The organism is Janthinobacterium sp. FT14W (assembly GCF_009208755.1).
Taxonomy (GTDB): Bacteria; Pseudomonadota; Gammaproteobacteria; order Burkholderiales; family Burkholderiaceae_D; genus Janthinobacterium; species Janthinobacterium violaceinigrum.
On the sequence record NZ_WFLL01000004.1, the window covers coordinates 1 to 54,697 of the forward strand.

Below are 54,697 nucleotides of genomic sequence, written 5' to 3' on the forward strand. Positions count from 1 at the left end.
AATTGCTGGGTGAAGCGCTGCAGCCGGGCCCAGGCCCGCTCGTGTTCGGGGTGGGCGGCGCGCCAGGCGGCGCAGGCGTCGGCATCGGCCGCGCTGGCGTCTTCCGCCCACAGCCGCGCCATCCATTCGGCGGCGCGCTGCAGCACGGCGGGGGCGATGGGCGCGCCGCTCATGCGCCTTGCGCCATGCAGCAGGCCAGCAGCGCGCGGGCGATGTATTTTTCCACCGACGAGACGGACACGCCCAGGCGCGCGGCGATGTCCGCGTAGCCCATGCCTTCGAGCTTGCACAGCAGGAAGGCGTCGCGCACCTTGGGCGGCAGGCTGGCCAGGATGGCGTCGATTTCCAGCAGCGCCTCGACGATCAGCGCGCGCATTTCCGGCGTCGGCACGAGCGCTTCCGGCTGCGCGGCGATGGCGTCCGCGTAGGCCGCCTCGATATGCCGGCGGCGGAACAGGTCCACCACCAGGCCGTTGGCGATCTGCGCCAGGTGCTGGCGCGATTCCCCGGGTTCGGGCGCGCGGCCCCGCGAGAGGATGCGCAGATACGTGTCGTGCGCCAGGTCGGCCGCATCGAAGGCGTTGCCCAGCTTGCGGCGCAGCCAGCCCTGCAGCCAGCCATGGTGGTCGCTGTAGAGCACTTCGATTTGCCGGTGCAGTTCCAGTTCGGGGCGTGGCATGCAACCTTTCCATGCCATGTTCCGCGGGACGGCGTGGCCTTGATGCGATTGAGAATTGTTCGTATTGTAGCCCGATTGCCGCCACTTGTGGCCCGGCAGTGGCGGTCCAGCAACGCTCCCAAGCAGCCGTCAGGCGGAAATCAGCTTGATATCGGCGATTCTCTCCACCAGCCACACGGCCGCCACCACGGCGATGGCCAGCGAACCGACGGTCAGCACCTGCCGGTACAGCCAGGTCTTGCGCAGCAGCCAGGCGATGGGCAAAAAGGCGGCGACGATGGCCAGCTGGCCGATTTCCACGCCCACGTTGAAGCCGAACAGGCTGGCCAGCAGCGAGCCTTGCGGCAAGCCCAGGTCGCGCAGCACGCTGGCAAAGCCGAAACCGTGGATCAGGCCAAAGGCGAAGGCGGCCACGGGGCGCTTGCCGCGGAACAGGGGCAGCAGATTGTTCAGCGCGGCCAGGATCACGGATGCGGCGATGGCCGATTCCACCCAGCGCGACGGCAGCGACACGAGCGACAGGCTGGCCAGGGTCAGGGTGATGGAATGGGCGAGCGTGAATGCCGTGACGACTTTAAAAACGTCAATAAACGCCGCGTTCAAACCCAGATGCAAAGTCCGGGGTCGGACCCTCAGGGGGAATATGCCCCAATGGGGCACATTCCGCTCCTGGAAGGACCGACCCCGGCTCTCCGCCGTTGGGTGTAAACGGTCCGTGTCATTTGGACTTTTTAGCAGCACGGCCGGCAGCAGCAGCGACAGCAAAAACAGAATATGGTCGTAGCCGATCCAGATATGCCAGATGCCGTGTTTGACGTAGGCGCCGAACTGGGCCAGGCGGTCGGGCGCGGCCAGCGACATCGTCTGGCGCGGGCTGTCCGGGTCGAAGATGGCCGTCTGCGTGGCGCCGCCGCTGTCGATCTTGAGCAGCCCCTTGTGCTGCGGGTCCAGGTCGGCGAACAGGGTGTAGCCGATGCTTAAGGCGGCTGGCGCGGCGTTGCCGGGGCAGGCGGCCGCAAAGCGCAGCACGTTGTAGGCGCCGTCCGTGTGGCTGTCGATCAGCTGCTCGACGGCTTTCAAGGGGCACGCGCCCTGGTCGCTGGCCACCTGCAGGCGCTGCAGCGCATAGGCGGCGATGGCATCGTGGCGCGCGCGGATCTCGTCCCACGTCAGCGCGCCGTCGCCATTGCCGTCCAGGCCGATGGCGAAATCGAGGTCGCGCAGGGCGATATCCCATTGGCCCTCGATCTGCTGGCCATGCACGGCCAGGCTCAGGTAGCTGTCGCTGGGCTTGTGCGCCTGCGCGGGCGCGAGCCACGCGCACAGCAGGAACAGGCACAGGGCGAGGCGGGCGTTCACAGCACACCTGCCTTTTGCGCGGCGCTGATTTTCGCGCCATCCTGAGGACCCAGCTGCCTGACGAGGCGCTGCAGGGCCGTGTCTTCCACGCCGTTGGCGGCGATCCAGGCCAGCACGGGCCGGGCCGCGCCGTAGTTGCGCGCCGCCAGGGCCGCTTCGAGCAGGATGCGCATGTCCGGCACTTCCTTCTGGATGGCCCAGTTCTGCTGCGCCAGCTGCAGGGCAGCGGGGATATCCTGCTGCAGGAACAGGGCGAAACGGGCTTGCTCGCGCTGGTGCACGGTGTCGCCGCGCTGCATGGCGGCGCGGAAGCGGGCCGCCAGTTCCGCTTTCGCGGCCAGGAATGCCGTTTGCCGGCCGGGCAGCGCCTGCAGGGCCAGCGCATGGCGCAGCAGCAGGGCGTCGATGCGCTGCTGGTCCTGCAGCAGCTTGACGACGTCCTGCGGGCGCTGCTGGTCGAGCAGGAAGTCCGTGTAGGCGCCCAGCAGGTAGCTGTCGCGCGGCTGCTGCGCCAGCGCTTTTTTGTAGCGGGCCTCGGCCAGCGCCGTTTCGCCGCGCCGCGTGGCCATTTCCGCCAGCAGGGTCAGGGCCCAGCTTTCCAGTCCGGGCGCCGCGCCGGCGCTCCGTTGCAGGGTCAGGTCCAGCAGGCGCTCGCTGGTGGCGGCGCGGCCCGTGACGCTGGCCACGTTGGCTATGCAGGTGACGGTGACGAGCTGGGTGGTGAGCGCCGACAGGCGCGCGCAGGCGGCCGTCGCCTTCGCGTAGTCGCCCCGCACGGTGAGCACGGTGGCGCGCGTCAGCCAGGCCTGGCCATTTGCCGGCTCCTGGGCGATGACGGCGTCGAGGTCTTGCAGGGCGGGGCCGAACTGGTGGGTGCTTTGCAAAATGGTGGCGCGCAGCAGGCGCACGGGCAGGGGCGGCGCCGCCTGCCGCCACCAGGGCGCCAGCGCCGCCTGCGCATAGCCCAGGTAGCGCGGGTCCGTCTCGCTGCGCGCCAGGGCAATGTAGCGCCGGGCCAGGCCCGTGGCCAGGCCCAGGTCGCCCGGCGTGGCGTTGAGTTGCTGGCGCAGGCCGCGCAGGGCGATCTGCGTGGCATCGGCGCGGCGCGGCAGCTGTTCGATGACGGTGCCGCCATCCTTCGGCGTGTAGGGCGCGGCCCAGGCCAGCAAGGGCAGGCAGGCGCACAGCAGGGAAATCGGTGTTTTCATCGTGGACGCCGTCGACGGTGGAGTGGGGCGGCAAGGGCGGGGCGCCGGAGAACGCTGTCTCCGGCGCCCGCACTTGCTGACTGCGCGTTACAGCGGCACGGGCTCCGTATTTTCCGGAGAGGTCGCCATGATGGCGTCGATGGCGACGCCGTCCTTGTCATCGCTGGTGGTCAGGATGACGTTGCTGACGGCCACATAGAAGGCGTCGAGCAAGACCACGGGCGGGGGATTGACGCCGCCGTTATCGCCGCCGTGGCTGCTGCTGCCGCCACCGCAGCCGGCCAGCAGGGCCGTGAGCGCCAGGGCGCTGATTGCATACAGTTTTTTCATCGCGTTCTCCTGTCGGGCTTACATTTGCGGCGAACCGGCCACGGGCGTTTTCAGATAGGGGAAGCCTGCCGTGAAGAAGGTTTCGTCGAGGAAAGCGCCATCCGTGAAATGCAGGCCGCCGGCGGGTGCATCGGCCGGGGCGCAGCCGATGTTCAGGGTGCACAGCTTGCCCATGGCCACGCGCAGCACCACGTCGACCACGTCGTCGCCGGGGCGGCGGCCGTTCGGGAAGCCCGCATTGTCGCCGCCGATTACGCCCAGGCGGTTTTGCCCGCCGACGGCCGTCGGGGCGATCGAGGTATTCAGGCGCAGCATTTCAGAGGCAATCACCGTCACGGGCTGGTTCACGCCCTTGATACCAGTGAGAAAGGTGGCCACCAGGTCATTGCGGGGGAAGTTGGTAGGTGCCTTGGCGCCTGCCGAACCGAACAGCACTTCCACGAGGGCCGGCGCCGTCGGGTTGGTGACGTAGTCGGCAAATTGCGCGTCGCCCGACGGTTTGCTGGCGTTGAAGCGGTCCTTGTCCTTCAGGCCGATCACCAGCTCATTCACCAGCGGCATGCCCAGGCGCGACACCTGCACCCACGCGCCGCCTTCCTTCGAAGCCGTGGTGGTGGTCCCGGGCGCGGGATTCAGCAGGCGGCCCTGGCGCAGACTGGCCGTGGTCCAGCCGCCGATGACGGGGTCGCTGCCCGCCGTCAGGCAGGCGGTCGGCACTTCCATCTCGATGGCCGTGACGTTTTTCCGGGCCAGGTCATCCTTGGCGGCCGACTCGGCATTTGCGGCAAACTCCGTGGCGGGCGCCTTGATGTTGATCAAGTCGAATGTTTCGCCCAGGTTCACGACGAAGGGGTCCTTGCGCTGGCCCACGAACATGCGGGCCGGCGCGGCGCAGCCGGGGATGTTGACCGTGTAGACGTGCTGCGCGGCATACGCGGCATAGTTGGGGATGGCCTTGTTGCCGATGTTGTCGACGGGCTTGTCGAACGTCGTGCCGCCGCCCGTGGCATTGGTGACGCTGCTGCGGGTGCCCGTGCGGCGGTCGCCCCGCACCACGGTCACGCTGTACGTTTCGCGCACGTTCAGGCCGGCCGGGTTGACGCTATCGATGGCGCCGCCGTTGATGACGAGCGGAATCGAGACTTTCTTGCCGCCCACGGTGAACTGGCCATCCTTGATGGTGTTGGTGAAGCGGAACTGGAAGGTGAGGTCTTCCTTGCCGTCGCCATTGTTGTCGATATGGATTTCGTACAGGGCGTTTGGGTCCATGGCGAAGTAATTCGGGCCGCCATACGCATCCTGCAGGGGAATATAGTCGGCCACCAGGGTGGTATAGGCGCCGCGGCCCGCTTCATAGCTGCGGAACATATAGAAGTCGGTGGCGTCGACTTTCGGGTTTTGCGTGATGAAGGGCGCCTCGCGGTGGCTGGAAGCATGGGCGGCTGGCGCGAGGGCCAAGGTGCAGGATACGGCCAGCAGGTTGCCCAGGAGTGCGGCGCCCAGAGCGGTTTTCGAGTGATGCAAAGACATGTCGATTCTCCCTGAATTGTTGTACGCAGTGGCAGGACTTGCGGAAATTACGGGGCTGCATCACTTGTACGGGGCGCCAGCACGATCAGATTCAAATCCCCCACAATTTATTTTTTGGTAGCGGAATGAACGGCCGTCGATCGTCAGGGGCTGGCGCACGCAGTCGAATCTACGCGCGTATTGCAGGTCAGTAGGAATAAATATTTTGTGGACAAGAAAAGACAGGCCGGCGGCTGGTGGCCATAGCCTGTTGCGCTATGCCGGCGCGCATGCGGGGACCACGGCCGCGCGTGGAAATGCGTGACTTTGCGGATATGAAGTCGATAGGCGTGCAATGCCTGCTTGACGGGCGCCCCGCCTGCTGCCAGAGTGGCTTACCAGGCCAGCACTCTGGGGCCGAGGGCGGCGCCGAAGGCGGTCGGCACCAGCATGCCCAGCACATACCAGAAGCCGACGAAGCTGGCGGCCAGCTCAGGGCAGTGCAGGCAGTACACGAGGGCCGCCAGGGCGCCGGCGGCAAAACCGGCGGCCGCCCCCGCCACGCGCAGGCGCGTGGGCGCCAACTGGCGCATCAGGCGCAGCACGGCGGCCAGCAGGGGCAGCGACAGCATGGCGATCAGCAGGGGGCAGCTGCGCCAGGTGGCGCCCCAGAACAGTTCGGCGCGCTGCCCGGGCGGCGCTTCGTTCAGGATGAGGGCGCCCAGCGCCCACATCAGCAGCAGGGGCACGGCGATCAGCAGGGGCAGGGCGCGCGTGCTGGCGCCCGGCACGCACAGGCGGCGGCCGACATGCGCGGCTGCCAGGCAGAGGCAAATGACGAAACCGACCTTGATCCAGAAGTCCGGCAGCAGGGCCAGCTGTTCCAGGTTGGGCCGCACGCCCAGCAGCATGGCCATCAGCGCCACGCTGGCCAGCAGGCCCGCACCCAGGGTGGCGCCAGCGCGCCAGTACGCGCCCGGCGGCGGCGCGGCGGCCACGTCGGGGCCGCTGGCCAGCATGGCGATCAAGTCATCGGTTTTCATGGTGCAGTTCCTTCATTGCCTGTCCTTAAATTGGCTGCCAGGGCCTTCAAGCCGCGATGCACGGCCACTTTGACGCTGGCTTCCGAAATGCCCATGGCGGCTGCCGTGTCGCGCACGGACCAGCCATCGAGCTTGGTATGCGCGATGGCGTCGCGCTGCTGCGCGGGCAAGCTGGCCAGCAATTTGCCCAGGTCGCGGCTGGCTTCGGCCGCCTCCGCGTCGGCGCTGGAAAACAGTTCCTGCGTGTCATCTTCTTCGTCGTACGGCAAGTGCTGCGCTTCGCGCCGCGCATGCCGGCGCAGCCAGTCGATCAATTTGTAGCGCGCGATCGCATGGATCCACGACGTCAGCGGCACGCCCGTATCGTACGTCAGGCGCTGGTTGTGGATGGCCAGCAAGCATTCCTGCACCAGATCTTCCACCTCGTCCGGCCAGCGCTGCAGGCGCCGCCGCAGGAACGCGCGCAAATGGCCGCTGGTGGCTTGCAGGAAGCTGCGGTAGGCCGCCGCATCGCCGTCGAGCCCGCGCAGCAGCAGGCCATGCAGCCGCAATTCCGTGCCATGCAGGTGTTCGCTTACAGGTATTCGTTGCATGCAGGCCTTTGGTGACAGGCAATGAAAAAAATAAATTCAAAAAATAAATTTGAAAATAATGGAGGGCGGCTGTAACCAATCCGGCCATCGCGGCGAATTGACAGGCAAGCACGCTTCTTCATTCAATATACCGGTGAAAGACCATGGACATCAAGCACCGCCTTGCAACACTGCTTTTCCCCGTGCTGGGCACGGCCGTGGCAGCCCCGGCCATGGCGCAGCTGGCCGCCAGCCAGCGCTGCGTCGTGCAGAGCGGGCCGCAGACGGCGGCGCTGGTGGAACTGTACAGCAGCGAAGGCTGTTCCAGCTGCCCGCCGGCCGACCAGCGCCTGAACGCCTTGCGCAAGGAAGCGGGGGCGGCCAGCCTGGTCGTGCCGCTGGCCCTGCACGTCACGTACTGGGACCAGATCGGCTGGGCGGACCCGCTGGCGCAGGCGCAATTCGACGCGCGCCAGGCCGAACTGCTGCGCCACCAGCCCCGCCACGTGGCCTACACGCCCCAGTTCTTTGTGGGCGGCATGGAATTGCGCGGCTGGGATGCGCAGCTGCCGGCCGCCATCGGCCGCATCAACGCGACTGCCGCAGCCGTCAACATCGGCCTGTCCGCCACGCCGGGGCCAGGCGGAAAATTACTGCTGGAAGCCAATGCCAGCGCGCCCGATGCGCAGACGAACGGCCAGCTGTACGTGGCCATCAGCGAAAGCGCCATCGTGTCGAAAGTGCTGCGCGGCGAGAACCGGGGCGCCACCCTGCAGCACGATGCGGCCGTGCGCTTGTGGCTGGGGCCGGTTGCGCTGGCGCAAGGCCGCGCCCAGCTGCGCCGCGAAGTCAAGCTGCCCGCCAGCTGGCGCCCGGAGCAGCTGCAAGTGGTGGCCTTCGTGCAGCGGGCCGACAGCAGCGCCATCCTGCAAGCCGTCAGCACGGCGCAATGCGCGAAAGGAGTGTTGTGATGTCTGCGCCGACTGTTTCCAGCGCCGTGATCCACCCCGCCTGGCTGCGCCTCACGCACTGGCTCAATGCCGTGGCCGTGGTGCTGCTGGCCACCAGCGGCTGGCGCATCTACAACGCGGCGCCGTTCTTCCCGTTCGAGCTGCCGCGCGCGCTGACCCTGGGCGGCTGGCTGGGCGGCGCCCTGCAATGGCATTTCGCCGCCATGTGGCTGCTGGCAGGCAATGGCTTGCTGTACCTGGCGATCAACATCGCCTCGGGACGGCTGCGGCGCCAGTTCTTTCCCCTGACGCCGCGCCTGCTGCTGGCCGATTTTGCCGCCGCGCTGAAAGGCAAGCTGGCCCATGCGGACCCCCGCCATTACAACATGGTGCAGCGCGCCGCCTACCTGTTCGTCATGCTCGACTGCATCGTGCTGGTGCTGTCCGGCCTGGTGCTGTGGAAATCCGTGCAGTTTCCCGTCCTGCGCGAGCTGATGGGAGGCTACGACAGCGCGCGCCGCGTGCATTTCATCGCCATGGCGCTGCTGACGGGCTTTGTCGGCGTGCATCTGCTGATGGTGGCGCTGGTGCCGCGCACCCTGGTTGCCATGCTGCGCGGCCGCTGAAGGAAACGATCATGAAAAAAACCATCATTGTGCAAGAGCAGGGCCAGGCCATGCTGGCGGACGCCTTGCGCCAGATCAAACAGCCGTCGCGGCGTTTGTTCCTGCAGCGCAGCCTGACCCTGGGCGGCCTGTCCTTGCTGACCGGCTGCAACGTCAGCGACCCGTCCGGCATCGAGACAGCGCTGGCGGCCGTCTCGCGCTTCAACGACAAGGTGCAGGGCTGGCTGTTCGACCCGAACAAACTGGCGCCGACCTACCCGGACTCGATGATCACGCGGCCGTTTCCCTTCAACGCGTACTACGGCGAAGATGAAGTGGAAGAGGTCGATGGCGACGCCTGGCGGCTGGAATTGAGCGGCTTGATCGCCGACAGGAAGCCGTGGAGCCTGCCGCAGCTGCGCGCCTTGCCGCAGGAAACGCAGGTGACGCGCCACATCTGCGTGGAAGGCTGGAGCGCCATCGGCAAGTGGGGCGGCGTGCCGTTTTCCCACTTCCTGAAGCGGGTGGGCGCCGACACGACGGCGAAATACATCGGCTTCCAGTGCGCCGACGATTATTTCACCAGCATCGACATGGCCACGGCCCTGCATCCGCAAACCATCATGGCCCTCACGTACGACGGCCAGCCATTGCCGCCCAAGTACGGCTACCCCATGAAACTGCGCATGCCGACCAAGCTGGGCTACAAGAACCCCAAGCACATCCAGGCCATTTTCGTCACGAACACCTACCCGGGAGGGTATTGGGAGAACCAGGGCTACAACTGGTTCGGCGGTTCCTAGGAGGACGGTAAAGGCGGCCAGTGCGGTAATCGTACTGCCTGCGGCAATGCGCCTGGCCCTGAGCGCCTCCCGGCTTTCATTATTTAGCAGCAAGCGGCACCGGTAGCACGGCAACAGCTTTACCACCGGGCGATCTCGCCCATCCAACACTGAGACAAGGACATATCATGAAAACCACGACCACCACCTTCGCCGCCATCCTCGCTTCCGCCATCCTCCTGTCGGGCGCCGCGTTCGCCCAGGACGCCATGAAGAAAGACCCGATGGCCAAGGACGCCTCGGCCGACGCCATGCACAAGGACGCCATGCACAAGGATGCGATGGACAAGGATGGCATGCACAAGCCCATGGCCAAGAAGCACATGAAAAAGGATCACATGGCCAAGGATGGCATGGCGAAAGACGGCATGAAGAAGGATGAAATGAAAAAAGATGAAATGAAGAAGGATGCGATGGCCAAGGATGCGATGGCCAAATAAGCGGGCAGGCAAGGTTTCGCATGGGCAGGCGCGCCATCGTTGCACGGTGGCGCGCCTGCTGCCGCTGGGCCAGCGGCTTGTTGGTACCCATGGCAATTTGCTAAAATTGAAAACTTATTTAATAGCAATTGCTGGAGTCACGATGCCGATGCATGAAGCAAGTTTCCCATTCCGCCGTGTGGCAGCGGCGCTGGCCATCCTGCCCGGACTTGGCCAGGCGATGCCGGGCGCGGCCTGTCCGCCGCAAGTGTATCCGCAGGAAGCGCGCCGCTATGAACTCGATGGCAAGACGAGCATGCGCTTTTCCGTAGGGCAGGATGGCAAGGTGGCAACGGCGTCCGTGGCACGCAGTTCAGGGTGGAAAGTGTTGGACGATGCGGCGCTGAGCAATGTGCGCCAGTGCGTGTTCCCGGCTGATAGAACGGCCAAGGAAAATTTCAGCGTTCAATATACATGGGACCTGGACGATACCGAGCTCTTGCGTCCCTTGCTGGTACCGGGCAGCTGCCAGCCTTCCCCGCGCGTCCAGGGCTATAACAACCTCGACAAATCGACCAGCAATGACAGCGGCGTCGTGCTGCGCATGTTTATCGGCAGCGAAGGAGCCCCTGCACGCATCGTGGCTGAAGCGCCGGGCCTGCCGGCGGAACTGGTCGAGGCGGCGATTACCTATGTGCAGGGTTGCCGCTTTGCTATCGATCCTGGCGTGGGCGGCACGCGTAGCTGGAGCACGTATGGCAAGGTGCTGCTGCGCAGCCAGCCCCTGTAGTAAGCTTGCACCTTCCACATCGTTTCCCGCCGAAGTCATGACCGAACCATCCGCCGCCGTTGCCGCCGTATCGCCTCCTTCCGACAAATCCCTGCTCCGCCGCTCGCTGTTCGCCGCCTGCAGCGCGCATGCCGTGCATGACGGCTTGACGGACGTGATCTATGTACTGCTGCCCATCTGGCAGGCGCAGTTTGCCATCAGCTACGCGATGGTGGGCCTGTTGCGCGGTTCGTACTCGGGCATGATGGCCGGTTTCCAGCTGCTGGCCAGCCGCATGGCCAGGCGCTGGGGGCGCGAACGCATGCTGGTGGGCGGCACGGCGCTGGCCGGCGTTGCCTACCTGGTCGCGGGGCAGGCGGGCGGCCTGGGCGTGCTGCTGTTTGCCCTGCTGCTGGGCGGCCTGGGCGCCAGCACGCAGCATCCGCTGGCCTCGTCCATCGTCACCGACACGCACGAGGCGGGTGGCGGCGTGAAGGAAGCGCTGTCGCACTACAATTTCGCCGGCGATATCGGCAAGACCCTGATTCCCGCGCTCGTGGGCTTGCTGTTGCTGGTATGCAGCTGGCAAGCGAGCGTTTCCTTGCTGGGACTGCTGGGCCTGGCGGCGGCCGGCTTGCTGTGGTGGCTGCTGCCGAAACCGGGCGACATCCAGGCCAGCCAGAAGAAAGCAGCCAAGCCCATCGCAGGCAGCGGTTCGGCCGCCAGCTTTCGCGCCTTGCTGGCCACGGGCACCCTGGACAGCGCCGTGCGCATGGGTTTTCTCACCTTTCTGCCATTTTTATTGAAAAGCAAGGGCGCGGGCACGGCCGGCATCGGCGTGGCGCTGTCCTTGCTGTTCGTGGGCGGCGCCTTCGGCAAGCTGCTGTGCGGCTACCTGGGCGCGCGCATCGGCATGATGAAAACCGTGTGGCTGACGGAATCGATGACGTCCGTGCTCATTGTGGCGGCCCTGTGGCTGCCGCTGGCCGGCGTCATGGCCATATTGCCTTTGCTGGGGCTGGCGCTGAACGGCACTTCGTCCGTGCTGTACGGCGTGGTGCCGGAACTGGCCGCCCCCGGCAAGCGCGAGCATGCGTTTGCGCTGTTCTACACGGGCAGCATCGGCGGCGGCGCGCTGTCGCCCGTGCTGTTCGGCGCGCTGGGCGACCATACGAGCGTGCCCACGGCCCTGCTGGCGCTGGCGGCCGTATTGCTGCTGACCTTGCCGCTGGCGTGGCAAGTGCAGCGGGGACTGGCACACGGCGGCGCATCATGACTGGGACGCCGTCCATGCATCTGCCATTGCCGCGCGATAAACACGATACGCAGCAAGCGCAAGCGCTCATCGCATTGCCATGGGACGACGTTGCTCCAGCCATGCCGCAGATCCTGGAATGGGTGCAAGATGTCAATTGGCCCGTGGCCGGCGTGCTGCTGCCGTACCTGGCCGGCATCGGTCCACGCCTCGCCCCGTACGTGAAAACGGTGCTGGCCAGTGACGACGAGCAATGGAAGTACGTTGTTTTGCAGGGCATCGTGCGTCCTTCGCGGGAGCTGGCCGTTGCCGTGGACGGGGAATTGACGCGCTTCGCCCTCGCGCCGACCGCTGCCGAGCTGGCGGAAGGCGTGGCCGAGGCGGCCCGGGAGATTTTGCGGGAAAGCGTTGCCGATGGGGCATGACTTGCCCGCCAGTACTTCCATCGTCTACACTCGCCGCATGAAAAATTTTGAAAAGCGGCGCGACCGCTACGACTTGTTCCGCGCGTTTGACAATCCCCTCGTCAACATCAACTTCCAGCTGGACGTGCCGGATTTCCGGCCGTGGTGCAAGGAACGGAAAATTCCCGTGTTTCACTTTTTCCTGTTTTGCCTGCTCAATACGGTCAGGGACATCGATCAGTTCATGTACCGCATCTACCAGGGCGACGTGATCAGGATCGACGATTTCCCCGCTTCCTACACCGTCATCAACGGCGACGATAATCTCAATTACACGCGTTTTGCGATGACGGATCAGCTCGACCTGTTCATCGCGCGCAGCCTGGAAGCGAAACGCCTCGCCGAAGCGAGCTGCGCGCTGATCAATACGGGCGAGGGAGAAAGCGAGCGCGAGCAGCGCAACAATATCTTCATCACCTGTTTGCCATGGCTGGAGCTGGCGGCCATCGAACACCCGATCTACCGCCACCGCGACGCCGATATCCCGACCTTTACCTGGGGAAAATTCGGCCCCGTGCAGCAGGATGGCCGCATGCGCATACCGTTTTCCGTCCAGGCCCATCATGGCTTTGTCGACGGCTACCATGTGCAGAAACTGGCGCAGGCATTGTCGCAGCGCATCGCCGCCCTGATTGCCTAGCCTAAATAGTCGGAAGGTGCTTGCCCCAGCACGCGGCGAAACGCGGCCGTGAAGGCGCTGGGGCTGGCATAGCCGAGGTCGAGCGCGATGCGGGTGACGGCTTGTCCGTCGGCCAGCCGCGTGATGGCCGCCAGCAGACACGCTTGCTGGCGCCATTGGGCAAAGCCGAGCCCCGTCTGGGCGCGGAACTGGCGCGTAAAGGTGCGCCGGCTCATGCCCGCCCGCGCCGCCATCGCGCCCAGGTCCGTGCCCAGGCTGGGTTGCCGCAGCATTTCCATACACAGGCGCGCCAGCCGCGGTTCCTGCGGCAGGGGCGCGCTCAGGGGCAGGGGCCGGGCTGCGGCAATCTCGTCGAGCAGCAAGGCCATCAATCGTCCCGCGCGCGATTGTTCCCCGTACAAGGCATCCACGTTTACGGCTTCGGCCAGCAACTGGCGCAGCAATGGCGCCGCTTCCAGCACCTGGCAAGCGGATGGCAAGGCCGTCCCGGCGATGGCCGCTGGATCGATAAACACATTGTGCATGGTCACGGCGCCATGCATGCGCATGCCGTGCGCCAGATGGGCCGGTACCCAGCATGCCCGTTGCGGCGGCACCAGCCAATTGCCTTGCGGCGTATGCACCGTGATGACGCCCCGTGCCGCATAGGCGAATTGCCCGCGTGCATGGCTGTGGCTGGGAAATATGGCGCCAGGCGCATAGTCGCGCGCGGTGGCGATCAAGGCGCGCGGCACTTCCGTATAAAAATCATCCATGGCCCACACTCTATAGTATTTGACCTGCTGGCGAAAGCGGGCCGCCGGATGAACGCTTACCATCGGCTCTTTGTCGGGAGCGAGCATGATCAATACCTATCACCGCGTGGGCCATGGTCCGCACGCCGTCATCGTCCTGCACGGCTGGTTTGGCGATGCGCACGCGTTTGCGCCCATGGAAGCGGCCCTCGATGGCGGCGCTTTCAGCTATGTCTTCATGGATTGCCGCGGCTACGGCGGCATGCGCGGCGCGGCCGGCGACTATTCGCTGGACGAAGTGGCCCGCGATGCGCTGGCGCTGGCCGATGCACTGGGCTTTGCCACCTTCAGCGTGGTGGGCCATTCCATGGGCGGCATGGCGCTGGAAAGGCTGGCCTTGCTGGCGCCCTTGCGCTTGCGCAAGCTGGTGGCCGTGGCGCCCGTGCCCAGCTGCGGCGTGGCGCTGGACGGGGCGGCCCGGCAACTGTTCCTCGACGCCAGCGCGAACGTGGATGCGCGGCGCGCCATCATCGATCGCAGCACGGGCGGGCGCTTGCCCGCCACCTGGCTGGATTGGAAGGCGCAATACTCGTGGGAAAGTTCGGACCAGGCTGCGTTTGCCGCCTATTTCCTGGCGTGGAGCGGGACGGATTTCAGCGGGGAAGTCATGCGGGCGGCCTGTGCGTTGCCCTTGCTGGCGCTGGTGGGGCAGCACGACCCCCGTTTCGACGGGGACCTGATGCGCCGCACGTATCTGGCGTGGTACCCGCAGGCCAGGCTGGTGGTGCTGGCCAATGCGGGACACTATCCGATGAATGAAACGCCGCTGGCCCTGGCGGCCAGCATCGAGGCGTTCTTGCTTGAAAAAGATTAGTTACGCCGCCTTGGCGCGCAGGCGCAGCAGGCTCAGGCCCAGCAGCACGAAGGCGCCGCCGCAGATGCGGTTGAACAGCCTGGCCCGTCCCGGCGTGGCCAGCTGGGTTTTCAGCAGGCGCGCCAGGTTGGCGTAGAACAGGTGGGCCAGCATGGCGCAGGCGACGAACGAGGTCGTCAGCACGGTGAACTGGATGGCCACGGGCTCGCCCGGCGTGATGAATTGCGGGAACAGGGCCGAGAAGAACAGGATGGCCTTGGGATTCGTCAGCGCCACCGTCAAGCCCTGGCGGAACAGTTTCCAGAACGAATTCGGATTCGCCGCGCCTGGTACCACGGGCGCGTCGGCCACGATGCTGGTCTTGCTGCGCCATTGCTTGATGCCCAGGTACACCAGGTACAGGGCGCCGGCCAGTTTCAGCAGCATGAAGGCCGTGGCCGAGGTGGCCAGCACGATGCCCATGCCGGCCATGGCCACGCCGGAAATGATGAACAGGCCAAAACCATTGCCCATGCTGCTGATCATGGCGCGGCGGGGGCCGACGGCGATGGCGTTCGAGATGGCCAGCAGGACGGCCGGGCCGGGAGAAAACGTGACGAGCAGGGCAACGCTGCAGAAAAGCAGCCAGTTCGAGAGATGCATGGGTGTTCCTGGGTGGGGCCGGGGCCGGATTGAGAGTCAAAACACGCTTATTGTACGAAGTTTTCGACTCCCTTGCCGGCGGCCCCGGCTGGCGGAAATCCCGTCTTGCCCCAACTCAGGCAAACAGGCTGGCCACCACATGGTTGATGGCCGCGCCGCCGGCGATCAGCCAGCAGAACAGCAGGCCTGCCAGCAGCAGGGGCTTGATGCCGGCGCGGCGGATGGCCGACATGTGCGTCGTCAAGCCCAGGGCCGCCATGGCCATGGCCAGCAGGGCCGTGTCGATATCGGTGATGGTGGCCACCACGGGGGCCGGCAGCCAGCCCAGCGAATTGAAGGCCACCACGCCGATGAAGATGAAGGCAAACCACGGGATGGCCAGCTTGGCCGCCTTGTCTTGGCCGCCAGCCTTGGCCTTGCCGCGCGCCAGCACGGCCGACAGGATGACGAGGAAGGGCGCCAGCATCATCACGCGCACCATCTTGGCGATCACGGCGGCATTTGCCGCTTCCTGCCCCACCGATTTGCCGGCCGCCACCACTTGCGCCACTTCATGCACGGTCGAGCCGATGTACACGCCAAACGCGGCGGGCGTGGCCGCCAGCACGTGCCAGCCCTGGTTCAGCTGGTACAGCAGGGGGTACAGGAAGATGGCGATGGTGCCGAAGACGACGACGGTGGAGACGGCCACGGTGACGTCTTCGCTGCGCCCCTTGACGACGGGTTCCGTCGCCATCACGGCGGCCGCGCCGCAGATCGAGCTGCCCGCGCCGATCAGGATGGCGCTGTTGCGTTCCAGCTTGAACACCTTGGTGCCGAGGAACATGGCCAGGCCAAACGTGGAGGTCAGCACCAGCGCGTCGATGGCGATGCCGGCCAGGCCCACCTGGCCGATATCCTGGAAGGTCAGGCGGAAGCCGTACAGGATGATACCAAGGCGCAATAATGTCTGCTTGGAAAACGCCACGCCGGCGCCGCACGTGGGCGCCAGGCGCGCATACACGCTGTTGCCCAGCACAATGCCCAGCATGATGGCCAGGGTCAGCGCGCTCATGCCGTGGCTTTGCATCCATTCCAGCTTGCCCAGCGCGATGGCGCCATAGGCGATGACGCCGCTCAGCAGCAGGCCCGGCAGCAACCGGCCGTAGCGGTCGCTGAAACTGTTTGTATTGGTGGTTGAGAGGGAAGACATGCCGTACTCCATGGTTCTTGGTTCGTATGGCATGACTGTACAGTTCGCTCATTAAATGGTAAAACGGATTGTTCTTGTATGTTTAACCGATCTAATAGGTAGATGAGATGGCCTTGACCTTGCGGCAATTGCAGATTTTCCTGGCCGTGGCGGACACGGGCAGCACCAGTGCGGCGGGCGAGCGCATTGCGCTGTCGCAATCGGCCACCAGCGCGGCCCTGAACGAACTGGAGGCCTTGCTCGGTGCGCAACTGTTCGACCGGGTGGGCAAGCGACTGCTGCTCAACGACAATGGCCGATTATTATTGCCGCAGGCGCGGCAGATGCGCGACGGGGCCGCCAGCATCGAGCGCCAGTTCGCGGGCGCCGACCCGTCCGTGCCCGTCAGCCTGCAGATCGGCGCCAGCACCACCATCGGCATCTATCTGCTGCCGCACATCCTGGCGCAGGCGGCGCAGCAGTACGGACGCAGCATTCCGCAGGTGACGATTGCCAACACGGCAGATATCGCGGCGGCCGTGGCGGAGTTCCGTGTCGATATCGGCCTGATCGAAGGGCCGTGCCACGAAGCGGGTTTGCTGGTGGAGCCGTGGCTGACGGACCAGATGCTGATCGTGGCCGCGCCCACGCACCCGCTGGCGCAGCTGCGCCACCTGCTCAGTTTTACGGAGCTGAACCAGGCGGGCTGGCTGCTGCGCGAAGCGGGCTCGGGCACGCGTGAAGCCGTGGAGCAGGCGCTGGTGCCGTATTTGCACTACCTGCGCGCGGCAGGCGAGTTCAGCAACTCGGAAGCGATCAAGTATGGCGCGGCGGCGGGGTTGGGCATCGCTTGCCTGTCGCGCGTGGTGGTGGCCGATCTGCTGGCCAGCGGGCAACTGGTGGAGCTGGAAACCATGTTGCCGCCCCTGGTGCGCAACTTTTATCTGATCCGCCAGTCCAAGAAGATTCTCTCGCCCCGCTTGACGGGTTTCCTGGAGCTGTGCCGCCACGCGTCGCGCATGGCGGGGTAGCGCTCAAACCGCTTGACTGCTTTCCATATTGGGAATAAATTCCCATATATGGAAAATTCAACACTCACAGAGCACGATACGGAACAGCGGCTGGCGGCGCGCCTGAAACAGTTGCGCGTGGAGCGGGGCTGGTCGCTGGACCAGCTGGCCAGTGCCAGCCAGGTCAGCCGCGCGACATTATCCCGCCTGGAAAATGGCGAGGTCAGTCCCACCACCAACGTGCTGGGCAAGCTGTGCGCCGCGTATGGCCTGGCCATGTCGCGCCTGATGCGCATGGTGGAAGACGATTTCGCGCCCCTCGTGCGGCGGGCACAGCAAAGCGTGTGGACGGACCCGGACACGGGCTTCATCCGCCGTTCCGTCTCGCCGCCCGCTCGCGCCCTGGCCGGCGAAGCGCTCGAATGCGAGCTGGGCGCGGGCGTGACGATCGCCTATGCGGCCTCGCCCCGGCCCGGCATGGAACACCATCTGTTACTGCAGGAAGGCTTGCTGACCGTGACGGCCGATGGCCGCTCCCACGCCTTGCAGGCCGGCGATTGCCTGCGCTACCAGCTGCAGGGCGCCAGCACGTTTGTCACGCCGCCCGGCAGCGGCGCCCGTTATTTTCTGTTCATCGTCTGAGGTTGCCATGCCCCCATCGTTAAGTCTTTATACACCCGCCGATATCCGTGCGCGGCTGCCGGAACTGGGCGCCTTGCTGCAGGACTGCGTGCTCGACGGCGCCAGCATCGGCTTCATCTTGCCGTTCGACGGGGCGGCCAGCCAGGCGTTCTGGACGGACAATGTGCTGCCCGCCGTGACGCGGGGCGCGCGCCTGCTGCTGGTGGCGGAGGTGGAAGGGAAGGTGGCGGGCGCCGTGCAGCTGGACTGGGACACCAATCCCAACCAGGCGCACCGGGCCGAGGTGCGCAAGCTGCTGGTCGCGCCCGCCTTCCGCCGGCGCGGCATCGCCCGCTTGCTGATGCAGGCGCTGGAAGGGCAGGCGCGCCAGCTGCCGCGCAGCCTGCTGACCCTGGACACGCGCAGCAGCGACCACGCGGAAGCGCTGTACTTGTCGCTGGGCTATGTGGCGGCGGGCAGCATTCCCGCGTATGCGCTGGCGCCGGCGGGCGACCGGCTGGACGCCACCACCATCCTGTACAAGCAGTTATAAGGCAGTGTCACAAGCAGCTTCACTCAAGGTAAATCGGGAACTCAGGCTTTCAGGCGCGCTCTAACCACAGGAGGGCGCAGGCGTGCCGATGCAGGTGCCGCCCTGTCCTGCGTCGCGCCTTGCGCGGCGACGAGGCTGATGGCCGGTGCCGCGTGCATGGGCGCCACTTCATTGCCCAAGGTGAAGATGCCCACCGTGCCCGATAACTGCTGGGCGCGCTGCTGCATGCTGGCCGCCGCCGTCGACGCCTGTTCTACCAGCGCAGCGTTTTGTTGCGTCACATGTTCCATCTGCACGATGGCGGCATTGACTTGCTCGATGCCGGACAATTGCTCGCCGCTGGCCACGCTGATCTCGCCCATGATGTCCGTCACGCGGTGCACGCTGGCCACGATTTCGCGCATGGTGGCGCCCGCCGTGTCGACCAGGCGCGCGCCTGCGTCGACCCGTTCGACGGAGTCGCCGATCAATTGCTTGATTTCCCGCGCCGCGCCGGCCGAACGCTGTGCCAGGGTGCGCACCTCGGCGGCCACGACGGCAAAGCCCCGTCCCTGTTCGCCCGCCCGTGCCGCTTCCACGGCCGCATTCAGGGCCAGGATATTCGTCTGGAAGGCGATGGCGTCGATGACGCCGATGATATCGACGATTTTTTTCGACGAGGCATTGATCGAGCTCATGGTATCGACCACTTCGGCCACTACCTTGCCCCCTTTGCCGGCCACGTCGGCGGCCGACTGGGCCAGCTGGTTGGCTTGCCGCGCATTGTCCGCATTTTGCTTGACGGTACCCGTCAGTTCTTCCATCGAGGCGGCCGTCCGCTCCAGCGAACTGGCTTGCGCCTGCGTGCGCTGCGACAGGTCCAGGTTGCCGGCGGCGATTTCACCGGAGGCGCCCGCGATATCGTGCGTGCCGCCGCGCACGTCGCCCACGATATGGATCAAGCTGGCATTCATGTCTTTCAGCGCCTGCAGCAGCTGTCCCACCTCGTCGGCGGATTCGACGCGGATATTGCCGCTCAGGTCGCCGCCGGCCACCTTGCGCGCCACCTTGACGGCGTGCCGCAGGGGCCGCACGATGCCGCTGCTGATGAACCATGCCGTGGCCAGGCTCAGCACGCCGCCTGCCAGTCCCAGCGCAATGATCAGCACGCTGGTATTGTGGGCGCGGGCCATGGCGGCATCGGCTGCCGCGCGCATCTGCGCCGATTGCGCCGCGATCTGCTGGTCGAGCGCCTGCATGGCCGGTGCCGCCTGGGCTTGCAGCGTATTGCGTTGTGCCTGCAATTGCTCGATGCGCGCATACCGCTGGTTCACGCTGCTGTCGATTTCCCCGCTCACCGTGGCCAGTTGCCACGTGCTGATGGTGACGACTACCGCCAGCAACAGCGATGCCAGCAAAAAACCCGTTGTCAGGCGTACCCCGATGCGTATGTTTGAAATATTCATGTCCCCTCGGCTGTTGTCCCATGGTGGCCGCTTGCCATGCCAGGTGCATGATGCGGCGCTGTTGCCCCTGACGTTGCTGGGGTGAAATGAGTGTAGCAGTGCGGTACTAAGTAATCTATAAATATTTCCATATTGGAATTGGTTACTGCTTGTTTAGCAACAGCCGGCAATGACGCGGCGTTCGCGGCACTGCTGCGCGGTTCGCCAGCGCCCCATCACTGGCGCAGTGGCCGTCGTGTTTGCCTGCCGTGCCTGCCTGATCTGTTGCCAGATAAAATCACCGGTCCGATTACAGACTCGTCCTACCTCTAACCCCGGCATCGTCCGACTGGCGCCTGCCGGAGCCGTGCCTACACTGTTCCTTGCACAGACCCGGTGGCGGGTCCATTCTTACAATCTCAGGAGGTTGATATGGCGAATATCCAGGCAGGATCGGACGGTGCGGCAAATGAGGAAATGTCGGCCAAGCGCCTGAACGTGGTCGACTGGATCTCGATGATCCTGCTGATCGTGGGCGGCTTGAACTGGGCGCTGGTGGGCTTGTTCGATATCGACATCGTGGCCCGTATCCTGGGCGCCATGACGACGGCTTCGCGCGGCGTGTATGTGCTGGTGGGGCTGGCGGCGTTGTATTCCATCTACCTGTGCGTGCGCAAGCTGCCAGGCAAGCCCTAGAGTCGTCTGTGCGACTATGCGGCGGCGTACAAGGAGCGCAAGGGCGTGCTGCAAGCGCCGGGAATTTGATTTGGCGTCACGGGCCTGATGCCGCCTTGTGCGCGTGCATGTAGCTGCCTGCATGCAGGGTAGCGCTCGGCCAGCTTGGACGCTGACGTTATTGCATGTGCTTATTGCGTGCGCAGATAGGCCAGCAAATCGGCCACTTGCTGGGTGTTACCGATGCCCCAGAAGCGCATGTTGTTGCCGGGAATGAAATCGCTGGGCGCTGCCAGGAAGCGGGCCAGGTTTTGCTCCGTCCAGACGATATTCGCGTTCTTCATGGCCGCCGAATATTTGTAATCGGTGGTGGAGCCCGCTTTGCGGCCAATCACGCCCGTCAGCTTGGGACCGAAGCCGCCGCGTGCCGATGGCCCCACCTGGTGGCAGGAAGCGCACTTGCGAAACGCAGCCTTGCCCGCGTCGGCATTGCCCGTGAGAGGAGGCGCGGGAGCGGCGGCTGCCTGCGCGGCGGTACATGGCGCCAGCAGCAGGGCGGCAGCGGCGAGGGGGGAGAGCCGCTGAAAGGCAGCTGAGAAGGTAGCTATAAAGGTTGATATCATCGGTAAGGCGGAAAGGTACGGTACTGAATGTACGATATGGCAAGCAATGACGCATTTTACAGGCGGACATCAAATACTGCCTGCCTGCCTGCCGGCTTGCGCGGCGATGCCAGGGCGCGCAGCGCACAGCGGGAAGCGGTGCCGAAGGCGGACGGACTGAAAGCCCTTATCCCTTATCCGTTACCGCTACGCTTACCGCTACGCTTACCGCTTACCGCTTGCCGCCCTGGGCGCCCAGCGCCGCCATGGCCGATGCAAACACGATGCAGGCGATGGCCAGCCACTGGGTCAGGCTCAGCAGTTCTCCCAGCACGGCCATGGCGGCCAGCGCGCTGACGGCCGGCGCGGCGCTGCTGAACATGCCGAACACGCCTTGCGGCAAGCGGCGCAGGGCGAAGATTTCCAGCGAATACGGCAAGGCGCTGGACAGCATGGCAATGGCCAGGCCCATCAAGGCAATCGACGGCGCCAGCAGGGCCGTGCCCGAGTAGGTGATGCCGATGGGCACCGTCACCATGGCCGCCACCGTCATGCCCCAGGCCACGGCTTGGCCGCCCTGCAAGGTCGAGGCCCGCTTGCCGAAGATGATGTACAGGGCCCAGCACAGGGCCGCCCCCAGCGCATACGCCACGCCCACAGGGTCCAGGCTGCCCGGGTTGCCCTGCAGGGGCAGCAGCAGATACAGGCCGAACACGGCACACGCGACGGCCAGCAAATCGCGCGGCCGGCGCGACGACAGCATGGCCACGGCCAGCGGCCCCGTCACCTCGATGGCCACGGCGATGCCGATCGGTATCAGCGCAAACGCCCGGTAGATCAATAAATTCATCAGCCCCAGCACGGAACCGTAGACGAGCAGATTCAGCACATCCTTGCGCGTCAGGCGGTAGCGCCAGGGCCGGAAGATGGCCAGCAGGATCAGCGCCGAAAACCCCACCCGGTACGCCGTAATCCCCTCGACGCCGATGACGGGAAACAGATTCTTCGCAATCGCCGCCCCCAGATTGACGGAAATCTGCCCTCCCAGGACGGCCAGGGAAGGGAGCAGGATGCTGTCGGAGAGGGGGGAGGTCGAGGCGGGGGAGGTCATGGGGCGCCATTTTAATACGCAACAGGCTGCTAGTCGCTGGCAGATCTGCAACGGACGGCATTTATCCGCCCGTACTGGCTGCAATGGGCTGCAAAGCGGAGCGGCACTGTTGTAATAGTGCAAGTATTTTCTGTTAATGCTATTCTGCCGGTACCGTACTGATCAGTGGGATGCCGCCACCGATTCTTTGTCTCTATGGAGCCGCTCTATGAATTGCAAAAGCATGGCAGTTACCGTCGCCTTGGTGTTTGCCGCCGGCATGGCTGGAGCACAGGCCTTGCCGCCGCAGGCGCAATTGCCTGCCTGGGCAACGCAACAGCTCGACAGGCTGGCCAAACGCGAAGCGATCGAAGTGAGCGCGCGCATGAACCCGTTTGTCCTGCGCGGCGATTTCGATGGCGATGGCATGGAGGATCTGGCCGTGCTCGTCAAGAACAGGGATAGCAAGAAGGAGGGCATCGCCTTCCTGTTCAGGCAAAAGACGGCACCCCTCATCGTCGGTGCCGGACATGCCTTGTCCAGCGGCGGCGACGATTTCGCCTGGCTGGAAGTGTGGCAGGTGGAAGACAAGGGATCGTTGCAGCACAGCTATCATGAAAAATCCCTCAAGCTGAAAACGGATGGAATCGTGGTGGCGAAAGAGGGTTCTGCCAGTGCCTTGATCTATATCAAGGGCGGCAAGGCGTTTTGGCAACAGCAGGGTGATTGATGGATTGCCCGAGCATATCCGCTGGCTGGCAAGCAGTCCACGGGAATGGGCAATATCCTGGATCGGCATGAATTGAGAATATGACAGCACTGGCAGTGGATTTCGTTGCATCCTACACCCCCTCATCCGAAGCGAAAATTGCCTTTGCCTGGAATGGCAGGCATGGGGCCGATTTCGACGATGCCAACATGGCGTTTCGCACGGTGATAGGCAATTATTTCGAAGAGCATGCGCAGGCATGCTCCTTGCCGCTGATTGCCGCCCTGTACCGCGCGGAGACGCAGTGGGCGAAGGAAGCCTGGTGCGTCAGGAGCGTGGTGGCTGAATTGGCGCAGGAACTGCTGCAGCGCGGTGGCGTCGCTTATCTCGATGTGTACCTTGCCGGCGCATGCTGCGGCATGGATGCCTGTATGGAATCGGGGAATATTTCGCTAAGCAAGACGCGTTGCGAAGAGCTGCTGGCCTATTGCAAGGCCTCTGCATTCAACGCCGAGGCCGGTCTCCGGGAACGATGGACCATGCTGGCACAGCGCTTTGCCTGCCTGCTTGCCGGTGCGGCATGATGATGTTAATGAGGGAACGATTGAGAGAAGCAGTTAAGGGGCAATACGGGAAGAAACTCGTCGGATGCACGATGCCGGCGCTCGCCCTGGCTGCCAGTTGCGGCGCCCGCGCGGCGGAGCCTGAAACCGTTGCAACATTGGCGATGCAGTTATTCCTCGGCGTTTGCGTGCCTTCCCAAGGGGATGTGCAGCAGATCGAAGCGGCAGTCAGGCGTGTGAAGCTGGTCGAGGTGATGTCAAAAGAGGCGCGGGCACTGCCGGATGATGTGCCTGGCAAGTCCTGGTCCACGAGCGAAACAGGCGGCCGCTTTACGGTAGTTGCCACGCAGCCGCAAACCTGCGCCGTTGTGGTGAAACAGATAGCTCCAGCCGATTTGACGCGCGAGTTTGAACGGTGGCTTCCTCCGGCGAGCACCGGCTACACGGTGATGCAGAAAGCCGAGGACCGGCAGGGTGATATGGCGACCTCGTCTTACGCCATTTTGCGCGAGGGGCGGCTCAAGTACAGCTGGGTGCTGCGCATGTCCTTGACCCAGCCGGGCGCGACGGGAACGCTTTCCGTGCGTGCCGCTGTACCCTGACTTATTACGATGGAGTAGTATTGAATGTATGTATTTAGTATCGGCGACACCAATTTTGCCGTGGATGCCGCGAAATCGCGGATCAGCGTGGCGGCACTTGCCAATGGCATGCGGGAAATTAATATCACGATCGAGGCCGACGACGATGAGTTCATGCGGCTGACGGAAGACGACGACGCACCGTGGTCGTGGGCGCTGTATCCGCCGTCATTCTCTTTGCACGGTTTGCTCGTCGCGGGAATGGATGCCGCGCCCCTGCACGGGCTGGCCGTCGATGCCAGCAGTACGGACTGTGAATGCAGTCTCTACATGATGGAATACCGCGATGTGGCGGACCTGTGCCTGGTGGAACTGTCGGCGCAGCGGCTGGCGCTGACGGGCAAAGTGGATTTTTTTGGCGACAGCATGCCCTTCGCCATCGATCTGCCGCGCGCGGCCTAGCACCTGTCTGTCGCGCGGCGGCAGGGGCGGCCTGTGCGGACCGCCCCCGTGTCACTAGTCCAGCTTCAAGGCCTTCGCCACATCCCCCCACGCCACATACTTGAAGTTCTGCGGCCCATCAGGCAAGCGCTTGTAGCCGTCCTGGATCACCAGCATGCCTTGCGCGTACGCGCCGCCCAGGTTGGCGGACGTGACGTCGAGGCCGTCCGTTTCCGAGGTGCCGTCGATGCCGGCGGGTAAATTGAACCCCACCTTGAAGCGGCCGCGCACCTTGTACGGCGCTTGCGCGTCGAGTACCACGTAGCTGCTGTCGCCCTGGCTGGAAACGATCAGGTAACCCGTGTTGGCCTTGGCGCCAGGCTGGCGGTAGATGGCCATGCCTTCCACGTCGGCCGTCAGGTGCGCGCCCACGGGCAAGACCATGGCGAGCGCGTCCGGCTTGGCGGCGTCGGCCGAGGTGGTCCACACGCCGCGCGTTTCCTCGCCCAGGAACAAGCGGGCGTTGGCGTCGTCGGCCACGCAGCCTTCCGGTTGCGTGGCAACCTTGAAGCTGCGCAAGAGGGTGGCGCTGAACTTGTTGCCTTCCAGGCCGATGCTGTACTGCTGGAAGGTGCCGTCCTTGTCGTTGATGAACGCTTGCACGCCGCCGCTGGCCGGCTGGTACAAGCACATGCCGTAGATGCTTTTCAATCCCGTAGGGAAGCGGCCCGCTTCCGCCACCACGCCATCGGCATTGATGGTGAACAGCATCATGCTGTTGTCGTCGCGCTGGGTGGCCACGGCCAGGTCGACCTTGCTGCCATTTAATTGGATATTCTGCCGCACGTCGACGTTGTTCAGGCGGCCCACTTCCAGCAGCTGTGTCTGCTTGCCTTGCAAGTCGTAGACGAGCAGTCCCTGTTTCTTGTTGGTGCCCAGGATGCGGGCGTCGGCGGGATTGCTGGACAGCCAGATGGCCGGGTCGTCGGCCGCGTCGCCCTGGCGCGCCATCGGTTCCGTCTGCGCTTGCGGGGCGATGATGGCGACAGGGGACTGCATTTCCGCCTTGCCCGTCCATTTCAAGGGCCGCGCTTGCCAACCGTTCTTGCCGCGCAGTAGCAAGGAATCCTTGTCCAGCGCCAGCTGGCTGTCGCCCTTGCGCACGTTTAAGGCCACGGCTTGGGCTGGCTGCGCCATCCATTGACTTCCCTGGCGGGCGTACAGATGCAGCTTGTCTGCCTTGCCGTCGAGCACAGCCACGCCACCGGGCAGCACGGCCAGCGCGCCGGCGCCGCCGTCCAGCTGGCCATACGGCTTGCGCAGGGCCACCACTTCGCGCTTGCCCATGCCTTCGGACTCCGCGTCATACGCCCACACGCCCATGCCGGACTCGCTCACCAGCAGGCGCTGGGCGCCATCGTCGGCCCGGCAATGTTTCGCGTGCGGCGGCAAGGCCAGTTTGCGCACCAGCTGGCGCTGCTCGCCCTGCATCACCCACTGTTCCGCTTGCCCATCCTTGCCGATCAAGAACAGATGGGCTAGCTGTTGGGCGTCGCGGTACAGACACGACGCTTCCACGGAAAACGTGGGCACGGGAAACGGCGCCAGCTGGACCAGTTTGCCGGCCTGCACGTCCACGGAGACGGGCAGGGGGCGCTGCGTGTCCGCTTCCAGGAACACGGCCAATATTTGATTGCCGTCAAGGCGCGTGTCGAGCTGCTTGGCGCGCACGGCGATGCGGTCCTGTTCCTGGCCCGCAGCGTTGAACAGGCGCAAGCCGTACTTGTCGAGCAGCAGCCAGCCGCCGCCGGGCAGGCGCGCCAGTTCTTCCGCTTCCTGCGTGAAGGAAGGGGCGGCTTGGGCAGGGGCCGCTTGTGCCGTGCCCGCGAGGCAGAAGGCAGCCAGCAAAGCGCTGCAGAGTAGGGTTTTTTTCATGGTATTGGAAATCATCATCAGAAGGCGCTGGCTTTCAGGCTCACTTTAAAGGTGCGGCCATATTGTTCGTTCTGCACGTTGTATTGCTTCGTGCCCTGGTAGACATAGTATTTTTCGTTGTTCAGGTTGGCTGCCTCGAACACGAGCTGAAATTGCTTGCTGATCTGGTAGGACAGCGAGAAATCGAGCTGCTTCTGGCTGTCGACGATGCGGTCCTGGCTTTGGTCGAGGATATCGCCGCCCATTTCCAGCAGATACGGCGACTTGTAGTTGAGGGCCAGGCGGGCGCTCACGGGTCCCGTTTCATAGCCCAGCATCAAGTTCATCACCTGGTTCGACTGGCCCGGCAGGCGGATGTCGCGGTTGATCTGCTTGTTGCTCGCCTTGTCGAAGCGGCCGATTTGCGCGCTCGAGGTGCTCAGGGTGCCGTTGACGCCCACGAGCATTTTGTTGAACGGCGCCGGCAGCATGCGCAGCGGCTGCATGTAAGCCAGTTCGATGCCTTTGACCTTGGCCGCGTCGCCATTTGCATACGAGGTGGCTGTCGTGTAGCCTGCCCACTGGCCCGTGCCGGCCAGGTTCGTCGTGTAGGTGAAGTTCTTGATGTCCTTGTAGAATCCGTAGGCCGACATCACGCCGTCGTTGCCCAGCACTCTTTCGATGCCCAGGTCCAGGTTGTTTGCCTTCAAGGGTTTCAAGTCCGGGTTGCCGATCACGGCTTCCGTATTGCTGGCCAGGCTGATGCCGGGCGCCAGCTGGCTGAAGTTGGCGCGCACCACGGCTTGCGTCCAGGCGGCCCTCACGCTGGTATGTTGATCCACGTCATAACGGGCTTGCAGGTTCGGCAGCCAGTTGGTGTAAGAACGTTCGCGCGTCAAGGGCGTGGCCACGCCGGCGCTGTCCACTTGCGAACCTGCCGCCTCGAAACTGGTGCGTTCGGCGCGCACGCCGCCCAGGATGTGCCAGGCGTCGAAGTCGTAGCTGTTCTGCACATACATGGCGTTGATGTCTTCATGCATGCGGTAGTCGTTGATGATGGATTCCGTGGCCAGGCGCGCCTTGTCGCGGTCCAGGCCCGCCACGCGGGCGCGGATCAGGGCCGGGTCCAGCGCCACGCCGATGTTGCCCAGGTCGTAGTCAAGGTGGTGGCCTTGCACGAAATTGCTCATCGAGGTGGAACCGGCGCCCCAGTAATTGCCGCTCGTGGCCTTGCTGCTGTTATACGCCCATTGATCCGTGTCATTGGTCTTTTCACGGCGGCTGACTTTCGCGCCGAATTTCAGCGTGGCGATGTCGAACTTGCGTGTCAGGTCGATGCGCGCGTGGTGTTCGTTATCTTTCGAGTAGCGCTTTTGCAGGGTGATGGCGTTGAGCGCGTAGCTGGCCGGGTCGTACAGCGAGGCGGGGCCGCTCAGCAATGGTTGCTCGGTGCCATTGAAACTGATGCCGGCGAAATTGCTGATGCCGCGGAAACGGCCATCGTTCAAGGATTCCGGCGTGTCTTCCGTGGCGCGGCTCAGGCCGCCTTTTACGTCCAGGGTCCAGTCGCCCGATTTCTGCTGCGTGCCCAATACCAGGGAGCGCACTTGCTGCGTGTACTTGCGCTGGCGGATGCGGCGCTCGGCGCGCGCGCTGGCGGTCTGGTCTTCCGCCAGGCTGCCGCCCGCGATATTGCTGATGGTCAAACGGTCGCGCACTTCATTGTCGGAAAATTCGCTGACGAACGAGCGCAAGAACCAGCTGTTGCCCGCTTCCGGGCGGTAATCGAGATTGACGGCCAGGGCGCCGCGCTTGCGCACGGGCAGGTAGTCGCGCAATTCCAGGCCCGACAATTTACTCTTGCTCCAGGCGCCGCCCGTTTCCACGTCATCCGAGCCGAACGAGCGCTTTTCCGCACTCAGGCCGGCGGCCACGCCCAGCTTGCCATCGAGGAAGCGCTGGGCCCACAGGGCGCCGCCGCCGGGGCTGGTCTTGCCCGTTTTTTCATCATGGCTGGCGCCCACATTGGCCGACAGCAGCTTGCCCGGCAAGTCGAAGGCGGACAGCGATTTGACTTCGATGGTGGCGCCCAGCGAGTTGGCGTCCATTTCCGGCAGCAAGGTCTTCGACACTTCCAGCGTGCGGATCAGGCCTGCAGGCAGGATGTCCAGCGCCACGGCGCGGCGGCCCGCTTCCGGCGACGGCACCAGCGCGCCGTTGATGGTCACGGCATTCAGGTCCGGCCCCAGGCCGCGCACCGTGATGTAGCGGCCTTCGCCCTGGTCGCGCTGCACGGAGACGCCCGGCAAGCGGGCCAGCGCCTCGGCCGCATTTTTATCGGGCAAGCCGCCGATATCGTCGCTGCTGATGACGCTGATGATGTTGTCGGCTTTCTCTTGCGCGGCGATGGCGTTGCGCAGGCTGGCGCGCTGGCCGCTGACGACCACGGTGGCGGCTGGCTGGTCATCGTCCTGGGCTTGCGCCTGGGCCTGGCTGGTGCCGCTGAACACGGCCATGATGGCCAGGGTCAGGGCCGTCAGGCGCAGCGGGGAGGGGAACGAAGTGTGCATGGTTTTCATGGTGGGCTCGGTTAGGGGGAAGGAACGGGGCGGATTCTAGGCAGCAAATATGACGGTTGCGTGACAGGCAACGGTGGGCCGCCGTGAAAACCACGGCGTGGGGCCGCTTTCCGGCCAGAAATGAACCTTGGTGAGCTGAAATGACCTGCCAGCGCAGGGCGCATGGGCAATGGCTTGCCGGATTTGCATCGGCCGGGCTGCGAATGATGAGCCGTTTGCACCTGCCGCACGGGCGTGGGGCATGTCATCGTGCCGTCATGGGCGGGCGCTATCGTGGCGACAGCACCACTTTTAAAGGTTCCCCACATGCTGCCGTTGCACCGTAACAGCCTGATTGCCGCCGCGCTGGCGTTGCCTCTGTTCTTTTTCCTGTACGCCACACTTGGGCACGTTAAACCGTTTGCCATCTGGAAGTGGATGGATATCGTCTGCGAAGGCGGCACGGCCGTCATGGCGGGCATCTGGTTCTTGTTTACCCTCAGCAGCCGTCCCCGCGGCCGCGTGACGAGCCTGATCGCGGGCGGCCTGTGCGCCATCATGCTGGGTTCCTGGGCTGATTGCCTCGATGAATTCTTTGCCGTCGATAAGAGCGCCGTGTGGGATAACTGGCTGGAAGCCTTGATTCCGTTCGGTATGCTGGTGCTGACGATCGGCATGTATTACTGGCGCCAGGAACAGTTTCGCCTGAACGAACACCTGCAAAAGCGCGAGCGCCTGTTCCGCGACCACCGCGCCTTCGACCGCATCACGCAGCTGGCCGACGCCAGCTACCTGCGCACGCAGATGCGCCTGGAGCAGGAGCGCCGGCCCGGCCTCGACTGCGCCCTGGTCTTGCTCGACATCGACAGCTTTCACCTGATTAACCGCGAATACGGCCACCGCGAAGGCGACCGCGTGCTGCAAGCCGTGGGCCATATGCTGTTGCTGAACTTGCGCAATGACGATTTGCTGTGCCGCTATGCGGGCGACCGCTTCGCCGTGCTGATGCCGGGCGTGTCGCGCGAAGATGCGGCCGCGAAAGCGCGCCACCTGTGCGCGATGGTAGGGCAGATGCGCCACCACACGAACGACAACCGCGAAATCCGCCTGAGCCTGCGCCACGCCTGCGCGCTGACCGATGGCGTGCCGGAAGTGGTGCTTGCGGAACTGAGCCGTGCCGTGGAAACGCCGCGGCCCGGTTCCGCGGTCAATGCCGCCGCGCCTGCCTGATGCTCCTGAACCAGCAAGGCGACCCCAGCATCGCGGCCCACCACCAGCCCGCGCTGGTACTCGATTATGCGCGCAGCCGCGAGCTGGCCACGGCGCCCCTGCTCAAGGGGACGGGCCTCGATGGGGGGCCGCTGCCGTCCGCGGAAAGCCGGGTCAGCGCCGCGCAATACCTGCAATTGCTGGCCAATGTGGCGCGCGGCCTGGACAGTGCCGACACCAGCTTCATGCTGGGCCAGCAAATGCTGCCCGGCCATTACGGCGCGGCCAGCCACGCCTTGCTGCAGGCGCAGAACCTGCGCCAGGCCTTGCACATCCTGTGCGGATTCCATACCTTGCTGTGTCCGCTGCTGCAGCCCCGCGTGCGCGAGGCGGGCGACATGCACGTGCTGTACTGGACGGACGCGTTCGGCGCGCCGAGCCAGCTGCCTTTTCTGGTGGAAATGCACATGACGGCGCTGGCGGCCATGTGCCGCTGGCTGGCGGGGGAATCCTTGCCCTGGCGCTTCTGCTTCAACCGGGCGCGGCCCCGTCACGTGGAGCAGCATGAGGTGCACCTGGGCCAGGCGCTGCGCTTCGATTGCCAGGTCGACGCCATGCTCATCGATTCCAGCTGGCTCGACAAGCCCTGGCCGCGCGGCAATGCCACGGCGGCCGCGCTGGCCTTGCGGGCGGCGGCTCTGGCGCCCGTGCCTGCCGCCAGCCTGCTGGGCGCGCTGTACGACTATCTGCTGGCCAATATCCGCTGCGCGCCCACCCTGGAGCGCACGGCGCAGGAGTTTGGCGTCAGTCCCGCCACGCTCAAGCGCCACCTGGCGCGCCATGGCACGCATTTCCAGGCCGAACTGGACCAGGTGCGCGCGCACAAGGCCATCTACCTGTTCCAGGCGCATGGCTACGACAACGACGCCGTGGCCGCCTACCTCGGCTTTCATGATGCCACCAACTTCCGCCGCTCGTTCAAGCGCTGGACGGGGCAAACGCCGCAGTTGCTGCGTCACGCGCTGGCCCTGTTCGTGGCCGGATGAACGGGGGCGTTGCGCGCCAGCGCCACTGACAGTCGTTCCGGAGGGAACAATTGCCCGTTCTGCTACATCCATAGTACACTCGATCAGAGAGCGAACAGACGCGCTTTGAGGCGATCCGGCAAGGCGTCAAACGACGCCGTAACGCCGCCATACCGATGGCGGGCCGGCGGCGATGACCGGTGTGCCGTGCCTTAACCCAGCCTGGAAACTGGCGTCCCCAGTGTGGCGCGCCGGAAACCGGGCAACTTGATAATGCTCAATCGTGTATTCACAATCGCAGATCGATCCAGTCGTCAGTTTCCGCAACACCCAGGGTGAGGCGGTGCGCGGCACGATTTTCAACTTGCAGCGCAATTCGCTGGTCATGGAAATCTACAATCCATACTCGATTGTGCAGGTCAGCGAGGTGCTCAATGACGTGACGGTGCGCATGGGGGCGAAGAACGCCTACGTGGGCAAGGCCGTCGTCATCAGCAGCGTCAACACGGGCCTGACCGCCATCGTTTCCGTGACCCTGATCGACGAGTGGCGCGAGCTGAGCGACGTGGTGGTGGTCAAGGGCGCCGTGCAGAAAGAGTCCAGCGCCTTTGTCGCGGGCTGGGGCGAGCGCTTCCGCATCCGCCGCGACTACCAGATCGTCGTCAACGAAATGCGCGCCTTCCTGTCGGAAGTGGCGCGCTGGGTCGAGCAGGTCGACTTGTCGGACTCGCTGCCCAAGGAAAACGGCCGGCTGCGCCCCGATATCTTCGACGAGCTGGCCCTGCCGCTGATGGAGCAAACCCAGCTGTACCTGCGCCAGCTCGAGGTGGAAGCGTCGCTCGTCGAGGAAGAGCGGGCGCCGGCCCATCGCGCGTTTGCCCAGGCGGCCCTGCATCCGCTGATCCTGCGCGCGCCGTTCGTCTTCCGCACGTTTACCAAGCCGCTCGGCTATGCGGGCGACTACCAGATGGTCAACCAGCTGCTGGACGATCCGCGCCAGGGACCGAGCACCTACTTTCAGATCGTCAATGCCGCCTTCCTGCAGGCGGCCGTGGCCACGGCGCACCGCAACCGCATCGATATCCTGGCGGAATTCCTCGCGCAGAAGGCGGCCGCGGCCCGCGCGGCCGGACGCGTCTACAAGGTGCTCAACGTGGGCTGCGGCCCCGCCATCGAGGTGCAGCGCTTCCTGGAAACCTGCCCCGATGCGCAGTGGCTGGCCTTCGAGCTGGTCGACTTCAGCAGCGAGACCCTGGACTGGACGCGCGCGCGCCTGACCAGCATCATGCAGCGCACGGGGCGCGTGGTGGAAATCGACTATGTGCACGACTCCGTGCACAACCTGCTCAAGCGCCGCCATGGTTCGGGCGCCACGGGCTTGCCCGGCGTTTTTGACGCCGTGTATTGCGCCGGCCTGTTCGACTATCTGTCGGACAAGGTCTGCGCGCGCCTGCTGCTGCACTTCGCCTCGCGCGTGGGGCCGGGCGGCCGCCTGCTGGTGACTAACGTGCACGCCGATAATCCGGGCAAGTTCGGCATGGAGCACCTGCTGGAGTGGCATTTGATCTATCGCAATGAGGCGGGCTTGGCGGCCTTGCTGCCCGAACATGCGATCGAACCGAAAATCTATGTCGACGCGACGGGCGTGAATGTGTTCGCGGAAGTGAGCATTCCTTGATGGACACTCCAGGCCTGCACGCCGGCTACACGGCCGTTCTGCGCGACTTTCGCCTGGAATTCAGCCGCGGCGGGGCCTACACGGGCATCGTGCTGATCCTGCTGGGCATGGGCCTCGATTCGGCCCTGTATCCGGACAAGCAGTCGGCGTTCACAGGTGCGCGCATCCTCGTCTCGGTGCTGATCTTCTGTGTCGTGCTGGCCATGCGCACGCGCTGGGCGCAAGACCGCATCCAGGGCCTCACCTTTGTCTGGCTGATCCTGCCGCAGATCATGATCGCCTGGATGATCGCCGTCACGGAAGGCGCCACCTCGATCTATTACGTGGGCATGACCCTGGCCATCTATTCCTCGGGCATCGTGCTGGCTTTCGGCTTGTGGCAGAATATGGTTTTCGGCGCCGTCTCCTGCCTGCTGTACGTGGCCGCCTGTGCCTGGCATGCGGGCGGCTTCGACCTGGCGGGCACGTTTGTCGTCAATTGCCTGTTCCTCATCATGTCGGCCAGCATCAGCGCCGTGTTTACCTACTTCAATGAGCGTGCCCGCTTCATGCTGTTCCAGCTGAAGGCGGAAGTGGCGCAAAAGAACACGCAGCTGGAAGAAACGAATAAAAGCCTGGCCGATATCAAGGGGCAGATGCTGCAGCAGGAGAAAATGGCCGCCATCGGCACCCTGGCCGCGGGCATGCTGCATGAAGTGAACAATCCCGTGAATTTCTGCATGATGGCCATCGAGGTGGCCATCGAGGACCCGGCCGCCAAGCAGAGCGCGCTCGTCAGCGAATGCCTGGCCGACGCCAAGCAGGGCATGCTGCGCGTGCAGCACATCGTTTCCGACTTGAAGACCTTTGCCTACCGCAAGAGCGGCAACCAGCTGGAAACGGGGCATTTCCAGTTCCGCAGCGCGCTTGACGCGGCCATCCGCCTGGTGGGGCATGAAACGAAGAATGTCAGCATCAGCCACGACTTGCCCGTCGACACCCTGGTGCGCGGCGACGAGGCCGCCATCGTGGGCGTGCTGATCAATTTGCTGGGCAATGCCGTGCTGTCCATGCGCAAGGGCAATGCGCCCCCGTTCGAGATCCGCATCACGGCCCACTGGGAAGAAAACCGCCTGCGCATCAGCGTGCGCGACAACGGCCCCGGCATCGCCCCGGAAAACCTGGCGCGCGTGTTCGAACCGTTCTTTACCACGCGCGAAGTGGGGCAGGGCCTGGGATTGGGCCTGAGCATCAGCTATGGCGTGATCGAGCGCCATGGCGGCACCTTGAGCGCCGAAAGCGAGCTGGGCAAATGGGCCAGCATGAATTTCGACTTGCAGCGCTCCGACTGGGAGGGCCGTTAGCATGGACAACGATAGCCGCGCCAGCGTGCTGTACGTGGACGACGAGGCGCTCGCCTGCAAGTATTTCGAGCGCGCCGCCGCCTCGCGCTACCGCGTGCTGACGGCGCAGAGCGTCGATGCGGCGCTGGCCTTGCTGGAAGACGAGGCCGCCCACGTCGACGTGCTGGTGACCGATTACCGCATGCCGGACCGCCTGGGAAGCGAGCTGCTGCAGGAAGTGGCGCAGCGCTATCCGCACATCGTCTGCATGCTGGTGACGGCGTACGCGGACAAGGACGTGCTGCTGGAGCTGATCAATGGCGGCTCGCTGTTCCGCCTGCTGGAAAAGCCGCTCGACCTGAACGCCATGCAGACGGCGCTGCAGCTGGCCGTGCAGACGGGCCGCGAGCGCGTTGCGCGCCGGCAGGGCCTGGTGGCGATGGAGGAATCGCTGGCCTTCCTCGCGCATGAATTGAACACGCCGCTGGCGGCCATCGCCAATTTTGCCCGCGGCATTGCGCGGCGCGCGCAGGCGGACTCCGCGCCGCAGGCCGAGATCGGCGAGGCGGCTGCCTTGATGCACGACAATGCGCGCTATTGCCTGTCCGTGCTGGCCAGCTTTGTCGACACGGTGCGCCTGGCCAGCGCGGGACCGGGCATGCAGGGCGGACGCAGTGCCGGCAGCGCGCGCCAGCTGCTGGCCGCCTTGCTCGACAGCTATCCCTTGAGCACGGCCCAGCGCGCCGCCATCACGGTCGAGCAGGGCGAGGATTTCGCCATTGCCGAGTCGCCCAATTGCGTCGCGTTGATACTCTCATCGGTGCTGGCCAATGCCTTGCGTTCGGCCGGCGAGCAAGCTCACCCGGCCATCGGCATCCGCATCGATGCCGGCCGCATCCAGGTGCGCGACAATGGCGCAGGCATCGCGCCCGACATTGTCGAGCAGCTGTTGATCGACCCCGTCAGTGCCAGCGGCGACGAGAGCAAGGGCTGGGGCATGGTGTTCTGCCACCGCATGATGCAGTCGTTTGGCGGCAACCTCGATATCGCCACCGAGTTTGGCAATTCCACCACGGTAACCCTGAATTTTCCAGTACATATAAGGAACGAGCATGATTGACGCCAATCTGCGTTTACCGGCTCAGCTTGAGCCGGCGCAAGGCTTGCCGACGATACTCTATGTCGATGACGAGGCCAACGCCCTCAAATATTTTCAGCGCGCTATCGGGCCGCTGGCCAACGTGCTGACGGCCACCTCGGTCGAGGAGGGCAAGCGTATCCTCGACGAGCAGGCCGACCGCATTGCCGTGCTGGTGTCGGACCAGCGCATGCCCGGGGCCTACGGCAACGAGCTGCTGTCCTATGCCTGGGACCGCCATCCGCATATCGTGCGCATCCTGACCACCGCGTATTCCGAGCTGGAGCACACGGTGGAAGCCGTCAACCAGGGGCAGATCCACCGCTACATCCAGAAACCGTGGGATATCGCGGCCCTGCGCATGGAATTGAAGCAGGCGCTGGAACTGGCGCGGCTGCGCAATGAGCACGCCCAGCTGCTGCGCGAAAAACTGATGGTGCGCCAGCGGCAAGCCGTGGCCAACCGCATCGGCACCCTGTACGCGCTGTGCGCCAGCCTGGCCGGCCCGGAACAGCAGCTGCCCGTGGAAGCGTATCTGTCGGCCGCCCTGACGGCCGGCGTCACGCCGCCCGAGCCGGACTGGCTGCTGATGGATTATGCCGACCTGGTCAGTTCGGAAGCGTTCCGCGGCACGGCGTTTGCCGCCGCCGTGCGCCAGCAGCTTGACGCACTGGAGCGCGAGCATCCGGGGCGGGGCGTGGAGCAGGCGGTCGACATGCTGCTGCCCGCGTTTGGCGCGTCGCTGCAAAACCAGGGCGGCACGGCGCTGTTCCTCGATGGCCGGCAGCTGACGGAATTCCTGGAAACGCCCACCACCATGCCCGTCTCGCCCACCCACGCGTTCTGGCTGGCCAGCCTGCTGTGGCTGGCGCGGCGCGGCTGGTCTTTGCAGCTCAGCAAGACGGAGCAAGGCTTGCAGGGCAAGGTGGTGCAGGCTGAACCGGCGCTCACGCCGGACCACCTGGCGGCCTGGATCGAGCAGTTCTGACGGCGCGCCCTTGCGGCAGAGCACGCTGTAAGGGCGCGCACCATGAAAAACAGGGCCGCGCGGGCCCTGTTTTAGCTTGCGTAGCGCGGGCTTAGCGCTCTGCCGCCGCTTTCAGGTTGATCAGGCCCTTCTCGAAATCCTTGCCGATCATCCTGTCCATGCTGACGAAGACCGTCATGACCTTGCTGACGTACGGGCTGGGGCCCGTCATGGTCCAGTTCACCTTGGTACCGTCGCCCTCGGGCGCCATGCTGAAGGTGGTGGTGTTATGGCTTTCAAACGGCTTGAGGAAGTCCAGCTTGATGACGGTGCGCTCGGGCTGGGCCGCTTCCGTGATTTCCATGCGGCCGGCGCCCACCTTGTCATTGCCTTGCCACGCATATTGCGCGCCCAGGCCGTTGGCCGGTCCCGTAAACGTGCGGCGCATGGCCGGATCGAGCTTTTCCCACGGCGACCAGGCGGCCCAGTAGTGGAAATCCGTGATCAGGCCGGCGATTTTCTCGGGCGGGGCCTTGATGGTGATTTCACGCTGGACACTGAAGGTGTCGGGTTTGGTGGTGGCATAGCCGAGGATGGCGGCGACGACGACGACGATCAGCAGCAGGGTTTTTTTGATCATATGCTCTCCAAATCTTGAATGGTCGATGCGAACGAATCAAGGCAATCTTAGCAGATATGAATGGCTGTGCGCTGCTTGTTGGCCTTTATTTGCGCCAGTTCGGTGCAGGGCCGCCTGCGCGCGCGCCTGCATGCCCGTTCGCCGCCGCGCACGCCAGGTTCATGCCGGTTTGTGGCGGGCGCCGCCGTCCGCTAGAATGCTGGCCTGCAAAGATTTCAAAGGGAAATATGATTCATCGATCGATCGCCAGGCTGACCCTGGCGTGCGGCCTGCTGGCTTCCGCCTTTGCCGCGAACCTGGCGCATGCCGATGCCTGTCCCGCCCATTATGTCGATGGCCGCAAGCCGGAAATCACCAACCCCAAGCTGGATGTGGCGACCAAAGAGCTGTGCTACACGGTGTTTGGCGTGATGCACTCGGGTATCACGCGCACGCCCCTGTGGTCGGCCGAACACTTGACGGCGAACAATCTCGAAGCGGCGCAGGACCTGTCGCGCGAAAACTCCTTCCATGCCGAACGCCAGCTGCCCGCCGCCCAGCGCGCGGAACTGGCCGACTATGCGCGCAGCGGCTTCGACCGTGGCCACATGGCGCCGAACGGCGACATGCCGGACCGCAAGAGCCAGCGCGACAGCTTTACCTTGGCCAACATGGTGCCGCAAGACGCGCGCAACAACCGCTATGTGTGGGCCGGCATCGAAGGCGCCGTGCGCAAGATGGCGAAGAAAGAGGGCGACCTGTACGTGATCACGGGGCCGGCTTTTATCGGCGGCAACCTGCGCAAGGTGGGAAGAGTCATCGTGCCCAGCCATCTGTACAAGGCCGTGTACAGCCCGCGCCAGCGCGCCGGCGCCGCCTATTTCATTGAAAACGTCGATACCAAGGCGTATGAAGTGCTGAGCATTGCGCAACTGGAAGACAGGATCGGCATCGATCTGTTACCGTCGCTGACGCGGCAGCAAAAGCTGCGCATGCTGAGTTTGCCGAAGGTCAATAGCAAGTCCAAAAAATAATCCGCTTGAGAGGAAGTCATATGTGCGCAAAGAAATTCGTCCCCTACGCCAATGAAAGCGATGTGCTGGAAATCGGCGGCCTGAGCATCGAAAACCGCGTCGACCGCATCAGCATCAGCGGCGACATCGACCTGACCCTGGACAAGCCGGGCCTGGCGCTGGCGAAACAGCTGCAAAAACTGCTGGGCGACGTGGTGGCGCAGCTGGAAAAGCAGGAACTGCCCGACCAGCTGCCGCCGCCCCAGGTGATGTCGGTGGCCAACCCCTTCGAGTGACCGTCTACGGCGCCGCCTTGGCGGCGCGATAGTAGCCTTTCCGGCTGAGCTCTTCCGGCGCATTCGCCACTTCATACGCGCTCAGGGCGATGGCGATGGCCGAGTATTGCTGCGCCGCGCCGAAGGGATGCACGTTGTCGTACGTGTCGAGCACCGTGTGGTGCACGCGCGCATAGTCGAAATCGCCGAGCACGGTAAATTTCGGCGTCGGCACGCCATGCAGGCTGAAGACGGCGTCATCGCTGCCGGCTCTCGCGCTCATCGCCTTGCCGGCGTCGCGCGGCACGTCATTGATGGTCGCGGCGAAGCCGAACACGGGATGCACGTCTTGCAGGGCTTGCTCGACCCGCTCAAAGACCGGCTTCCACGCCGAGGGGACAGCGATGCCGTCGATGGCGCCAGGGCGGCCGTCGCGGTTGAGCATCATGACGATATCGTTCAATTCGCCCGCATGGCGCCCGGCAAATGCGAACGCGCCCTTGCGGCCGATCTCTTCCGCGCCAAAGGCCACCAGCATGATGGTGCGGCGCGGCCTGGCTCCGGAAAGCGCCAGCAGGCGCATCGCTTCCAGCATGGTGGCCACGCCGCTGCCATTGTCGGCGGCGCCCGTGCCGCCGTCGAAGCTGTCGAGGTGGGCGCCGATCAGCACGATTTCCCCGGCTTTTTGCGTGCCGGGAATGCGGGCAACGACGTTGTGATACGTCACCGGGCCCGGATAGAACCAGTTGCGGATGTCGAATTCCAGGGTGACCGGTTCGGCACGTTCCAGGCGCTGGCGGATGTCGGCGTATTGCGGCGCGGCCAGCTTGATGTCGGGCAGGGTGGGCAGGGCCGTCCACGTGGCGGGCGCCGCGCTGGCCGCATACAAGGGTTCTTCGCCCGCCTGGATGGTGCCCAGGGCCCCCGCCTGCATCAGCACCCGGGTGATGGCCCTGGGCTGGTGGAGGGTCTTGCCGTCGCGCCCGCCACCGCTGTTTTCGCCGCCGCTCAGCACCCATTTCCCCTTGAATTGCGCAGCGCGTGCCTGCGCCTCTTCCAGGGTGGCCGGCCCCAGGATGGCCAGGCCCTGCTGCACGCCGCGGGTGCCGGCCGTGTAGGCGGGCGTCGCCATGCGCAAGGGCTGTTCCCGGGGCGCCAGCATCCTGCCCGACCAGGGGCCGCGGTTGAAACCGACGGACATTTCACCGGCTTCTTCCAGTTCGGCTTGCACGCCCCATTGCCGCAGCTGCATGCGCGCCCATTGCGCCGCATGCGTGTAGGCGTCGCTGCCAGCCATGCGGCCGCCGAAGCGGTTGCTCAGGATGTCGAGCCAGTCCATCGCGCGCGGGTCGCTCGTGCCCAGCGCCACGATCCGGCGCGCCGTGGCGTCGCCCGAGGGAGATGGCGATGCCGCGATGCCGGCATGCCTGCCCGATAGCGTGGCCAGGAAGGCGGGCAACCGGTCCTGCTGGCGTGCCGCCAGCGCCGCATCCAGCTTCGCGGAACGGTGCAGCTTATCCTGGCGCAACAGGGTTTCGTAGGCGTGCAGCACGCCCTGCATGCCCGCCAGGTCGCTGGCGCTCCGCTGTGCTGCCTGATCCCCGTGTTCGATCTGGAAGGCCATCACGCTGACCATGTACTGGAAGCGCAGCGCTGCACGCGTGGCTGCCTGGGGTGCGGTGTTCAGCCAGTCATCGGACGTGCTGGCCGCCAGCGCGAGGTCGGGAATGGCATCGACCCATGCGCTGAGCCAGGCGCCGTCGCGCTGCTGCACGCCCAGGGGATCGTGCTGCGCCTCTTCTGCCATCCGCACCACGCGCGCGCGCTCGGCCGGCGTGGACGGGCCGCGCGCGCCGCTGCCTGCCGCCGGCGGCGCGGCCGGCTGCGGTGGCGCTACGTAGCGTTCCCGCAGCCGCGTTCCCGTCACGGGCTTGGGTTCGTTCTCATCGGTTTCGACCAGGCGTTCGCCGCTCAACACGCCACCTTGGGCTTGCAAGGTCCAGCGGATCGTCACATCGGCGCTGATGTCCTGGCCGTTGCGCCCCGTGCTGACGCGCTTGGCGCCATGCCTGAAGACGGTGCCAGCAGGGCCGGCCGTGCCATGCACCGTGCGCGGCGGCGAGAGCTGGCCCTGCTCGTCGAGCCAGGATATTGTCGCGCGCATGCCGTCCTGTTCTTCGGTTATGTCGAGGATGCCCGTGTCGATCAGGTCGACCTCGACGCCATTCGTCGTTGTCGTGCCCGTTGCTGTCTGGAACTGCCAATGTCCGGCAAGTGCCGGCGACTGGGCGTACAGGGCGCCCGGCAGCGCGGTAACGGCGAGGGTACAGCAGGCGTAAATGTGGGGCGGGAGCAGATGCATGGATATCCTTGTCCTGTTTTCACTCGGGGGTGTCGAAAACATTATGGGGATAAGCAGATTGCCCGGATGCGATTTCCGACCAAGGCGGGGATTTGCGGCTTGAAGGGGCGTTTTGCTGCGCCGAAGGCGGTCTGCAGGCGCATGCGACAACCGCATCCGACAAGCTGCATCGGACGAGGTTGATCGAGATCAAACGCTTATTTGGCGAACGCCTGCGCCGCCGGCGTGACGGTGACGGCTTCCGGCTTGATGCCCAGCTTCATCGCGCCGATGACCTTGTCTTCATCGAGCAGCGCCTGCGGCTTGTTGCCGTCGTACTTGATGGGAGAGAACGCGTCGCTGACGAGCTTATCCTTCAAGCCCGCCGCATCCTTGGCGACGATCACCACGGACAGGTTCTTCGCCGACAGGTGCTGCCGGATGGCGCGGTTGACGTCTTGTACCGTCAGTTTGGCCAGGCCGTCACGCATCAGCTTGGTGAACTCGGGCGTGCCATACCATTGCGAGTCGAGCGCATAGCCCAGCTGCTGGTCCTGCGTGGAGGTCATGACAAACACGTTCTTCATCAGGTAGTCGCGCGTGGTGGCGAAATCGTCCTGCGTCAGGCCGTTGTCGATGAGCTTGCCCAATTCCGTCAGGGCCACGCGCAGGGCGAAGTGGGCGTTGTCCGGCGCCACGGGGCGGATCCAGATCTCGAATAGCTGCGCCTTGCGGCCCAGGTTAGGATTCGGGAAGAACTGGTACATGCCGCGCGGGAAGGCTTCGATGTACGCGTAATCGCCGTAGTTCATGCCGCGGAGCTCGCGGATGCGCTGGTACAGATAGGAATTCGAGGCGCGGTGCTCGCCCAGCCACGTTTTCGCCAGCCACAGGGCGGGGAAGTCCGGGTGCGTGCGCGTCACGTCCAGCGGCAGGCCGAAGGAAATCGCCGTGGCGCGCGTGTTCTTTTCGATGATTTCCACTTCCAGGCCCTGCGCCTTGCGGCCCGCGGGTGTCACCGTGGCAGGCAGGCCGGGACCGGCCGGCAAGCTTGCCAGCGCCTGCGTCAGCGAAGCCGTCATGGCGTCGGAGACGTCGCCGGAAATGCCCACCTTGACGGCGCCTTGCGCATACGCGCTCTTCCAGAACTGCTTCACGTCGTCCAGGGTGATGGCGTCGATGCCGGCCACCGTGCCCAGCACGGGATGGCCGTACGGCGTGCCCGCGTAGACGTTCGTCTGCAGGCGCTCCTTGGCGAACTCCTCTTCGTTATTGTCCTTCAGGTCCAGCAGCAGCGCGTTGCGCTGCGCATCCTTCAGGCGGCGGAAGTCGTCCTCGCGGAAGCCGGGCGAGAGCAGCAGGGGCAGGGCGATGGCGTTGAACTGGGGCCAGTTATCCTTGTGGATGGAACCCGTAAACGTCGTCATTTCCTTGTCCGTCTGCTGGGAAAAGCTGCCGGCCAGCGGGAACAGGGCCTGGTTGACCTCGTCGATCTTGCGCTCGGACGAACCGCCCGACGCCACCATGGCGGCCGTCAGCGCGGCCAGGCCCTCCTTGCCCTGCGGGTCTTGCGCGGAACCGGCCTTGAACAGCAGCTTGTAGCGGATTTGCGGCAGCGCGGACTTTTGCACCAGCACGTCGAACTTCGCGGCCGAGGCGGCCGGCAGCAGGCTGGCCAGCGTCGGCGTGGCGGCGATGGCCGCGGCCATCGGCTGGTGCGACAGGGTGGTCACCACCAGGCCGTCGTCCGTCAGGTATTTGCGCGCGGCGGCCTGCAGGTCGGCCGGCGTGAGCGTGTCGATCAGGCGGTAGTACTGGTTGATGGTGGCGTACGAGCGGTCGAAATGCACGAAGGAGGCCAGGGTGCCGGCGATCTGTTCCGTGTTGTCGAGCGAGCGGATCAAGCCGTATTTTTCCGCCGACTTGGCGTCCGCCAGGTCCTTCTCGCTGACGGGCGTGTCGCGCAGCTGGGCCACGGTGGCCAGGATGGCGTTGCGCACGTAGACGGCGTCGTCGATGTTTTTCACGCGCGCGCCGATCACGGCCAGGGTGGGATCGACCCGGTCCGGCGTCATGTCGAACAATTGGTCGACCTTCTGTTCGTTCTGCACCAGGCGTTTATATAAAGGCGAGGTGCGGCCGAACGACAGCGACAGCAGGGTGGCCAGTGCCGCCTGGTCCTTGTCCTGCACGGAAAAGGCGGGCGCGTGGAAGCCCACGGCCACCCACGGCAGGGTCGGCGTGGGCCAGGCCACGTGCTTGTAGACGGGGCCGTGCGGCTTTGGTTCCACGGGCACGGCCGCCTGTTGCTTGCCGCGCTGCCAGCCGCTCCAGTATTTTTCCACCAGCGCGATCGCCTGCTGCGGCTCCACGTCGCCCGCGATGATGATGGTGGTGCGCTCGGGACGGTACCAGCGGTCGAAGAAGATTTTCGAATACGCGTACTGGTTCGGCATGTCTTCGATGTCCTGGATGAAGCCCATCGTCGTGTGCTTGTAGGTATGCGTGGTGTAGGCGCTGTCGCGCATCACTTCGAACAGTTTCGACACGGGATTGGCGCTGTTCTTGTTGTACTCGCCCAGCACGGCCCGCGATTCCGTCTTGAACGCGTCTTCCGCGTAATCGAGGTGCTGGAAGCGGTCCGCTTCCACCTTCAGCACGGTTTCCAGGTCCTGCTTGGCAAACGTCGTGTGGTAATTGGTCAGGTCGTCGCTCGTGTAGGCGTTCTGGCGCGCGCCGGCCCGGGTGATCACTTCCTGGTATTTTTCGGGCGGATAGGCCTTGGTGCCGCGGAACATCATGTGCTCGAAGAAGTGGGCGAAGCCGGACTTGCCCGGCTCGACTTCATTGCGTGACCCCGTCTGCACGGGAATCTGCAGCGAGACCAGGTTGGGGAAGCCGGTCGGCACGATGATGATTTTCAAACCGTTGGGCAAGGTTTTTTCCGTCGCCTTGAATGGCAGCAGGTCGGCCTTGCTGGCGGCGGCGCTGTTGGCGGCGGCCGGCTTGACGGGCGCGGCGGCCAGGTTCGACGAGGCCATGGCCGACAGGGCCAGGGCGAAAGCGGGGATAAACAGGGGCATGGCTCTTGACACGGGGGCTCCTTCTTTTTTTGGGAATGTGGAAAGTGCAACGCCGCAGCATAGAATATTCATGCCGCCGTGCATAGGGCTTTTGCACGGCGGCGCGGGGCAAATTGAAAGTCGGGCCGCGGCATGCGTGCCGTCAGGTGGGCCAGGAAGTCGCGTCTGGCGGGCAGGAACATGCGGAGATACACGGCATCGTGCGCGGCGTCACGGTGGTAGATGACGCGGATCTCAGCGCACAGGCGTTGCCGCACATCCATGCCGATTTCGCGGGCGGTCTCAGGCTGGCGGTGCCATGCGCGTATTGCTTCCCTATGTGAGCGTCGTTTCCGGCAGGCTGATGCGGTTGCGGCCCAGGTGCTTGGCGCGGTACAGGGCGCAGTCGGCCGTGTGGATCAGCTGCCCCAGTTCCGTGCCGGGGCCGGGCAGGGCCGTGGCGGCGCCGATGCTGACGGTGACGCAGGCGCCGTCCGCGCGCTTGCGCGGCAGTTGCAGCCGCTCCACGCGCTGGCGGATGCGCTCGGCCACGATGGCCGCGCCTTTCAGCGACTGGTTCGGCAGGATGACGGCAAATTCCTCGCCGCCATAGCGGGCCACCAGGTCGTTCGTGCGCATTTCGCTGGCCACGGCGCCGGCCACCTTGCGCAGGCACAGGTCGCCCCCCTGGTGGCCGTGGCTGTCGTTGTACTCCTTGAAATTGTCGACGTCGACCATCAGCAGCGACAGGGGCTGGCCTTGCCGCTGGGCGCGCTGCCATTCGGCGAGGACGGTGTCGTCGAAGCAGCGCCGGTTCGCCAGCCCCGTCAGGCCATCGCGCGTGGCCAGGCGTTCCAGTTCCACCTGCGCGCGTTTCTCGTCGGTCATGTCGCGCAGGGTCTCCACCACGGCGACCAGTTCGCCCACATTGCCGTGGATGGGGCTGGCATCGACGGCCAGGTAGCGGCGCCGCCCCGTGCGCGGCATGTCGCACCAGTTTTCCGCGCACAGATTGGCGCCCGTGCTGCTGCGGTATTGCTGCTGGACGTGCAGCGCGCGCATGTCGCCGCCCCGCCCGGCCAGCAGCAGGTCGGCCAGGGTGGGGCGCTCGTCGTTGTAAAAGCAGCGGCCCGGCTCGGTCATGCCCAGCACTTCGCTGGCCGGCACGCCCGTCAGCTGCTCGCAGGCACGGTTCCAGATCATCACCCGGCCATGCACATCGAGAACAAAGGTGGGCACCACCAGCAATTCCATCATCTTGACGGCGAAACCCTGGGCTTCATCGTGGGGCGATGCGCTGGCGTATGCATGGCTATCCGGCATGTAAGCATCCTTCATGGGTGAATGGGGCGGGCTCGTTGGCCATGATGCAGCGTGGCGGGGCGCAGGGTGTTGATCTTGAGCAATATTTATTGTGCACGACTATCAGTTGCGGACCGGGGACCCGTCCGGACAGGCGGCCAGCGGCAGCGACAGGCGCAAGGTGGTGCCGGCGCCGCTGAGGCTTTCGATGTGCAGGCTGCCGCCGGCGGCAGCCACGCGTTCATGCATGCCGGACAGGCCGCAACCGAGGCGCGGCGGCGAGCCCGGCAGGCCGACGCCGTCGTCGCTGATGCGGCATGCCAGGGTGCCGCCCACTTGTTGCAGGCACAGCTGGACATGCGAGGCGCGCGCATGGCGGGCAATATTTGCCAGCGCTTCCTGCAGCGCATGGTACAGCAGGGGGGCGTGCGCGCTGCCGGCGCTGGCGTCGAGCCGGTAATCGCAGCTGCAAACGATGCCGGTACTGCGCTGGAAGTCCGCCAGCAGAGCGTCGCATGCCGCGTGCAGGCCCGCATCGAGGGCGGGCGGGCGCAGGTCGTGGATGACGCGGCGCAGCGCGGCGATGCTGAGGTCGATATTGTGCGCCATCATGGCCAGTTGCCGCGCCACCAAGGGCGTGGCGCCGTGCGTGCTGGTCTGCAGTATGGACAGGTCGATTTTCAGGGTCAGCAAATGCTGGCCCAGGTCGTCGTGGATATCGCGCCCGATGCGCAGGCGTTCCTGCTCGCGGGCCTTGCGCTGCTCGCAGGCCAGGCGCGCCTGCCCGGCATCCGCGCGCTGCTGTTCCAGCGCCTGCAGGCGCAGCGCCAGCCGGTGCTGGCGCCACAGCAGCAGCGCCAGCGCGCCCAGCAGGAGGGCGCAGGCCGTCATCAGGGACCAGGACGGCTCGGCCTGCGCCAGCGTGCCGGCGGCGTGGCCCGCGCGCAGGGACGCGAGTGCGCTGGCCGCCAGGCAGACCAGAATGCTCGGGCGGTACGGCAGGCGTAGCCAGCGGTGCAGCATGTGCTTGCTCCCTAATTGTTTTCCATCAGGCAATGTTCTTACGGAAAATATATTAACCGTGGGTTATTTATATTGTCTAAACGCAAAAGCTGCGCAGTTAGGCCCGCCGCTGTGGCGTTCTTGCCCGCTGACGCAGCCGCATCAGGCGGCGGCCACGGCATTTGCACGGGAAGTGTCGCGGCGGCATATAATAGAGGGTTGTCAATCGGCTTTTGCGGTTCCGGCGGCATGCGCCGGCATCGCTGCGTACGCCCTGCGCGAGGACGCCAGCCAGCTCTTAGGAAATACAGTGACTTATAGCATCAAAGAGATTTTTTACACCCTGCAGGGCGAAGGTGCGCACGCGGGCCGTCCGGCCGTGTTCTGCCGCTTTTCCGGCTGCAACCTGTGGACGGGCCGCGAAAGCGACCGCGCCACGGCCGTGTGCCAGTTCTGCGACACGGATTTCGTCGGCACGGACGGCGAACTGGGCGGCAAGTTCAAGACGCCGTCCGAACTGGCCGCGCTGATCGACAGCCTGTGGCCGGCCAGCCATGCCGCCAGCAAATACGTGGTGTTTACGGGCGGCGAGCCGCTGCTGCAGCTGGACACTGCCCTGATCGACGCCATGCACGCGGTAGGTTTTACCATCGCCATCGAAACCAACGGCACCTTGCCCGTGCCGGCCGGCGTGGACTGGATCTGCGTCAGCCCGAAGATGGGTTCCACCCTGGTCGTGCACAAGGGTAACGAAATCAAGGTCGTCATCCCCCAGTTCCAGCAAGACCTGGCCGCCTATGAAGGCCTCGATTTCGAGAACTTCTTCGTGCAGGCGATGGATGGCCCCCTGGCTGCGCACAATATGAAGCTGGCGATCGAAACGTGCAAAAGCAATCCGAAATGGAAGCTGAGCCTGCAAACCCATAAACTCCTGCAAATACCTTAAAACAAATAATATGCTGACTATCACACGCAAGCTCGAATTCGACGCGGGCCACCGCATTCCCGACCACAAGAGCCAGTGCCGCAACCTGCACGGCCACCGCTACACGGTGGAAATCACCCTGGTCGGCAAGGTCATCGAAGCGGAAGGCAATTCCGACAATGGCATGATCATGGATTTTTCCGACGTGAAAACCCTGGCCAAGCAGCACCTGGTCGACGTGTGGGACCACGCCTTCCTCGTCTATGAAAAGGACACGGCCGTGCGTGACTTCCTGGCCAGCCTGCCCGATCACAAAACCGTCGTCATCGACCGCATCCCCACCGTGGAAAACCTGGCGCGCATCGCCTTCGACATCCTGAAAGCGGCGTTTACCGACCATTTCGGTACGGGCTTGCACCTGCATAAGCTGGTGCTGCATGAAACGCCGAACTGCTGGGCAGAAGTGACCGATGACTGACACGCCTGACAGCGCCGCGCCAGCCGTGCATGCGGACGACGCGCGCTACATGCAGCTGGCTCTTGAACAGGCCCAGCACGCGTGGGACCTGGGCGAAGTGCCCGTGGGCGCCGTCGTCGTCAAGGATGGGGAAGTCATCGCCGTGGGCTACAACCAGCCCATCGGCCGCCACGACCCCACGGCGCATGCGGAAGTGATGGCGCTGCGCGCCGCGGCGGAAAAGCTGGGCAACTACCGTTTGCCCGGCTGCGAACTGTATGTAACCCTGGAACCGTGCGTGATGTGCTCGGGCGCCATGCTGCATGCGCGCCTGGCGCGCGTCGTGTACGGCGCTGGCGACCCGAAGACGGGCGCCTGCGGTTCCGTGCTGAACCTGTTCGAGCAGCCGGCGCTCAACCACCAGACGGCCATCGAGGGCGGCGTGCTGGCCGACGAGTGCGGCGCCTTCCTCCGGCGTTTCTTTGCCGAGCGCCGCCGCGCGCAGGCGGAAGCGCGCAAGCTGGCCACTCCCCAGGGCTGACGCCAGCCCGGGCAGGGCAGGGCCGCCACGGCCTTATCCCGCGTGCCACCCTTGCCAGCCATTCCGGCTGGCATTTTTTATAACTGTTGCGAAATAACATCTGTCCAGACCGCCTCGCCATTCTCAAATGAGAATGATTCGTGTTACAGTATTGTTTTCGCCAGCAAACTTTCCCCTTACGCATCGTTATCGATCCGGGTTCAAGAGCCAGCCTTCACTCTTCCACCGGATCATCATGACTACAGTGCTTCTGCAGCGCACCGCTGCACCCGTCGTATCCCCAGTTCACCTGCCTGTCCGCCGCCATAACCTGGTGCTGCGTGCTGCCTTGCTGGGCCTGTTCGCCGCCCCCATGCTGCCCGTGGCCGCGCAAAACGCCGCCATCAATGCGGGCACGGCCGCGCAGGAACCGGCCAAGCTGCCCGTCTTCCCGGAAATCGTCGTCAATGCCAAGCAGGACTACGAGCGTCGCGCCGGCACCAAGACGGTCATCACGAGCGAAGACCTGGAACGCCGCGGCGTGACGGACATGGGTGGCATCGTGCGCTATCAGCCGCTGATCAGCACGCCAATGGCGGCCTCGGGCGCCGGCAGCGTGTGGGACGGTTCGGGCAACACGGGCTACAACATCCGCGGCCTGGAAGGCAACCGGGTCAGCCTGGACGTGGACGGCATTGCGCTGCCGGACGCGGCACCGAAGCCGGATGGCACCACCTTGAACGCCTTCGGCACGGGCCGCGACTATTTCGATCCTGAAACCTTCCGCGAAGTGCGCATCGATTCGGGCACCACGGCCGCCAGCGGCGCCAATCCCGGCCTGGGCGGCAGCGTGGCCTTCATCACCAAGTCGCCCGAGGATTACCTGGGCGAAGGGGTGGACCATTATGTGGCGTATAAATACGGCCGCGCCACGGCGGACCGCAGCAATGCGCATACCCTGACGGGCGCCGCCAGGATCGGCGCCAATCTGCAGGGCCTGGCCGTGTACGTGCACCGCGACGGCGAGCAGACGGACAGCCGCGGCAGCGCCCCCGTCAATCCGGACGACTGGCATTCGAACGCCTTGCTGTCCAAGCTGGTGTGGGCCTTGCCGGGCGAACAAAAGCTGGACTTGACGGTCGACATGTTCGAGCGCAAGAACAAGCGCGATCTGCGCAACAAGGTCAGCACATATTATCCGACCGGCGTGCAGCAGGACTCCACCACCAGGCGTACGCGCGTCAGCCTGGGCCACGACGTGGCGCTGAAGGACTTCGCCCTGTTCGACCGCCTGACGTCGAAGGTGTATCTGCAGAATGCGAAAATCGATGACAGGACGCAAGGCCGCTACACCTTCGGCAGCCCGTCGCAGCGCACCATCGACACCAGCTTCAAGAATGACAGCATCGGCCTGACGTCGGAAGCGAGCAAGCAGCTCAACGCCGACAATGCGCTGCTGTACGGCGTGCAGCTGGAGCAGAGCAAATCGCGCCGGCCATGGATGGAAGACCGCACCATCATCGCCACGGGCGTGCACCAGATCACGCGCAAGAACCGCATGGCCGACATGGACAGCACCAAGGTGGCCGTGTACGTGCGCGATGACTACGGTTTTAATGTGGGCGGCAAGAAAGCCGTGCTGACGCCGGGACTGCGCGCCGACTACCGCAAGCTGGAACCGAAAAACCTGCAAAACTATGTCATCGCCGTGCCGAATGCCGCCAAGGAAGTGCGCAAGGAAAGCGATACCTATTTCACGCCGAGCCTGAGCCTGTCCGTGGAAGTGCTGCCGCAAATGAATGCCTATGCCACCGTCACGCGCGGCACGCGCCTGCCGACGGCGGCCGAGCGCACGGGCACCTATGATTCCTTCAGCTACACGGGCACGGGCACGGGTTATGCCGTGCTGGGCAATGCGAATCTGCGCAAGGAAACCAGCCAGGCATACGAGCTGGGCTTGAAGGGCGACATCGTCAGGGGCTTGAGCATGCACGCCTCCGTCTACCAGACGGAATACAGGAACATGATCGAGTACGTGGCGCAGGAAGACGATCCCGTCAACTATCCCACCATCGTGCAGGGCCTGTTCCGTCCGGAAAACATCGGCGATGCCCGCACCTGGGGCGCCGAGCTGAGCCTGCGCGCGGAGCTGGGCGCCTGGTCGCCCGCCATGCAGGGCTACCGCGTCGACCTGGCCACGGGCGTGGCCAAGGGCCGCTCCTTCAATACCCAGACGGGCCAGAGCGGCGGCCTGGCCTCGGTGGCGCCAGCCAAGACGGCGCTGACCTTCGGCTATGACCATGCGAACCAGCTGTTCGGCCTGGAACTGACGGCCTTGCATGCCGGCGAGAAACAGGCGCCGAACGACCTGTTGATGGGCACGACCGCGCCGCGCTACAAGGTGCCGTCGTACACCATCTTCGACCTGTCGACCTACTGGAACGTGCACAAGAACGCCAAGATCATCGTCGGCGTGTACAACTTGACGGATCGCAAGTACTGGGATTACGCCGCCTCGCGCAGCCTGGCGGCCGGCACCACGGCGGCCAACCGCGCCGAGATCGAGCGCTACGCCAAGCCGGGCCGCAACGTTGCCGCCAGCCTCAGCATCAACTACTGATTTTTACCGGGGAGGGGTGCTTGCCCCTCTTTTTTTCCATGTTTGATTGAATGGTCTCTCTATGAAGTTATCCAAACTCGTTCTATCCCTGCTAGGCAGCCTGCTGATCGCCAACGCATACGCGGCCCCAGCCACTTTGGCGGAACGCTGGTCCACCTTGCGCACGGAGCAGCCGAAGCTGCAGATCCGCGACGCGGCGCGCGCGCTGGGTGTATCCGAAGCGCAATTGCTGGCAACCAACATCGGCAAGGGCGTGACGCGCTTGCAGGCGGACGGCAACCAGCCGCGCGAAATCATGCGCGCCGCGCTGGACCTGGGCATCGTGCAAGCGATCACGCGCAACGAAAACGGCGTCATCGAAACGACGGGCGTCGCCAGCAAGTTCAAGCAGGCGGGCGACAAGTCCGAACAGGCGGACGCCAAGCAGGACCCGGAAACGGAAGCGCGCCAGCGCAATATTGCGGGCGGCTACCTGGGCGGCCAGATCGATCTGCGTTTCCATTTTGAAAACTGGAAATATGCATTTGCCGTAGAACAAGCAGGGCGCGACGGCAAGCCCACGCGCAGCCTGCAATTTTTCGACGCCAACGGCACGGCCGTGCACAAGATTTATTTGCGCAACGAGCCGGGCGTGGCCGTCTACGACAAGCTGGTGGCGACCTTCCGCCTGCCCCAGCAAAGCGCTGAATTGAACGTGCTGGCCGTGGCGCCGAAAGCGGCGGAAAAGCCCGATGCCGAGATCGACGTCAAGGAATTCCAGCTGGCCTGGAAAGACATGACGGACGTGCACCAGTTTGCGCAAATCATGCGTGAATTCCATTTGTCGCGCGAACAGGCGCTGCGCCTGGCGCCGGCCGGCGTGGTCGAGCGCGTGACGCCGGCGGCGCTGCGTACGCTGCTGGAAAATGCGGCGAAGGACAAGGTTGCCATCATGGTGTTCCTGGGCAATGAAGGCTTGACGCAGATCTACAGCGGCAAGATCGAGAAAACCATGGCTGCCGGCGGCTTCTTCAACGTGCTGGACCCGGACTTCAACCTGCACATCCGCGACACGGCCCTGCGCAGCGGCTGGGTCGTCAAGCGCGGCGGCGTCACCTCGGTCGAGTTCTTCGATAACGAGGGCACGCAAGTGGTCTCCTTCTTCGGCGTGCGCGAGCGGGGCAAGCCGCAGCCGCAAGCGTGGATGGACCTGGCCGATTCCTTGCCAAAAGCCAAGTAAATAGCCGTACCGTTGCCGCCCGGCGTACCGGCGCGGCAACACTTCAGTTCGACTTCTGCATGAGTCATGATGGCAAGATCACAATAGTGGTATGCTGACTCCAAGGCCGCAGCGATCGTGCCTGCGTGCTGGTTCCTGGAAGAGAGGCAATCATGGCAACCATCATGGCGAACGGCCTCAATATAGCTTATGAAAGCCACGGCGACCCTGACGATCCGTGCGTGCTGCTGGTCATGGGCCTGGGCATGCAACTGATCGCCTGGCCGGCGGACTTTGTGGAAGGCATCGTCGAGCAAGGCTTTCGGGTAGTGCGTTTCGACAACCGCGACAGCGGCCTGTCGAGCAAGATGGTGCTGGCGGGCAAGCCGTACCTGCCGCTGGCCTACCTGAAAAACCTCGTCGGCTGGCCCCTGAAAACTTCCTACACCCTCGATGACATGGCGGCCGATGCGCTGGGCTTGCTGGCGGCCTTGCGTATTGCGCAGGCGCACGTGATTGGCGTGTCGATGGGCGGCATGATCGCGCAAGTGATGGCGGCGCGCGCGCCGCAGCAGGTGCTCAGCCTGACATCCATCATGTCGAGCAGCGGCCGGCGCGGCTTGCCCGGCCCCACGCGGGCCGCGCGCAATGCGCTATTGCAACGTCCGAAACGCAATGCCAGCCGCGCCGAACTGATGGCGCACATGGCCGCCACCGTGCGCGTCATCGGCAGTCCCGCCTATCCCGTGTCGGAAAAACTGCTGTACCAGCGCATCGAGGCGGCGCTGCAGCGGGGCAGTTGCCCCGAAGGCGTGGCGCGGCAAATGGTGGCCATCGCGGCCTCGGGCGAGCGCACGGCCTTGCTGCCGAGCATCAGCTGTCCGGCACTGGTGATCCACGGCGCGGCCGACCCCTTGATACCCGTCGCCTGCGGCATCGATACGGCGGCGCTGATTCCGGGCGCCCGCATCGAGGTGATCGAGGGCATGGGGCATGACATGCCGCCCCAGCTGATCGAGCGCCTGCTCGCCTTGATCGATGTGCATCTGCAAGGTAAGATGGCGCCCCAGATGCGCTCCCAGCCAGCCTAGGCGCGCCCACCATTTTTGAAGGCTTGGGCATATTTTGAAGACACCTGAGATTGGCATCGCCATCGTCGCGCCGGGCGGTTACGCGCCCGACGAGGCGGCCCTGGCGCGCGGCATCGCCCGCTTGCAGGCGCAAGGCGCCACCGTCCACAATTACTACGACCACGCACACAGATTCCAGCGCTTCGGCGGCACGGATGCGGGCCGTTTGGCGCAGCTCCATGCGGCCGCTGCCGACCCGGCCGTGCAGGTGGTGATCGCCTTGCGCGGCAGCTACGGCATCAGCCGCATCCTGTCCGACATCGATTTCACCGCCATGGCCGATAGCGGCAAACTGTTTGTCGGCTATAGCGACTTCACGGCCTTCCACATGGGCTTGATGGCGAAGACGGGCCGCGCCAGCTTTGCCGGCCCCATGATCTGCGACGACTTCATCCGCGACGAGCCCGAGCAATTTACGCTCGACCAGCTGTGGTCGTGCCTGGCCGGCCCCACGCACACGGTGACGGGCGCGTCCGTTGGCAATCCGCATGTCGAGCTGCAAGGCAAGCTGTGGGGCGGCAACCTGGCCATGCTCGTGCATCTGCTGGGGACGCCATATTTCCCGCAAATCGACGGCGGCATCCTGTTCCTGGAAGACGTCAACGAACACCCGTACCGGGTCGAGCGCATGCTGCTGCAACTGCTGCACGCGGGCGTGCTCCAGCGCCAGCAAGCCGTGGTGCTCGGCGATTTTTCCGCCTATAAACTGAGCCCCATGGATAACGGCTACGATTTCGACGCCATGCTGGCCTATGTGCGCGAACGCCTGCCCGTGCCCGTGCTGACGGGGCTGGAATTCGGCCACATCCGCCGCCGGGTCACCTTGCCGTTCGGCGGCCACGCGCAGCTGCGCTCGGACGCATCCGGCTTCAGCCTGCAGGTGGGCGATTACCCGACCCTGGCGCGCCCCTGAACGCCGCCCTGGACGCCATGCACGCCAAGCGGGGCAGGTTGCTGCAGCTCGATGTGCTGCGCGGGATCGCCGTGTTTGGCATCCTGCTGGTGAATATCTGGGGCTTTGCCTGGGGCACGCTGTCCCTGCGCTACGGCACCTTGCCCGCGCAGCCGCCCGTGCTGGACCAGCTGGTCATTTTCGGCGTGGCGGCGCTGGCGCAGTTCAAGTTCTATCCCGTCTTCGCGTTCCTGTTTGGCGCCGGCTTTGCCCTGCAGACACGTTCCCTGCGACGCCAGCTGGGCAGCTGGGAACGGGCGCAAACGGCGTACCGGCGCCGCTTGCGCTGGCTGCTGGCGTTTGGCCTGCTGCACGGTTTTCTGATCTGGAGCGGCGACGTGCTGACTTCGTATGCCGTCGCCGGCATGCTGGTGCTGCCGCTGGCAGCCGCCAAGCTCAGCCGCGTACGCAACCGCGCCTGGCTGGTGGCGGCCGGTTTTCTATTATTCATGTGCCTGCTGATCCCCGTGGGCCAGCAGGGCGGCGCGCCGGACACGGCGCGCGACCTGCACAGCTTTGCGGACCGCTACGCCGTCTACACGCAAGGCGGCGCCTGGGCCGTGGCCCGGCTGCGCGCCAACGATTTCCTCGTCTCGCTGCTGTACGCTGCCGTCATGCTGCCGCATATCATCGTGCTATTCCTGCTGGGCATCTTGTCCGTGCGTTGCGGCTGGCTGACGCAGCCCCAGCGCCACCAGCGCTTGTGGCGCCGCGTGCGCGCCGTGGGACTGGGCGTGGGCCTGCCGTTCAACCTGCTGGCGGCGGGCGCCATCGCGTGGCAGGTGGCGGATCCGTATCAGGCCGTGTTTGACGCTGCCCTGTTCGAAGTGGGCCTGTTTGCGGGCGGCCCCGTGCTGGCAGCCGGCTATGTGGCTGCGCTGATGCTGGCCGGTCCCTTCATGCTGCGCTGGCTCGGCTCATGGCTGGCGCCCGTGGGACGCATGGCGCTGAGCAACTATCTGCTGCAATCGCTGATCGGCACCTGGCTGCTGCAGGGGCCGGGCCTGGGCTGGGGCGCCAGGCTGCGTCCCGCCGAGATGCTGGGCCTGGCCGTGCTGATCATGGCGGGGCAGGTGCTGCTGAGCCGCTACTGGCTGCGGTATTTCCGCCAGGGGCCCATGGAAGCGCTGTGGCGC

55 protein-coding genes (1 of these 55 cut by a window edge) are annotated in these 54,697 nt (G+C 64.9%); 33 read left to right on the forward strand and 22 right to left on the reverse strand.

All coding sequences use genetic code 11. From position 1 onward, the window contains the following. The 8 genes from GCN74_RS04525 to GCN74_RS04560 form a co-directional block, all read right to left on the reverse strand. Nucleotides 1-173, reverse strand: a 173-nt coding sequence (locus GCN74_RS04525; protein WP_152255535.1) for a DUF4880 domain-containing protein, incomplete at its 3' end; no start/stop codon positions are given. Continuing rightward, nucleotides 170-679: a sigma-70 family RNA polymerase sigma factor gene (locus tag GCN74_RS04530; RefSeq protein ID WP_152255536.1), complete on the reverse strand. Its 510-nt coding sequence runs from the start codon at nucleotides 677-679 to the stop codon at nucleotides 170-172. The genes GCN74_RS04525 and GCN74_RS04530, both read right to left, overlap by 4 nt. A 129-nt stretch (nucleotides 680-808) precedes the next feature. Next, nucleotides 809-2,038 carry a HupE/UreJ family protein gene (locus GCN74_RS29180; protein WP_226938863.1) on the reverse strand — a complete coding sequence of 410 codons (1,230 nt, stop codon included), beginning with the start codon at nucleotides 2,036-2,038 and terminating at the stop codon, nucleotides 809-811. Continuing rightward, nucleotides 2,035-3,246 carry a hypothetical protein gene (locus GCN74_RS04540; protein ID WP_152255537.1) on the reverse strand — a complete coding sequence of 404 codons (1,212 nt, stop codon included), beginning with the start codon at nucleotides 3,244-3,246 and terminating at the stop codon, nucleotides 2,035-2,037. Before GCN74_RS04540 ends, GCN74_RS29180 begins: the two co-directional genes overlap by 4 nt. 87 nt (nucleotides 3,247-3,333) lie before the next feature. Continuing rightward, nucleotides 3,334-3,576: a hypothetical protein gene (locus GCN74_RS04545; RefSeq protein WP_152255538.1), complete on the reverse strand. Its 243-nt coding sequence runs from the start codon at nucleotides 3,574-3,576 to the stop codon at nucleotides 3,334-3,336. A gap of 18 nt (nucleotides 3,577-3,594) precedes the next feature. Further along, a complete protein-coding gene (locus GCN74_RS04550) occupies nucleotides 3,595-5,106 on the reverse strand; it encodes a DUF4331 domain-containing protein (protein WP_152255539.1) in 1,512 nt (503 codons plus the stop codon). Between the two features lie 374 nt (nucleotides 5,107-5,480). Further along, nucleotides 5,481-6,128: an NrsF family protein gene (locus GCN74_RS04555; protein WP_152255540.1), complete on the reverse strand. Its 648-nt coding sequence runs from the start codon at nucleotides 6,126-6,128 to the stop codon at nucleotides 5,481-5,483. After that, nucleotides 6,125-6,721, reverse strand: a complete 597-nt coding sequence (locus GCN74_RS04560; protein ID WP_152255541.1) for a sigma-70 family RNA polymerase sigma factor — start codon at nucleotides 6,719-6,721, stop codon at nucleotides 6,125-6,127. The genes GCN74_RS04555 and GCN74_RS04560 overlap by 4 nt, the downstream gene beginning before the upstream one ends. Before the next feature lie 143 nt (nucleotides 6,722-6,864). On the opposite strand from GCN74_RS04560, the gene GCN74_RS04565 reads away from it, so the two are divergent. The 8 genes from GCN74_RS04565 (at nucleotide 6,865) to GCN74_RS04600 (ending at nucleotide 12,644) form a co-directional block, all read left to right on the forward strand. Then, nucleotides 6,865-7,671, forward strand: a complete 807-nt coding sequence (locus GCN74_RS04565) for a DUF1223 domain-containing protein (RefSeq protein WP_152255542.1) — start codon at nucleotides 6,865-6,867, stop codon at nucleotides 7,669-7,671. Beyond that, nucleotides 7,671-8,276, forward strand: coding sequence for a cytochrome b/b6 domain-containing protein (locus GCN74_RS04570; protein ID WP_152255543.1), 606 nt, complete (start codon nucleotides 7,671-7,673; stop codon nucleotides 8,274-8,276). Before GCN74_RS04565 ends, GCN74_RS04570 begins: the two co-directional genes overlap by 1 nt. 50 nt (nucleotides 8,277-8,326) lie before the next feature. Next, the gene (locus GCN74_RS04575; protein ID WP_413541526.1) at nucleotides 8,327-9,058 is read left to right on the forward strand and encodes a molybdopterin-dependent oxidoreductase; all 732 of its coding nucleotides are present in this window, start codon (nucleotides 8,327-8,329) and stop codon (nucleotides 9,056-9,058) included. Between the two features lie 167 nt (nucleotides 9,059-9,225). After that, nucleotides 9,226-9,537 (forward strand): pentapeptide MXKDX repeat protein, encoded by a 312-nt coding sequence (locus tag GCN74_RS04580; RefSeq protein WP_193316964.1) that lies wholly within the window; start codon nucleotides 9,226-9,228, stop codon nucleotides 9,535-9,537. A gap of 142 nt (nucleotides 9,538-9,679) precedes the next feature. Continuing rightward, nucleotides 9,680-10,306, forward strand: coding sequence for an energy transducer TonB (locus GCN74_RS04585; RefSeq protein ID WP_193316965.1), 627 nt, complete (start codon nucleotides 9,680-9,682; stop codon nucleotides 10,304-10,306). 37 nt (nucleotides 10,307-10,343) lie between these two features. Next, nucleotides 10,344-11,561: an MFS transporter gene (locus GCN74_RS04590; protein WP_152255547.1), complete on the forward strand. Its 1,218-nt coding sequence runs from the start codon at nucleotides 10,344-10,346 to the stop codon at nucleotides 11,559-11,561. Between the two features lie 14 nt (nucleotides 11,562-11,575). Next, entirely contained in the window at nucleotides 11,576-11,965 is a 390-nt protein-coding gene (locus GCN74_RS04595; RefSeq protein WP_193316966.1) for a DUF5071 domain-containing protein, read from the forward strand. Nucleotides 11,966-12,002: 37 nt separating this feature from the next. Beyond that, the gene (locus GCN74_RS04600; protein WP_152255549.1) at nucleotides 12,003-12,644 is read left to right on the forward strand and encodes a CatA-like O-acetyltransferase; all 642 of its coding nucleotides are present in this window, start codon (nucleotides 12,003-12,005) and stop codon (nucleotides 12,642-12,644) included. On the opposite strand, the gene GCN74_RS04605 is transcribed toward GCN74_RS04600, so the two are convergent. Next, entirely contained in the window at nucleotides 12,641-13,399 is a 759-nt protein-coding gene (locus tag GCN74_RS04605) for an AraC family transcriptional regulator (protein ID WP_152255550.1), read from the reverse strand. The genes GCN74_RS04600 and GCN74_RS04605 overlap by 4 nt on opposite strands. Nucleotides 13,400-13,484: 85 nt before the next feature. On the opposite strand from GCN74_RS04605, the gene GCN74_RS04610 reads away from it, so the two are divergent. After that, nucleotides 13,485-14,252, forward strand: a complete 768-nt coding sequence (locus GCN74_RS04610) for an alpha/beta fold hydrolase (RefSeq protein WP_152255551.1) — start codon at nucleotides 13,485-13,487, stop codon at nucleotides 14,250-14,252. Here GCN74_RS04610 and GCN74_RS04615 read toward each other — a convergent pair whose 3' ends face one another. Further along, complete coding sequence (locus GCN74_RS04615) at nucleotides 14,253-14,894, reverse strand: LysE family translocator (protein ID WP_152255552.1); 642 nt, start codon at nucleotides 14,892-14,894, stop codon at nucleotides 14,253-14,255. A gap of 115 nt (nucleotides 14,895-15,009) precedes the next feature. Next, nucleotides 15,010-16,086, reverse strand: coding sequence for a YeiH family protein (locus GCN74_RS04620; RefSeq protein WP_226938864.1), 1,077 nt, complete (start codon nucleotides 16,084-16,086; stop codon nucleotides 15,010-15,012). Nucleotides 16,087-16,193: 107 nt separating this feature from the next. On the opposite strand from GCN74_RS04620, the gene GCN74_RS04625 reads away from it, so the two are divergent. From GCN74_RS04625 to GCN74_RS04635, 3 genes are read left to right on the forward strand one after another with little or no spacing between them, the layout of a single operon-like run. Continuing rightward, nucleotides 16,194-17,096: a LysR family transcriptional regulator gene (locus GCN74_RS04625; protein ID WP_152255554.1), complete on the forward strand. Its 903-nt coding sequence runs from the start codon at nucleotides 16,194-16,196 to the stop codon at nucleotides 17,094-17,096. Between the two features lie 48 nt (nucleotides 17,097-17,144). Continuing rightward, the gene (locus GCN74_RS04630; RefSeq protein ID WP_152255555.1) at nucleotides 17,145-17,717 is read left to right on the forward strand and encodes a helix-turn-helix domain-containing protein; all 573 of its coding nucleotides are present in this window, start codon (nucleotides 17,145-17,147) and stop codon (nucleotides 17,715-17,717) included. Between the two features lie 7 nt (nucleotides 17,718-17,724). Continuing rightward, a complete protein-coding gene (locus GCN74_RS04635; RefSeq protein WP_152255556.1) occupies nucleotides 17,725-18,249 on the forward strand; it encodes a GNAT family N-acetyltransferase in 525 nt (174 codons plus the stop codon). 41 nt (nucleotides 18,250-18,290) lie between these two features. On the opposite strand, the gene GCN74_RS04640 is transcribed toward GCN74_RS04635, so the two are convergent. Further along, nucleotides 18,291-19,694, reverse strand: a complete 1,404-nt coding sequence (locus GCN74_RS04640; protein WP_152255557.1) for a methyl-accepting chemotaxis protein — start codon at nucleotides 19,692-19,694, stop codon at nucleotides 18,291-18,293. A gap of 411 nt (nucleotides 19,695-20,105) precedes the next feature. Here GCN74_RS04640 and GCN74_RS04645 point away from each other — a divergent pair, with 411 nt between their 5' ends. Beyond that, a complete protein-coding gene (locus GCN74_RS04645) occupies nucleotides 20,106-20,369 on the forward strand; it encodes a DUF378 domain-containing protein (protein ID WP_226938865.1) in 264 nt (87 codons plus the stop codon). A 170-nt stretch (nucleotides 20,370-20,539) separates the two neighbouring features. Here GCN74_RS04645 and GCN74_RS04650 read toward each other — a convergent pair whose 3' ends face one another. Together GCN74_RS04650 and GCN74_RS04655 are read right to left on the reverse strand one after the other, a co-directional pair. Continuing rightward, nucleotides 20,540-20,971: a c-type cytochrome gene (locus GCN74_RS04650; RefSeq protein WP_152255558.1), complete on the reverse strand. Its 432-nt coding sequence runs from the start codon at nucleotides 20,969-20,971 to the stop codon at nucleotides 20,540-20,542. A 211-nt stretch (nucleotides 20,972-21,182) separates the two neighbouring features. Next, complete coding sequence (locus GCN74_RS04655) at nucleotides 21,183-22,061, reverse strand: EamA family transporter (protein ID WP_193316967.1); 879 nt, start codon at nucleotides 22,059-22,061, stop codon at nucleotides 21,183-21,185. Between the two features lie 223 nt (nucleotides 22,062-22,284). Between GCN74_RS04655 and GCN74_RS04660 the strand changes: the two genes are divergently transcribed. From GCN74_RS04660 to GCN74_RS04675, 4 genes are all read left to right on the forward strand, one after another. After that, the gene (locus tag GCN74_RS04660; protein WP_152255559.1) at nucleotides 22,285-22,770 is read left to right on the forward strand and encodes a hypothetical protein; all 486 of its coding nucleotides are present in this window, start codon (nucleotides 22,285-22,287) and stop codon (nucleotides 22,768-22,770) included. Nucleotides 22,771-22,850: 80 nt separating this feature from the next. Further along, on the forward strand, nucleotides 22,851-23,333 hold the full coding sequence (locus tag GCN74_RS04665) for a hypothetical protein (RefSeq protein ID WP_152255560.1): 483 nt from the start codon (nucleotides 22,851-22,853) through the stop codon (nucleotides 23,331-23,333). Between the two features lie 71 nt (nucleotides 23,334-23,404). Further along, nucleotides 23,405-23,914, forward strand: a complete 510-nt coding sequence (locus GCN74_RS04670) for an NMCC_0638 family (lipo)protein (RefSeq protein ID WP_152255561.1) — start codon at nucleotides 23,405-23,407, stop codon at nucleotides 23,912-23,914. A 24-nt stretch (nucleotides 23,915-23,938) separates the two neighbouring features. Continuing rightward, the gene (locus GCN74_RS04675; protein WP_152255562.1) at nucleotides 23,939-24,355 is read left to right on the forward strand and encodes a hypothetical protein; all 417 of its coding nucleotides are present in this window, start codon (nucleotides 23,939-23,941) and stop codon (nucleotides 24,353-24,355) included. Nucleotides 24,356-24,409: 54 nt separating this feature from the next. Here GCN74_RS04675 and GCN74_RS04680 read toward each other — a convergent pair whose 3' ends face one another. Together GCN74_RS04680 and GCN74_RS04685 are read right to left on the reverse strand one after the other, a co-directional pair. Next, the gene (locus GCN74_RS04680) at nucleotides 24,410-26,269 is read right to left on the reverse strand and encodes a phytase (RefSeq protein WP_152255563.1); all 1,860 of its coding nucleotides are present in this window, start codon (nucleotides 26,267-26,269) and stop codon (nucleotides 24,410-24,412) included. A 17-nt stretch (nucleotides 26,270-26,286) separates the two neighbouring features. Next, nucleotides 26,287-28,827, reverse strand: coding sequence for a TonB-dependent receptor (locus tag GCN74_RS04685; RefSeq protein ID WP_152255564.1), 2,541 nt, complete (start codon nucleotides 28,825-28,827; stop codon nucleotides 26,287-26,289). Between the two features lie 306 nt (nucleotides 28,828-29,133). Here GCN74_RS04685 and GCN74_RS04690 point away from each other — a divergent pair, with 306 nt between their 5' ends. From GCN74_RS04690 to GCN74_RS04715, 6 genes are all read left to right on the forward strand, one after another. Further along, nucleotides 29,134-30,036 (forward strand): GGDEF domain-containing protein, encoded by a 903-nt coding sequence (locus GCN74_RS04690; RefSeq protein WP_152255565.1) that lies wholly within the window; start codon nucleotides 29,134-29,136, stop codon nucleotides 30,034-30,036. Continuing rightward, complete coding sequence (locus GCN74_RS04695) at nucleotides 30,036-31,061, forward strand: AraC family transcriptional regulator (protein ID WP_152255566.1); 1,026 nt, start codon at nucleotides 30,036-30,038, stop codon at nucleotides 31,059-31,061. Before GCN74_RS04690 ends, GCN74_RS04695 begins: the two co-directional genes overlap by 1 nt. Nucleotides 31,062-31,323: 262 nt before the next feature. Then, on the forward strand, nucleotides 31,324-32,718 hold the full coding sequence (locus GCN74_RS04700) for a class I SAM-dependent methyltransferase (protein WP_152255567.1): 1,395 nt from the start codon (nucleotides 31,324-31,326) through the stop codon (nucleotides 32,716-32,718). After that, nucleotides 32,718-34,061 (forward strand): sensor histidine kinase, encoded by a 1,344-nt coding sequence (locus GCN74_RS04705; protein ID WP_152255568.1) that lies wholly within the window; start codon nucleotides 32,718-32,720, stop codon nucleotides 34,059-34,061. Before GCN74_RS04700 ends, GCN74_RS04705 begins: the two co-directional genes overlap by 1 nt. Nucleotide 34,062: 1 nt before the next feature. After that, on the forward strand, nucleotides 34,063-35,160 hold the full coding sequence (locus GCN74_RS04710) for a hybrid sensor histidine kinase/response regulator (protein WP_152255569.1): 1,098 nt from the start codon (nucleotides 34,063-34,065) through the stop codon (nucleotides 35,158-35,160). Then, on the forward strand, nucleotides 35,153-36,166 hold the full coding sequence (locus tag GCN74_RS04715; protein ID WP_152255570.1) for a response regulator: 1,014 nt from the start codon (nucleotides 35,153-35,155) through the stop codon (nucleotides 36,164-36,166). Before GCN74_RS04710 ends, GCN74_RS04715 begins: the two co-directional genes overlap by 8 nt. A gap of 91 nt (nucleotides 36,167-36,257) precedes the next feature. Here the strand turns inward: GCN74_RS04715 and GCN74_RS04720 are convergent, their stop codons facing one another. Next, on the reverse strand, nucleotides 36,258-36,785 hold the full coding sequence (locus GCN74_RS04720) for an SRPBCC family protein (RefSeq protein ID WP_152255571.1): 528 nt from the start codon (nucleotides 36,783-36,785) through the stop codon (nucleotides 36,258-36,260). A 227-nt stretch (nucleotides 36,786-37,012) separates the two neighbouring features. Between GCN74_RS04720 and GCN74_RS04725 the strand changes: the two genes are divergently transcribed. After that, nucleotides 37,013-37,798, forward strand: a complete 786-nt coding sequence (locus GCN74_RS04725; protein ID WP_152255572.1) for a DNA/RNA non-specific endonuclease — start codon at nucleotides 37,013-37,015, stop codon at nucleotides 37,796-37,798. Nucleotides 37,799-37,818: 20 nt separating this feature from the next. After that, a complete protein-coding gene (locus tag GCN74_RS04730) occupies nucleotides 37,819-38,073 on the forward strand; it encodes a hypothetical protein (RefSeq protein WP_152255573.1) in 255 nt (84 codons plus the stop codon). 4 nt (nucleotides 38,074-38,077) lie between these two features. Here the strand turns inward: GCN74_RS04730 and GCN74_RS04735 are convergent, their stop codons facing one another. The 5 genes from GCN74_RS04735 to GCN74_RS04755 all read right to left on the reverse strand — a co-directional run bounded on the left by GCN74_RS04735 (nucleotide 38,078) and on the right by GCN74_RS04755 (nucleotide 45,780). Beyond that, on the reverse strand, nucleotides 38,078-40,414 hold the full coding sequence (locus GCN74_RS04735) for a M28 family metallopeptidase (protein WP_193316968.1): 2,337 nt from the start codon (nucleotides 40,412-40,414) through the stop codon (nucleotides 38,078-38,080). Nucleotides 40,415-40,611: 197 nt separating this feature from the next. After that, entirely contained in the window at nucleotides 40,612-43,488 is a 2,877-nt protein-coding gene (locus tag GCN74_RS04740) for a M16 family metallopeptidase (protein WP_226938866.1), read from the reverse strand. A 56-nt stretch (nucleotides 43,489-43,544) separates the two neighbouring features. Next, on the reverse strand, nucleotides 43,545-43,739 hold the full coding sequence (locus GCN74_RS29185) for a hypothetical protein (RefSeq protein WP_152255575.1): 195 nt from the start codon (nucleotides 43,737-43,739) through the stop codon (nucleotides 43,545-43,547). Between the two features lie 52 nt (nucleotides 43,740-43,791). Further along, the gene (locus GCN74_RS04750; RefSeq protein WP_152255576.1) at nucleotides 43,792-44,778 is read right to left on the reverse strand and encodes a diguanylate cyclase; all 987 of its coding nucleotides are present in this window, start codon (nucleotides 44,776-44,778) and stop codon (nucleotides 43,792-43,794) included. Nucleotides 44,779-44,880: 102 nt separating this feature from the next. Further along, nucleotides 44,881-45,780 (reverse strand): sensor histidine kinase, encoded by a 900-nt coding sequence (locus GCN74_RS04755; RefSeq protein WP_152255577.1) that lies wholly within the window; start codon nucleotides 45,778-45,780, stop codon nucleotides 44,881-44,883. Nucleotides 45,781-46,069: 289 nt separating this feature from the next. Between GCN74_RS04755 and queE the strand changes: the two genes are divergently transcribed. The 8 genes from queE to GCN74_RS04795 form a co-directional block, all read left to right on the forward strand. Beyond that, nucleotides 46,070-46,705, forward strand: coding sequence for a 7-carboxy-7-deazaguanine synthase (queE, locus tag GCN74_RS04760; RefSeq protein WP_152255578.1), 636 nt, complete (start codon nucleotides 46,070-46,072; stop codon nucleotides 46,703-46,705). A 10-nt stretch (nucleotides 46,706-46,715) separates the two neighbouring features. Then, nucleotides 46,716-47,162: a 6-carboxytetrahydropterin synthase QueD gene (gene queD, locus GCN74_RS04765; RefSeq protein ID WP_034755997.1), complete on the forward strand. Its 447-nt coding sequence runs from the start codon at nucleotides 46,716-46,718 to the stop codon at nucleotides 47,160-47,162. After that, nucleotides 47,155-47,682 carry a tRNA adenosine(34) deaminase TadA gene (tadA, locus tag GCN74_RS04770; protein WP_152255579.1) on the forward strand — a complete coding sequence of 176 codons (528 nt, stop codon included), beginning with the start codon at nucleotides 47,155-47,157 and terminating at the stop codon, nucleotides 47,680-47,682. The genes queD and tadA overlap by 8 nt, the downstream gene beginning before the upstream one ends. A gap of 235 nt (nucleotides 47,683-47,917) precedes the next feature. Further along, nucleotides 47,918-50,281 (forward strand): TonB-dependent hemoglobin/transferrin/lactoferrin family receptor, encoded by a 2,364-nt coding sequence (locus GCN74_RS04775; RefSeq protein ID WP_152255580.1) that lies wholly within the window; start codon nucleotides 47,918-47,920, stop codon nucleotides 50,279-50,281. A 61-nt stretch (nucleotides 50,282-50,342) separates the two neighbouring features. Continuing rightward, entirely contained in the window at nucleotides 50,343-51,500 is a 1,158-nt protein-coding gene (locus GCN74_RS04780; protein WP_152255581.1) for a hemin-degrading factor, read from the forward strand. Between the two features lie 152 nt (nucleotides 51,501-51,652). Then, the gene (locus tag GCN74_RS04785) at nucleotides 51,653-52,570 is read left to right on the forward strand and encodes an alpha/beta fold hydrolase (protein WP_152255582.1); all 918 of its coding nucleotides are present in this window, start codon (nucleotides 51,653-51,655) and stop codon (nucleotides 52,568-52,570) included. A 34-nt stretch (nucleotides 52,571-52,604) separates the two neighbouring features. Then, entirely contained in the window at nucleotides 52,605-53,522 is a 918-nt protein-coding gene (ldcA, locus tag GCN74_RS04790; RefSeq protein WP_152255583.1) for a muramoyltetrapeptide carboxypeptidase, read from the forward strand. Between the two features lie 17 nt (nucleotides 53,523-53,539). Beyond that, on the forward strand, nucleotides 53,540-54,697 hold the 5' portion of the coding sequence (locus tag GCN74_RS04795) for a DUF418 domain-containing protein (RefSeq protein WP_152255584.1). It continues 24 nt past the right edge of the window; only the first 1,158 of its 1,182 coding nucleotides appear in the window; it begins with the start codon at nucleotides 53,540-53,542; its stop codon lies beyond the right edge, outside the window.

Coding starts and splice junctions, on each gene's coding strand:
- GCN74_RS04530 (WP_152255536.1), bottom strand. CDS start 679: ATGCCACGCCCCGAACTGGAACTGCACCGGCAAATCGAAGTGCTCTAC.
- GCN74_RS04540 (WP_152255537.1), bottom strand. CDS start 3,246: ATGAAAACACCGATTTCCCTGCTGTGCGCCTGCCTGCCCTTGCTGGCC.
- GCN74_RS04545 (WP_152255538.1), bottom strand. CDS start 3,576: ATGAAAAAACTGTATGCAATCAGCGCCCTGGCGCTCACGGCCCTGCTG.
- GCN74_RS04550 (WP_152255539.1), bottom strand. CDS start 5,106: ATGTCTTTGCATCACTCGAAAACCGCTCTGGGCGCCGCACTCCTGGGC.
- GCN74_RS04555 (WP_152255540.1), bottom strand. CDS start 6,128: ATGAAAACCGATGACTTGATCGCCATGCTGGCCAGCGGCCCCGACGTG.
- GCN74_RS04560 (WP_152255541.1), bottom strand. CDS start 6,721: ATGCAACGAATACCTGTAAGCGAACACCTGCATGGCACGGAATTGCGG.
- GCN74_RS04565 (WP_152255542.1), top strand. CDS start 6,865: ATGGACATCAAGCACCGCCTTGCAACACTGCTTTTCCCCGTGCTGGGC.
- GCN74_RS04570 (WP_152255543.1), top strand. CDS start 7,671: ATGTCTGCGCCGACTGTTTCCAGCGCCGTGATCCACCCCGCCTGGCTG.
- GCN74_RS04575 (WP_413541526.1), top strand. CDS start 8,327: ATGCTGGCGGACGCCTTGCGCCAGATCAAACAGCCGTCGCGGCGTTTG.
- GCN74_RS04580 (WP_193316964.1), top strand. CDS start 9,226: ATGAAAACCACGACCACCACCTTCGCCGCCATCCTCGCTTCCGCCATC.
- GCN74_RS04585 (WP_193316965.1), top strand. CDS start 9,680: ATGCCGATGCATGAAGCAAGTTTCCCATTCCGCCGTGTGGCAGCGGCG.
- GCN74_RS04590 (WP_152255547.1), top strand. CDS start 10,344: ATGACCGAACCATCCGCCGCCGTTGCCGCCGTATCGCCTCCTTCCGAC.
- GCN74_RS04595 (WP_193316966.1), top strand. CDS start 11,576: ATGCATCTGCCATTGCCGCGCGATAAACACGATACGCAGCAAGCGCAA.
- GCN74_RS04600 (WP_152255549.1), top strand. CDS start 12,003: ATGAAAAATTTTGAAAAGCGGCGCGACCGCTACGACTTGTTCCGCGCG.
- GCN74_RS04605 (WP_152255550.1), bottom strand. CDS start 13,399: ATGGATGATTTTTATACGGAAGTGCCGCGCGCCTTGATCGCCACCGCG.
- GCN74_RS04610 (WP_152255551.1), top strand. CDS start 13,485: ATGATCAATACCTATCACCGCGTGGGCCATGGTCCGCACGCCGTCATC.
- GCN74_RS04615 (WP_152255552.1), bottom strand. CDS start 14,894: ATGCATCTCTCGAACTGGCTGCTTTTCTGCAGCGTTGCCCTGCTCGTC.
- GCN74_RS04620 (WP_226938864.1), bottom strand. CDS start 16,086: ATGTCTTCCCTCTCAACCACCAATACAAACAGTTTCAGCGACCGCTAC.
- GCN74_RS04625 (WP_152255554.1), top strand. CDS start 16,194: ATGGCCTTGACCTTGCGGCAATTGCAGATTTTCCTGGCCGTGGCGGAC.
- GCN74_RS04630 (WP_152255555.1), top strand. CDS start 17,145: ATGGAAAATTCAACACTCACAGAGCACGATACGGAACAGCGGCTGGCG.
- GCN74_RS04635 (WP_152255556.1), top strand. CDS start 17,725: ATGCCCCCATCGTTAAGTCTTTATACACCCGCCGATATCCGTGCGCGG.
- GCN74_RS04640 (WP_152255557.1), bottom strand. CDS start 19,694: ATGAATATTTCAAACATACGCATCGGGGTACGCCTGACAACGGGTTTT.
- GCN74_RS04645 (WP_226938865.1), top strand. CDS start 20,106: ATGGCGAATATCCAGGCAGGATCGGACGGTGCGGCAAATGAGGAAATG.
- GCN74_RS04650 (WP_152255558.1), bottom strand. CDS start 20,971: ATGATATCAACCTTTATAGCTACCTTCTCAGCTGCCTTTCAGCGGCTC.
- GCN74_RS04655 (WP_193316967.1), bottom strand. CDS start 22,061: ATGACCTCCCCCGCCTCGACCTCCCCCCTCTCCGACAGCATCCTGCTC.
- GCN74_RS04660 (WP_152255559.1), top strand. CDS start 22,285: ATGGCAGTTACCGTCGCCTTGGTGTTTGCCGCCGGCATGGCTGGAGCA.
- GCN74_RS04665 (WP_152255560.1), top strand. CDS start 22,851: ATGACAGCACTGGCAGTGGATTTCGTTGCATCCTACACCCCCTCATCC.
- GCN74_RS04670 (WP_152255561.1), top strand. CDS start 23,405: ATGCCGGCGCTCGCCCTGGCTGCCAGTTGCGGCGCCCGCGCGGCGGAG.
- GCN74_RS04675 (WP_152255562.1), top strand. CDS start 23,939: ATGTATGTATTTAGTATCGGCGACACCAATTTTGCCGTGGATGCCGCG.
- GCN74_RS04680 (WP_152255563.1), bottom strand. CDS start 26,269: ATGAAAAAAACCCTACTCTGCAGCGCTTTGCTGGCTGCCTTCTGCCTC.
- GCN74_RS04685 (WP_152255564.1), bottom strand. CDS start 28,827: ATGAAAACCATGCACACTTCGTTCCCCTCCCCGCTGCGCCTGACGGCC.
- GCN74_RS04690 (WP_152255565.1), top strand. CDS start 29,134: ATGCTGCCGTTGCACCGTAACAGCCTGATTGCCGCCGCGCTGGCGTTG.
- GCN74_RS04695 (WP_152255566.1), top strand. CDS start 30,036: ATGCTCCTGAACCAGCAAGGCGACCCCAGCATCGCGGCCCACCACCAG.
- GCN74_RS04705 (WP_152255568.1), top strand. CDS start 32,718: ATGGACACTCCAGGCCTGCACGCCGGCTACACGGCCGTTCTGCGCGAC.
- GCN74_RS04710 (WP_152255569.1), top strand. CDS start 34,063: ATGGACAACGATAGCCGCGCCAGCGTGCTGTACGTGGACGACGAGGCG.
- GCN74_RS04715 (WP_152255570.1), top strand. CDS start 35,153: ATGATTGACGCCAATCTGCGTTTACCGGCTCAGCTTGAGCCGGCGCAA.
- GCN74_RS04720 (WP_152255571.1), bottom strand. CDS start 36,785: ATGATCAAAAAAACCCTGCTGCTGATCGTCGTCGTCGTCGCCGCCATC.
- GCN74_RS04725 (WP_152255572.1), top strand. CDS start 37,013: ATGATTCATCGATCGATCGCCAGGCTGACCCTGGCGTGCGGCCTGCTG.
- GCN74_RS04730 (WP_152255573.1), top strand. CDS start 37,819: ATGTGCGCAAAGAAATTCGTCCCCTACGCCAATGAAAGCGATGTGCTG.
- GCN74_RS04735 (WP_193316968.1), bottom strand. CDS start 40,414: ATGCATCTGCTCCCGCCCCACATTTACGCCTGCTGTACCCTCGCCGTT.
- GCN74_RS29185 (WP_152255575.1), bottom strand. CDS start 43,739: ATGGATGTGCGGCAACGCCTGTGCGCTGAGATCCGCGTCATCTACCAC.
- GCN74_RS04750 (WP_152255576.1), bottom strand. CDS start 44,778: ATGCCGGATAGCCATGCATACGCCAGCGCATCGCCCCACGATGAAGCC.
- GCN74_RS04755 (WP_152255577.1), bottom strand. CDS start 45,780: ATGCTGCACCGCTGGCTACGCCTGCCGTACCGCCCGAGCATTCTGGTC.
- queD (WP_034755997.1), top strand. CDS start 46,716: ATGCTGACTATCACACGCAAGCTCGAATTCGACGCGGGCCACCGCATT.
- tadA (WP_152255579.1), top strand. CDS start 47,155: ATGACTGACACGCCTGACAGCGCCGCGCCAGCCGTGCATGCGGACGAC.
- GCN74_RS04775 (WP_152255580.1), top strand. CDS start 47,918: ATGACTACAGTGCTTCTGCAGCGCACCGCTGCACCCGTCGTATCCCCA.
- GCN74_RS04780 (WP_152255581.1), top strand. CDS start 50,343: ATGAAGTTATCCAAACTCGTTCTATCCCTGCTAGGCAGCCTGCTGATC.
- GCN74_RS04785 (WP_152255582.1), top strand. CDS start 51,653: ATGGCAACCATCATGGCGAACGGCCTCAATATAGCTTATGAAAGCCAC.